The sequence below is a fragment of the Aeromonas sp. S2(2024) genome, assembly GCF_041402505.1.
Classification (GTDB): Bacteria; Pseudomonadota; Gammaproteobacteria; order Enterobacterales; family Aeromonadaceae; genus Aeromonas; species Aeromonas media.
The window spans coordinates 1-56,501 of the sequence record NZ_JBGLRL010000011.1 but is presented as its reverse complement, the minus strand read 5'-3'; the positions used below and the strand labels follow the sequence as shown (position 1 = coordinate 56,501).

Genomic DNA, 56,501 nt, shown 5'->3' with positions numbered 1-56,501 from the left:
ACCGGCCCTCTGCTCCGCCTGACGGGCGATGGCCTCCGTCATCCCCTGGAAGATGAAGAGGTGGAAGGGCAGCATGGCGAGCCAGTAGGCCAGCCCCCAGGCACCCTGAGGGTGCCAGTGGGCGGTCACCCGCAGCCGGGTCAGGCCGGACTCCTGGGGCTGGATGTTGAACTCCAGCCGCCCGACACCGGGGGCCTTCATGTTGAACAGCAGATCCAGCCTGCGCCCCTCGTCCACCCCGAGGATCTGCCAGGAGTCCAGCATGTCCCCCTTCACGAAACGATCCGGATTGGTGCGGCCCCGGGTGAGCGCCGGGCCCCCTATCAGGTGATCCATCCATTCGCGCACCACCCACAGCTCGTTCATGTAGAAGTAGCGCTGCTCGCCCCCCAGCTGCTGCAGCACCTGCCACACCACCTCGGGCGAGGCGAGGCACTCGGCCTCACCGCTGGCGGTACGGTCGTAGAAACCGTACTCGGGGTGACGCCAGCGCAGGCCGAGCGGCGTCTCCTGGCCCTGCTGCTCGGCGCCGAGCTTCTGCTCCAGCGCCAGACTCTCCGTCAGCGCCTCGTCAAAGCTGAGCAGGTGCTGGGGCAGCAGGGCCCGCAGCGGACCGTCATCGGCCGGGATGTCATGCTTGAGGCCACCCACCAGCGCCTTGGCAATGGGTTGGGGCACCGAGGTGGCAAACTGCAGCCACCAGGCGGAGAGTCGGGGGCTCAGGAAGGGGATGGGGATGATGGGGCAGCGTTTGCCGATGTGGGTGGCAAACTTCTGCAACTGCTGCTGGTAGCTGAGCAGCTCGGGGCCCGCCGCGTTGAAGATGCGGCCATCCACCCCGTCGGCCTCCACTAGTCCGCCCAGATAGTGCAACAGGTTGGAGAGGGCGATGGGGGGCGTGCGGGAACGCACCCACTTCGGCGTCACCATCATCGGCAGGTTGAACACCAGATCCCGCATCACCTCGAACGCCGCCGAGCCCGGGCCTATGATGATGCCGGCACGCAGCTCCACCGTGGGTACACCCGCCTCTCGAAACAGCTCGCCGCAGTGGCGGCGGGAGTTGAGGTGGCGGCTGTTGCAGGGGATCGGCTGTATGGCCCCCAGATAGATGATGCGGCGCACCCCGGCGGCGCGGGCGGCGGCGGCGAAGTTCTTCACCCCCTGCTGCTCCAACCGGTGAAAACCGGCGCCTGCCCCCATGGCGTGCACCAGATAGAAGACGGTGTCCACCCCGGCAAGGGCCGGCAGCAGGGTGATGGGCTTGAGGCTGTCGGCGAGACGGAACTCCACCCCCTCAGGCAGGCGGCAGGGGCGGCGCGCACCGGCGATCACCCTGTAGCCCAACCCTTGCAGGTGGGGTACCAGATAGGAACCTATGTAACCCGCCGCACCCATCACCAGACAGTTCCGCATTCCGACACTCCTTGCCATCCCCCATGGACTCGCACCCACCATAGGGCAAAGCGAGGCAATACAGAACGCCAACAAGCAAAAAAGGCGCCCGATGGGCGCCTTTTTCAGAATTCTTCAGAAGTAATATTACTTCTTGGCAGTCAGACCACCGAAACGCTTGTTGAACTTGTCTACGCGGCCGCCGCTAGAAACTTCTTTCTGCTTGCCGGTATAGAACGGGTGGCACTCGGAGCACACGTCCAGGTTCAGATCTTTACCCAGGGTAGAGAAGGTGTTGATCACGTTACCGCAAGAGCACTTGGCGGTGATGGCTACGTAGTCAGGATGGATACCAGCTTTCATGGACAACCTCGATTATAGGCCGTGTCGCCATCCGATCTCTTGTCGGACACCACACGATTGTTGAACACAGTTTCAAAGGCTGCGAATAATATAGGAAATGCCTGAGTTCAGGCAAGTGGCTTCGCAGAAAAAATAGGCAACCTTTTGGTGGATTCATCGCAAACGCTTGATCTGGTTCGTGTCGCTGTCCCGGTGCCGTTGCGCCGGCACTTCGACTATCTCTCCCCTTTGCCCTTGCCTGCCCCCGGTTGCCGGGTAGAGATCCCGTTCGGTCCCCAGACCCTAGTCGGCCTGGTGGTGGATCACCCGACCGAGAGTCTGGTGCCCCGCAACAAGCTCAAGTCCATCAAGCGAGTGCTTGATAGCTCCCCCGTGCTGGGGCCGGATATCCTGGCGCTGATGGCCTGGAGTGCCAGCTACTACCAGCATCCGCTGGGTGAAGTGCTGCCCCACGCCCTGCCGGTGCTGGTGCGCAAGGGAGAGCCCGCCGCCTACCGGGAGCTGGAGTTCTGGTTTGTAACAGAAGCCGGGATGGCTAGCGATCTCAACGAACTCAAGCGGGCGGCCAAGCAGCAGCAGGCACTCGCCCTGCTGCGCAAGGGGCCCCAGACGCCGTCGGCGCTCAAACAGGAGGAGATCCAGAGCGCCGCACTCACCGCCCTGGAGAAGAAGGGACTGCTCGAGAAGCGCAGCCTGGAGCCGAGCCATGACGGCGACTGGGCAACCCATTTTGACGCCGGTGAGGGGTTGCGCCTCAACGGCGAGCAGGCGCTGGCGGTGGCCGCCGTCACCAGCCAGAGCGACAAGTTCGGTGCCTTCCTGCTGGACGGCATCACAGGCTCCGGCAAGACCGAGGTTTACCTGAGCATCCTCGAGCCATTGCTCAAGGCGGGCAGGCAGGCCCTGGTAATGGTGCCGGAGATCGGCCTCACCCCGCAGACCATCAACCGCTTCCGGCGCCGCTTCAAGGTGCCGGTGGTGGCGATGAACTCCGCCATGAACGACAGGGAGCGGCTCGATGCCTGGCTCGCCTGCCGCGACGGCGGAGCCGCCATCCTGATCGGCACCCGCTCTGCGGTGTTCACCCCGTTCAAGAACCTCGGCATCATCATCATCGATGAGGAACACGACGGCTCCTTCAAGCAACAGGACGGTTTTCGCTACCACGCCAGGGATCTCGCGGTGATGCGGGCCCATCGCGCTGGCATCCCCATCCTGCTTGGCTCGGCCACCCCCTCGCTGGAGACGCTGCACAATGCCAGAACTGGCAAGTATCACCACCTCAGCCTGACGCGGCGCGCCGGCAACGCCCAGACCGCCCGTCAGGTAATCCTCGACATCAAGAGCGTGCGGCTGCAGGCCGGGCTCTCCCCCCAGTTGGAGCAGCTGATGGCAGAGCACCTAGCGGCGGGCAATCAGGTGATGCTGTTTCTCAACCGCCGTGGCTATGCACCCGCCCTCATCTGCCACCAATGCGGCTGGAGCGCTGCCTGCGAGCGCTGCGATGCCTGGTACACCTGGCATCAGGCCGGGCGACGGCTGCACTGCCACCACTGCGACAGCGTGCGCCCGCTGCCCCATCACTGCCCCGAGTGTGGCAGCAACGAGCTCATCGGCTCCGGTGTGGGTACCGAGCAGCTGGAGCAGCTGCTCACCACGGTATTCCCCCAATACCCTGTGGTGCGCATCGATCGGGACAACACCCGCCGCAAGGGGGAGCTGGAGACCCATCTCGGCGACATCAAGGCGGGTAAATACAAGATCCTGATCGGCACCCAGATGCTGGCCAAGGGCCACCACTTCCCGGATGTGACGCTGGTCGGCCTGCTGGATGTGGATGGCGCCCTGTTTTCCGCCGATTTTCGCGCCGCCGAGAAGCTGGCCCAGCTCTACACCCAGGTGGCGGGGCGCGCCGGGCGCGCCAGCAAACCGGGGCTGGTGGTGTTGCAGAGCCACCACCCCGAGCACGCCCTGCTGCAGGATCTGACCCAGAACGGTTACGGCCACTTCGCCGACACCGCGCTCAAGGAACGCCGCCTGCTGGGGCTGCCGCCATTCAGCTACCAGGGACTGTTCCGGGCCGAGGCCAACGGCCGTGACGAGGTGCAACTGTTCCTCACCCGCCTCGCCGAGACACTGCGCAGTGCCCGCTACCCCCAGATCCAGGTGCTGGGGCCCATCAGCGGCTTCATGGAGCGCAAGGCGGGCAAGTTTCGCATGCAGCTGCTGGTGCAGGGCCCGAACCGGGCACCCCTGGCACAACTGTTGGATTGGGCGGTGAAGGAGCTGGACGGCTGGCCGGAGACCAAGCGGGTGCGCTGGAGCCTGGACATCGACCCCACGGAGTTGAATTAAACCGTCTCCCTCACCAGCCGCCAGCCGCGTTTTTCTTATCGCGCGTCTGATTACGCCACCTTGCGGCTAATCAAACCTAGGGTCTTTCCCCCTTCACCCTCGCGGCAGAAGGGTTGGGGATGAGGGGGGAACCAGAACACAACGAGGGGGCCAAGGCCCCCTCGTTGTGTTTATCTCATGACTGTTCCGGCTTATTCGGCGGCCTGGGAGACCCCGGTCAGCCGCACCTCGACCCGGCGATCCGGAGCCAGACAGGCGATCATCTGCGCCTTGGCACCATCCGGGCAACTGCCCCCCGTCACCGGGGAAGATTCACCACGCCCCTCGGCGCGCACCTTGTCGGCAAACAGTCCCTTGGCGATGAGATAGTCCGCCACGCTGCGGGCACGCTGCTCGGACAGGGACTGGTTGTACGCATCGGAGCCGATGCGGTCGGTGTGGCCGATCACGGTCGCCACCCCATCCTTCGGATTGGCGGCCAGAATCTGGGCAAACAGGTTATCCAGTGCCTGGCTGGCCTCGGGCTTCAGGGTCGCCTTGTTGAATTCGAACAGCACATCCGAATCCAGACTGAACTGTTTCTCCACCAGCACAGGGGCCGGGGCGGGCTCGGGGGCCGGTGTGGGCACCACCGGTTCGTCGCCGATCTGGCCGAAGCGGTAGAGCATGCCGACAGACAGCAGGCCGTTGTCCAGCTCTATGCCGGATTCATCCAGCGAGTCCTTGCCGAGCGGCGTGGTGTACTGGTATTCGAGGCGGGCAGCCCAATCCTTGTCGATGGCATATTCGATGCCCAATGCCCCCACAAAGGCGGCACCGTGATACTTGCCCCCGCCCGATGCCGAGAGGTTGCTGGTGCCATCGTTGGCCCAGGCACTGATGGAGCTGTCGGTCCAGGCATAGGCGCCCCCCAGCCGACCGTAGATATCCAGGGCCTCGGTCGCCGGGAAGCCGATCTTCATGGTGGCCTGGATCATCTGGGCCTTGGCCTCCCCATCCAGTCCAGCCTCGACCCCGTTACTGCTGAAGCGCTGATCGACCTGATACTTGCCGAGCCAGTCATAGCCGAGCTCGACGGCCACGTTGCGGTTTACCTGATAGCCGGCGAAGGCCCCCAGACCGAGATCGCTGTGATCCTGGCCAGGATCAAAGGCATCGAGCAGCTCCTTGACCTGATCGTCGTAATCCACCCCGTAAAAATTGGACCAGCCAGCCTTGCCACCGACATACCAGGTATTGTCTTGGGCGGCGGCCTGCACCGTCCCCGTTGCCATCAACGCGCCGATCAGGACGGCGAGCATAGATCTGTTCATGGATGAGCCCCTGCAATGAATTGTTATGACGCGGATGCGCCTCTCTTCCCTGACGGGGCCCCGAACCCAAGCCCCATACTCAGATTATCCCATCTGTCACTAGCCTCAAATGACAAAACTCTCGGGAGTGTGAGCTCGCTTGCATTCTGAGGCCCGGGCAGTCTTTTTCCTGATATTCAAGGGAATAGATCCCATTCGCCGAGTGCAGTCTCGTCCTTCGCTTATGGTTGTATTGCCTCTGTCCAGTCACAATCAAATCCGTTTGACCCCCAAAGATCAATTGGATAACATCGAAATATTAACAATGCTGTCAGTATTAGCATATTTCGATGAAGGACTTTTAATGGAATACGTCCATAAAAAATATTTACCAATAAATTTATAATGGCTTCGCTGTGCTTCGTGCGCGCCAAAAACAGCAGAGCAAATATGACTAATCCGGTGATGAAGCCGTATTTCAACATGAATCGATGACAGGTCTATGGTACAGCATGAACTATCTTGAACGGTTGGCTCCTATCTTATTTTTATTGATGTGGAGCAGTGGTGCCATCTTCGTCAAGATGGGATTGGAAAACGCATCGGTGTGGTCCTTTTTAACCCTTAGGGCAACAGGTGCATTTCTACTGATGGGAGTGATCTATCTCTGTTTTAAAATAAACAGCAAAACAAAATTAACCCCAAGCATACTTGCCAGAGTGGTGGTGACAGGTCTCCTCTTGCAAGTCTTCTATCAGGCCTTCTATTTCTTGTCTATTCGTTATGAACTCTCGCCGGGCCTGGTCCCCATTGTCCTGGGCTTGCAACCCATTATGACTATCTTGTTCGGTGGTGATAAGGCATCACCCTATAAACTACTGATTCTTCTGATCGGCTTCTCAGGCTTGGGACTTGCAATCTTTGGTGCCAAGGATGTCAGTCAGGTTACTCCCTTGGGGGTTAGCTTTGCGATCCTCTCGGTAATGGCAATCAGCATAGGTTCTCTCTTCCAGAAGACGATCCCCATGACGCCATTGGAGTCAGGCATGCTTCAGAATGGTTGTGCCTCCATCGTCTTCGTGGCCACTTCTCTCATCATTGGATGGCATGTGAATTGGAGCCCAAACTTCGTCTTTTCCTTGTCATGGATGATAGTGGTCGTTTCTACCGGGGCTGTATTATTGTTGTTCTATATGATCCAGAGAAACTCGGCGAGCAAGGTCAGCGTCCTCTTCTATCTGGTGCCAATATTAACTATGTTTTTTGACTTCATTATTTTCGATACTGAAATTACGACGACAACTATTATGGGGGCACTAATAGTCATCGCCTCTATAAAATTATTCAGCCTACCAAGTCGACGCACATCTGAAAAAATGCTCTCGTGATAATATCAAAGAGGGAAGTTGACACTCCCCTCTTTGAATCATTTCATCCGTTCATCACCACTCGCCAGGAACAGGCGATAGGCGGGATCGTCGCTCACCTCTTTCCAGCCGTAGCCAATCTCGTGCAGGTAGTCGTGGAAGGCGACCACGTCTTCGTCCGGCAGCTCGAAGGCGCAGAGCACCCGGCCATAGTCGGCGCCGTGGTTGCGGTAGTGGAACAGGCTGATGTTCCAGCGACAGCCCAGGGTCTCGAGGAAGCGCATCAGGGCACCCGGCTGCTCCGGGAACTTGAAGCTGTAAAGCCGCTCGCCCAGCGGCCGCGCCGGACGGCCGCCAATCATGTAACGCACGTGATTCTTGGCCAGCTCGCTCTCGGTCATGTTGACCACGGGGTAACCGTTGCCACCGAGTTGGTCGATGATCTGGCCGAGCTCCTCGTCGCCGCCGGTGAGGCGTACCGAGACGAACAAGGAGGCCTGCACCGCATCCGCGTAGCGGTAGTTGAACTCGGTCACCATGCGGGGCCCAAGCTGGCGACAGAAGTCGAGGAAGGCCCCCTTGCGCTCGGGTATGGTCACCGCCAGCATGCCCTCACGCTTCTCGCCGATCTCGCAGCGCTCCGACACGTAGCGAAGGCTGTGGAAGTTGACGTTGGCGCCGGACAGGATGGCAGCCATCCGCCCCCCCTTCACCTGCTCCCGTTCGCTATAGGCCTTGAGGCCAGCCAGGGACAGGGCACCGGAGGGCTCGGCGATGGCGCGGCAGTCGTCGAAGATGTCTTTCAGCGCCGCACAGATCTGGTCGTTGGAGACGGTCACCACCTCGTCCAGATACTGGTTGCACAGGCGGAAGGTCTCCTCGCCGATGCGCTTGACCGCCACCCCGTCGGCAAACAGGGAGACCCGCTCCAGGTTGACCGGCTCGCCGGCCTCCATGGCGGCCTTGAGGCAGGCGGACCCCTCGGCCTCCACCCCGATCACCTTCACATCCGGCAGCAGTTGCTTGATGTAGACCGCCACCCCGGCGGCCAGACCGCCGCCACCCACAGGTACGAAGACGTGGGTGAGGTGGGTATCCTGCTCCAGCAGCTCCTTGCCGATGGTGCCCTGACCCGCGATCACCTCGACATCGTCGAACGGCGGGATCAGGGTGTAGCCCTCCAGTTCGGCGAGGCGGCGGCTCTCACCGTAGGCCTCGTCGAAGCTGTTGCCAAACAGCATGACGTTGCCGCCCAGCCGTCGCACCGCGTCGATCTTGATGTCCGGCGTGGTCTTGGGCATCACTATGATCGCCTTGATGCCGAGCTTGGCCGCCGACAGCGCAACACCCTGGGCATGGTTGCCGGCCGAGGCCGCCACCACGCCATGGGACTTCTGCTCGGCGCTCAGGGTGGCGATCTTGTGATAGGCCCCCCGCAGCTTGAAGGAGTGCACCGGCTGCAGATCTTCCCGCTTGAGCGCCACGTGATTGCCGAGTCGCTCGGATAATTTTTTAAGGGTCTGCAAGGGCGTCACCCGCGCCGCCTCGTAGACGGGTGAGAGCAGCACCTTGCGTAGATAATCCGCCGCAGAGACCATGGCTTACTCCTCCAGCTTGCTGAGGTCGCGCCACATCAACCCCTTGTCGGCATAGACAGAGGCAAGCGGCACTTTGCATAAATGATTTGTCGTCGCGTTCATCATCACTCCTCCAGCTTGCTTAAATCGCGCACCGCGCCCTTGTCGGCACTGGTAGCGAGCATGGCGTAGGCACGCAGGGCGTAGGAGACCTGACGCTGGCGATTGAGCGGCTTCCAGCCACGGGCCTCGACGGCGGCGCGGCGAGCGGCCAGCACGCTGTCAGCTACTTCCAGCACCATGCTGCGGGCCGGAATGTCGATGTTGATGATGTCCCCATCCTCCACCAGCCCTATGGTGCCGCCGGAGGCCGCCTCCGGCGAAACATGGCCGATGGAGAGACCCGAGGTACCGCCGGAGAAGCGGCCGTCGGTGATCAGTGCGCACGCCTTGCCGAGCCCCATGGACTTGAGATAGGTGGTGGGGTAAAGCATCTCCTGCATGCCGGGGCCGCCTTTGGGGCCTTCGTAGCGGATCACCACCACTTCACCCGCTTTCACTGTGCCGTCCAGAATGCCGGCGACCGCAGTGTCCTGGCTCTCGAACACCCGGGCCGGGCCACGGAAGCAGAGGTTCTCGTCATCCACCCCGGCGGTCTTGACGATGGCACCGTTGAGGGCCAGGTTGCCGGAGAGCACCGCCAGCCCCCCTTCCAGGCTGTAGGCGTTGTCCAGGGAGCGGATGCAGCCTTCTGCCCGGTCCAGATCCAGCTCCGGCCAGCGGCAGTTCTGGCTGAATGCCTTGGTGGTCCGAATACCGGCCGGGCCGGCGCGGTAGAAGTCGTGCACCGCCTTGTCGTCACAGCGGCTGACGTCATAGGCCTCCAGCAACTCGCTCAGGGAGGTGCCAAGCACGTTGCGGGTATCGCCGTGCACCAGGCCGGCTCTTTCCAGCTGACCCAGGATGGCGACCACGCCGCCAGCGCGGTGCACGTCTTCCATGTGGTACTTCTGGGTGGACGGGGCCACCTTGCACAGCTGGGGCACCTTGCGGGACATGCGGTCGATATCGGCCATGGTGAAGTCCACCCCAGCCTCCTGGGCCGCCGCCAGCAGGTGCAGCACCGTATTGGTAGAGCCACCCATGGCGATATCCAGGGCCATGGCGTTCTCAAACGCCGCCTTGGTGGCGATGTTGCGCGGCAGCGCGCTCTCGTCATCCTGCTGGTAGTAGCGATTGGCCAAAGCGACGATGCGCTGACCTGCCAGCTTGAACAGCTGCTCCCGATCGGCGTGGGTCGCCAGCATGGAGCCGTTGCCCGGCTGGGAGAGGCCGAGCGCCTCGGTCAGACAGTTCATGGAGTTGGCGGTGAACATGCCGGAGCAGGAGCCGCAGGTGGGGCAGGCGCTGCGCTCGATCTGATCGCTCTGGGCATCGGAGACCTTGGGGTCGGCGCCCTGGATCATGGCGTCCACCAGATCCAGCTTGATGATCTGATCGGAGAGCTTGGTCTTGCCCGCCTCCATGGGGCCACCGGAGACGAAGATCACCGGAATGTTGATGCGCAGGGCGGCCATCAGCATCCCCGGGGTGATCTTGTCGCAGTTGGAGATGCAGACCATGGCGTCGGCGCAGTGGGCGTTGACCATGTACTCCACCGAGTCGGCGATCAGTTCCCGGGACGGCAGGGAATAGAGCATGCCGCCGTGGCCCATGGCGATGCCGTCATCGACCGCTATGGTGTTGAACTCCTTGGCGACGCCGCCGGCGGCCTCGATCTCCCGGGCCACCAGCTGACCCAGATCCTTGAGGTGGACGTGGCCCGGTACGAACTGGGTGAAGGAGTTGACCACGGCAATGATGGGCTTGCCGAAATCCTGATCTGTCATGCCGGTGGCACGCCAGAGGGCGCGGGCCCCGGCCATGTTACGTCCGTGGGTGGTGGTGGCGGATCTCAACTTCGGCATTGTTTCTACTCCCTGAATGCCCCTGGGGCGCATTGTCTTTCAACATGAATGTGTGATTCGCGGATCGGGAATCGATCCTGGTGAAGGCGCTGCGAGGGAGCCTTCACCGGAAGCGACTCGGGGAGGCGTGACGCCTCCCCTCTCTTATCAGTCGTTGACCGGCGTCAGCCAGCCCCACTTGTCCTCGGTCTTGCCGTTGAACAGGCCAAAGAAGGCGTTCTGCAGCTGCTCGGTCACAGGGCCACGGCTGCCAGCGCCCACCTTCATCCGATCCACAGAGCGCACCGGGGTCACTTCGGCGGCGGTGCCCGTCATGAAGATCTCGTCCGCCACGTAGAGCGCCTCGCGGGGCAGCGCCTGCTCGCGCACCTCATACCCCAAGTCACGCGCCAGCGTCATGATGGTGTCGCGGGTGATGCCGGGCAGGATGGCGGCGGTAGCGGGCGGGGTGAACAGCACGCCGTTCTTCACCAGGAACAGGTTCTCCCCCGCCCCTTCGCTCAGATAACCGTTCACGTCCAGCGCCAGCCCCTCGGCGAAGCCGTTGCGCTTGGCCTCGCGACTGATCAGCTGGGACGACAGGTAGTTGCCGCCCGCCTTGGCGCCGGTAGGTATGGTGTTGGGAGCAAGCCGGCTCCAGGAGGTGACGCACACATCCACCCCGTTTTTCAGCCCCTCCTCCCCGAGGTAGGCGCCCCAGGGCAGGGCCGCGACCATGAGGTCTGCCTTGGCATCCAGCGGCGGATGCAGCCCCAGCCCCACGTTGCCGACAAAGGCCAGCGGGCGCAGGTAGCCGCTCTTGAGGCCGTTCTCGCGCACCACGGTGCGGCAGGCTTCATTCACCTCGGCCTCGCTGTAGGGCACGTCCATCCAGTAGATCTTGGCGGAGTCGAACAGGCGGCGGGTGTGCTCCTGCAGGCGGAAGATGCAGGTCCCCTTGGGGGTGTCGTAGGCGCGCACCCCCTCGAACACCGAGGAGCCGTAGTGCAGGGCGTGGCTCATGACGTGGACCTGGGCATCTTGCCAGGGCACCAGGCTGCCGTTGAACCAGATGTATTGGGGGTGAGTGGCGGATTGGGAAGGCTGTGACATTGGCTTGGCTCCTTAAGCGCTGATCCGGGGTTGCTGTTCCAGTGCATCGACCCGGGAGACATCCACCAGCTTGACCAGCTGGCTCCACAACTGCTGGATGGGACGCTCCGACTCGACAGTAACCGTGATCCGCAGCTGTTGGCAATCCTGCTCCATGTTCAGAGCGCAGAGAGCGAAGCCACGGTGACGCACCACCCGCAGCACCCGCTCCATCACTTCGGGTCTGGGCTGGGCGTGAATATGCAGTGTGTGCTGCGCAAATCCGGGTTGGTGAAAGCTGTGCTGCTTCATGGGCGTTGCTCCATCATCTTGTGGTTGGCGACTCCCGGCGGAACCAGGGGCCAGACGTTTTCTTCCTCTGAAATGGCCACATGCAGCAGGTAGGCACTCTCGCTTGCCAGCAGGCGATCGAGTGCACCGGCTATCTGCTCCTTGCATGTGATGGTCTCGCCCGGGATGCCGAACGCGGCGGCCAGGGCGATGAAATCCGGGTTGTCGGAGAGTATGGTCTCGCTGTAGCGGCCGTCGAAGAACAGCTCCTGCCACTGGCGCACCATGCCGAGGCGCTGGTTGTCGATCAGCACCATCTTCACCTTGAGCTGGGCTCGGCGTATGGTGCCGAGCTCTTGCACGTTCATCATGAAGGAGCCGTCACCGCTCACCAGCACCACCTCGTCATCCGGGCGCGACATCTTGGCGCCGATGGCGGCGGGCAGACCGAAGCCCATGGTGCCGAGACCGGCGCTGGAGAGGTGATTGCGCGGGCTGGTGAAGCGCATGTGCTGGGCCACCCACATCTGGTGCTGACCCACGTCGCAGGCCACCACGCTGGTCTCGGGCAAGCGCTCGGAGAGCTGCTTGAGCAGGGCCGGGGCATAGATGGGTTGGCCGGGGTGGTCGTAGCGGAAGGCATATTCGCGAGCCATGGCGGCGCAGTGCTCACGCCAGAGATCGATCGCCAGCGCCATGGCCAGGGCGGGCAACACCCGCTTGAGATCCGTGGTGATGCCCACATCGGCGGCGCGGCGCTTGCCGAACTCGGCGGCATCCACGTCCAGGTGGACCACCCTGGCCTCGGGGGCGAACTCCTCCAGCTTGCCGGTCACCCTGTCATCGAAACGGGCACCCACCACCACCAGCAGATCGCACTGCTGCACCGCATAGTTGGCGGCCTTGGTGCCGTGCATGCCGAGCATGCCGAGGTAGGCGGGGCTGTCGGGGTCGAGGGCACCTATCCCCTTGAGGGTGGTGACCGCCGGCATGCCGGTGGCGGCGGCAAAGTCCCGCAGCTGCGGCTCCGCATTGGCCATGCCCACACCGCCCCCGACGTAGAGCACGGGACGCTCGGCAGCGGCCAGCAGGGTGCGGGCCAGGGTCAGCTCGGCCGGATTGAGGGGCTCAGGCTCCTCCACCGCAAACAGCGGGCTCTGGGTTGGCACGGTGGCGAGCTGCACATCCTTGGGAAAGTCGATAAGCACAGGCCCCGGACGCCCTTCGGTGGCGATGGCGAAGGCTTCCGCCAGCACCCGGCCCAGATCGGCGGGATCCGTCACCATGAAGGAGTGCTTGGTGCAGGAGAGAGACATACCGAGTACATCGACCTCCTGAAACGCATCGGTACCGACGGCGGCGCAGGCGACCTGACCGCTGATGGCGACCAGGGGCACGGAATCGAGCAGCGCCTCCGCCAGGCCTGTCACCAGATTGGTAGCCCCTGGGCCCGAGGTGGCGATGCAGACCCCCACCTGACCGGAAGCGCGGGCATAACCCACGGCGGCCATGGCAGCCCCCTGCTCGTGACGGCAGAGCTGATGGGCCAGTCCACCGTCATACAGGGCGTCATAGACCGGCATGATGGCCCCGCCCGGGTAACCAAACACCTGGGTCACACCCTGTTTCTTGAGAGCCTGTACCAAAAACTGCGCGCCGTTCATGTGGAAGTCCTGTCCTTTGGTCGAAAAAAAACCCCCGGGCCGTGAGGCTCGGGGGTCGCTTGTTTCGTTCTGTCCGGTGGTGGGTCTATCCCTTGTTCCGTGCAGCTAAACGAGCCCCGAGCGGTGAGATAATAATCACCACTAGGACCACAATAATGCTGACGAAACGGGAGGCCATGTTCATAGTTACAACCGGAAATCCTGTGAAATGGGGGCGGTTTGCACCGCGAATGGCTATTAGAACTAGCACGGTGATTTTTATTGGGCAAGCATTTTTTACCTGACAAGACTCTGATTTTGACTGATCTGCAAGCTGCTATCTGGAACAAAAAACTAATAAAAAACGGTTAACCAGCACATACATCAAACCAAGGACGGGATTTATGTCATTAGCTGTGGTTTATAGCCGTGCCAGCCTGGGAATTGCGGCGCCGCAAGTCACGGTGGAAGTCCATTTATCCAACGGACTGCCCGCCTTCAACATGGTGGGCCTGCCGGAAACCTCGGTGAAAGAGTCCCGGGACAGGGTGCGCAGCGCCCTGCTCAACGGCAACTTCGAGTTCCCCTCCAAGCACATCACGGTCAACCTGGCCCCTGCCGATCTGCCCAAGGAGGGGGGCCGTTTCGATCTGGCCATCGCCATCGGCATTCTCGCCGCCTCCAAGCAGATACCTGCAAAATACCTGCTCGATCACGAATTTTTAGGGGAGCTGGCCCTGACCGGCGAGATCCGCCCCGTGCTCGGCGTGCTGCCCGCCGTGCTCGCCTGCCGCGACGCCGGGCGTACCCTGCTGGTACCTCGGGAGAACGGCCCCGAGGCTTCCCTCATTCAGGACGCCGAAGTGCGTACCGCCCACCAACTGCTGGCCGTCACCGCCTGGCTGGCGGGCCAGTACGAGCTGCCCCTGCCGGAGCCCCAGACCACGGACACCCTGCCCGATGTGCCGGATCTGCAGGATGTGATCGGCCAGTCCCAGGCCAAGCGGGCGCTGGAGATCGCCGCCGCCGGCAGCCACAACCTGCTGTTCATAGGTCCACCCGGCACCGGCAAGAGCATGCTGGCGAGCCGCTTGCCCGGCATACTGCCGCCGCTGAGCGAACAGGAGGCGCAGCAGACCGCCGCCATCCACTCCATCGGCGGCCTCACCCCCCGCGCCGGTCACTGGCATCACAGGCCCTATCGCACGCCCCACCACAGCGCCTCAGCTGTGGCCTTGGTGGGGGGCGGCAGCCACCCGAGGCCAGGGGAAATATCCCTGGCCCACAACGGGGTGCTGTTTCTCGACGAGCTCCCCGAATTTGAGCGCAAGGTGCTCGACTCCCTGCGAGAACCGCTGGAGACCGGCCACATCACCATCAGCCGGGCCGCCCGTCAGGTGGACTTCCCCGCCCGCTTCCAGCTGGTGGGCGCCATGAACCCCAGCCCCTGCGGCCACTACGGGGACGGCCAGACCCGCTCCAGCCCGGATCAGATACTGCGCTATCTCGGCAAGCTCTCGGGCCCCTTTCTCGATCGCTTCGATCTGACGGTGGAGGTGCCGCTGCTGCCCAAGGGCAGCTTGACCGGCAAGGCGGAGCGAGGGGAGTCGAGCCGGCAGATCCGTGAGCGGGTGCTGGGCGCGCGGGAGCGCATGCTGAGCCGCAATGGCAAGCTCAACAATCTGCTGGATAGTCGAGAAATAGAAGATATTTGCCGCTTATCACCGCAAGATGCCGAATTTTTGGAGAACGCCATCCAGAGGCTGGGGCTCAGCATCCGGGCCTGGCACCGTATCCTGCGGGTGTCGCGCACCATAGCGGATCTGGCGGGGCGCCCCACCATCGAGAAGGAGCATCTGATCGAGGCGCTCGGCTACAGGGCCATGGACAGGCTGCTGTCACGGCTGCGCAGCGGCCAGTGAACGCGACATGATGGGGAGGAGAGCCCGGCGTCAGTGCGGTGCATCCATGGTCTAGCGCCGGATCGGCTGATATTATGGCCACAGATCTGACCACTTGGTTACCACCCACAGACACGAAAACGGATCCGATTCATGCACAACAAGCTGATAGAGCGGCTGCGCGGCTGCCTCTCGACCCTGCTCTATTTTTTCAACACCCTGTTCTGGTTTGTCCCCATCCTGCTGCTCGGTCTCATCAAGCTGCTGCTGCCGCTCAAGGGCTGGCGCACTCTCTGCAACGCCCTGCTGGACGGCTGCGCCAGCTGCTGGATAGGTTTCAACAACCTGATCCAGAAAACCATCATCAGAACCCCTTTCGAGGTGGTCGGAGTGGACAAAGGGCGCCGGAATGAGTGGTATATGGTGATTGCCAACCATCAATCCTGGGTCGACATACTGGTACTGCAGCGGATTTTTAATCAGAAAATCCCCTTCCTGAAGTTTTTCCTCAAGAAAGAACTGATTTGGGTACCTTTTCTCGGTCTGGCCTGGTGGGCGCTGGACTTCCCCTTCATGCGGCGCTATTCCCATAAACTTCTGGAAAAGCGACCCCATCTGAAGGGAAAAGACATAGAAACGACACGGAAGGCCTGTGCCAAGTTCCGCCACATTCCGGTGAGTGTGATGAATTTCGTGGAGGGCACCCGTTTCACCACCCACAAACACGACAAACAGGGTGCGCCCTATCGTCACCTGCTTTCCCCTCGAGCTGGCGGCATCGCCTTTACCCTGGCGGCCATGGGGGATCAACTGCACAAGCTGGTGGATGTGACCATCGCCTATCCGGGCGGCATCCCAAGCTACTGGGACTTCATGTGTGGTCGGGTCAAGGAGATCAAGGTTCGGGTCCGCTTTCTGCCGATCGAACGCAATCTGGTGGGGGATTACTTCAATGACCCCGAGTTCCAACAAGAGTTTCAACAGTGGCTGAACGGGATCTGGCGCGAGAAGGACCAGACCCTGAACCAGCTGCTGGCGGACGAGACGCAGTAAACGACACCCATGCTAACCCTGCTCCCCGGTCCCCTGGTGCTGCTCATCAGCGCCGGCCTGACCATTTTGTTCACCGCCCTGTGCGCCAGCCTGATCCTGCTGGTCTCCCTGGCGAAATTGCTGCTGCCCATCCCGGCCTTCGGTCGTGCCTGCAGCCGGCTCAACAACGGCTTCATGAGGCTGTGGCTGAGTTGCAACGCCCTGGTGATCCGCCTCACCACCCGCATCGACTGGCAGGTGGAAGATGACACCCGACTGCGCAAGGATGGCTGGTATCTCATCATCAGCAACCACATGAGCTGGACCGACATAGTGGTGCTGGGTCACCTGTTCCGTGATCGGCTGCCGGTGCCCAAGTTTTTCATGAAACACGAGCTCATCTACATCCCGTTGTTGGGGCTCGCCTGCTGGGGGCTCGACATGCCCTTTATGCGTCGCTACTCCCGGGAGTTTTTGCTGCGCAACCCGCACCTTCGCGGCAAGGACATCGAGACCACCCGCAACGCCTGCGAGAAGTTTCGCCACATCCCCACCACCGTCATCAACTTCGTGGAGGGGACCCGCTTTACCGAGGAAAAACGAGAGGCGACCCGTTCCCGTTACCAGCACCTGATACCACCCAAGGCGGCGGGGCTGGCCTTCACCCTGGCGGCCATGGGAGAGCAGTTCGACAGTCTGATCAACGTCACCATCAGTTATCCGGACAACGCAGAGGCCCCGTTCAAGGACTTTTTGATGGGGCGGATGAAGCGCATCCGGGTACGCATCGAGGAGCTGCCGGTGGACGGGCAGCTGGTAGGGGATTACTTCAATGACAAGCAGTTCAAGCGCGGCTTCCAGGCGTGGCTGAACCAGCGCTGGCAGGAGAAAGACGAGGTGCTGGAAGGCTGGCAGCAGGCTCAGGCGCCCGTGTCGTTGACCGCCAAGGAGAGCGCCGACGCCAGCTCGGGCAGCTGATCCTCGCTGAACACGGCAATGCCGTGGCGGCGCAGCAGGGCCGTGGTCTTGCCCTCCCCCGCCACGGAAACCCCCTCGAAGCGGCCATTGTAGATGCGACCACTGCCGCAGGAGGGGCTTCCCTCTTTCAGCAAGGCGAAGCGGATGCCCTGCCGCTGGCAGATCGCCAGCGCCAGTTCGGCGCCACGATCGAACTCCGCCGTCACATCCAGCCCGCTTTCGGTCACCACTAGCTCGCCCTGCCGCTCGGCGGGAGGACGCGGGGTCGACAGACCGCCTGCCACCTCGGGGCAGAACGCCAGTGCCCGCCCTTCGGCGCCCAGTTCACTCAGCCAGTCGCTGATGATCCCCTTGCTCTGGCCGTCGTAGCGAACCGGCTGGCCCAGCAGACAGGCGCTTACCAATACCTTGTGCACTCCTGCGTCACTCATGCTTCGTTCTCCATTGGTCGACCAGATACCTTGGTGCATAGCCGTCGTAGTACGGCGGCATTGGATCCAGCAGGCAGACGCTGACCAGCACCCGGGGCGGTGCTTTGTTCATGCCTCGGCTCCATTCATCACCTGATCGAACATCACGCAGCAGGGGTTTTCCAACCGATAGAGGATGGCGGGACGCTGCTTGCCGGTGCGCTTGCGACCGGTGTCCACCAGGATGTCGGCGCGATGGATCCGCTTGCGAAACGCCGCCGTGTTCATCGGCGTCTGCAGGACGATCTCGAAGGCCCGTTGCACCTCGGAGAGGGTGAATTCGGTCCCCAACAGTTGCAGCGGCAAGGTGCTGTAGCGGCTCTTGATGCGCAGCCGCTCCAGCCCTCTGGCGATCAGTTGGTCGTGATCGAAGGCGAGGTCGAGGCCAGACAAGGCCGAGAGCGGGTGCCAATGACCTCGTACTGCCTCCGCTCTGGGTTCCACCAGACAGAGATAGACCAGGGTGGTGGACCAGCCACGGGGATCCCGCTCCAGATTGCCGAGGGTACAGACCTGTTCGCTGTAGCAATGACCCAGCCCCCACTCCGCCAGCAGACGGTGGCGGGCGGCATCCAGATCCCGGTCCCGGGTCTCGTCGATGCGCAGGGCCGGCAACTGCCAGCAGTGGGTAAAGGGGGGGCGATCCCGGGTCTCGAGCAGCAGTTCGAGCCGCTCCTCGTTCAACCGCAGCACCACCATATCCAGACTCATTCTCGGCATCCTGGTCGACCTGCTCGCCTTCTAATAATGTTTGGTAGATAATATCACAAGAATATTATGTGCAGGAGCCACCCATGGGAACCATCGCCAGCCTGGATATAGATGCGCAGAAGGGCTTTACCCCTCTCTGCCCGAACGAACTGCCCGTCGCGGGCGGGGCTGACATAGTGGCGGCCCTCAACGCGCAGGCCACCCTCGCCACCCTGCGAGTCGGCAGCAAGGATGCCCACCCCGCGAACGCCGCCTGGGTCGTGACAAGCCCCGCCGCCATGCTGCAACCCCTGGATCTGCCCAATGCCGATCTCACCTGGCCGGCTCATTGCGTGCCGGGCACCTCGGGATTCGAGCTGCTCGATGGCCTGCCCGCCCCCATCGACTATGACTTCTTCGTCTGGAAGGGGGTCGAGCCGGATCTGCATCCGTACGGCGCCTGCTTCCACGACCTGGCCGAGCGCCGCAGCACCGGGCTTATCGAATTCCTGCAAGCACGGGGCGTCAGCACAGTGCTGGTGGGAGGCCTCGCCACCGACTACTGCGTCAAGACCAGCGTGCTGCAACTGCGCCGAGCCGGTCTGCGGGTCATCGTTCATCTCGACGCCTGTCGTGGCATCACCCCCGAGACGGTGGCCAGCGCCCACTCCCAGATGATCGAGGCGGGCGCCGAACTGGCCCAAACCCTGACCGATGTACAACGCCTGCTGGACGCCTGATATGCCGCCGATCCTCACCCGCCAACCCGATACCGGCGCCTGCACATTACCCATGCAGCAGGGGCGTGCCATAGTGCTCACCCGTCTGCGAGGAGCCTGATATGCCTCCGATTCTCAACAGCCTGCTCGACACCGACGCCTACAAACTGCACATGCAGCAGGCGGTGTTCCATCGCTACCCGGATGCCGAGGTGGTGGCCGAGTTCCACAGCCGCAACGAAGAGGATCTGCTGCCCATGATGGGCCAGATCGAGGAGCAGCTGCACCTCGCCGGCTCCTTGCGGCTGACCAGGCCCGAGCTCGACTTCCTGGCCGAGCGCCCCTTCTTCACCGCCGATTACCTCGATCACCTGCGCCGCAAGCCGCTCGATGCCTCCCTGCTCAAGGTGTTCGAACGGGATGGTCGCATCAATGTGCGAGTCGAGGGGCCCTGGCAGGATGTGATCCTGTGGGAAATCCCGGTGCTCGCCATCATCAGCGAGATGCGCAACCGCTTCCGCTATCCCCAGTTCGGGGTGAGCCATGCCCTGGCGCGACTGGACCAGAAGCTAGACAAGCTGGAGCGGGAGCTGAGCCCGGCGGAGATGCAGGATTTCAACCTCATCGACTTTGGCACCCGCCGCCGCTTCTCCCACGCCGTGCAGGATGCGGTGGTGGGTCGTCTCAAGGAGCGCCTGCCAGCATTCAAGGGCACCAGCAACTACCAGCTGGCCCAGAAATACCGGCTGCCGGCGGTGGGCACCCAGGCCCACGAATGGTTCCAGGCCCACCAGCAGCTCGGCTTCCCGCTGGAGCACAGCCAGCGCGCAGCCCTCACCAGCTGGCTGGATGAATTCACCAACCACCTCGGCATAGCCCTGACCGATTGCATCACCATGGATGCCTTCCTGCGCGACTTCGACTTCGAGCTGGCCAGCCGCTATCAGGGGCTGCGCCACGACTCCGGCGATCCCGTGGTGTGGGGCGAGAAGGCCATAAGCCACTACCAGCGGCTCGGCATCGACCCAAGAGACAAGACGCTGGTGTTCTCCGACGGGCTCAATCTCGACAAGGCGGTGCAGCTGCTGCGCCACTTCCGGGGCCGCATCAACACCAGCTTCGGCATCGGCACCCAGCTCACCTGCGATCTGCCCGGCGTCACTCCCATGAACATCGTCTTCAAGCTGATGGAGTGCAACGGCGGCCCCGTTGCCAAGATCTCCGACAGCCCGGGCAAGACCCTGTGCCGGGATGCGGACTTCATCCGCAACCTCAAGCAGGCGTTCCACGTCGGGGTGTAACGCGCCTTTTTGAGGGGCCCATCTTGCGCAGAGCACGACAGGCCCCCTACCATGACCCTTTTGCAAGGTCCGACTCGTGTCGGGCCTTTCTCTTGCCCGAACGACAGACCACAAGGAACTGCCCATGACTTCGAAATGGATATTTGCCCTCACCGCCCTGCTGGCCAGCCTGGGCGCCACCGCAGCCGAGCCATTGCGAGTCTCCGCCATTCCGGACGAAGCCCCCACCGAGTTGCAGCGCAAGTTTGCCCCGCTGGGTGACTACCTGGCCAAGCAGACCGGCCGCGAGGTGGTGTTCGTACCGGTCAACGACTATGCCGCCGTGGTGGAGGCGCTGGCCGCCGGCAAGCTAGACATGGCCTGGCTCGGGGGCTTCACCTATGTGCAGGCCCATCGCCGGGCCGACAAGGTGGTGCCGCTGGTGCAGCGCCAGGAGGACGCCCAGTTCACCTCCAAGTTCATCGCCAACGCCGACAGCGGTATCAAGACCCTGGCCGACACCAAAGGCAAGGACTTCGCCTTCGGCTCCCCCTCCTCCACCTCGGGCCACCTGATGCCGCGCCACTTCCTGGCCGAGCAGGGCATCAATCCGGAGCGTGACTTCGCCCATGTCGCCTTCTCCGGCGCCCACGACGCCACCGTCGCCTGGGTCGCCTCCGGCAAGGTGCCGGCCGGTGCGCTCAACGCCTCGGTGTGGGACAAGCTGGTGGAAGAGGGAAAGGTCGATACCGCCAAGGTCAAGGTGATCTGGACCACGCCGACCTACTTTGACTACAACTGGACGGTGCGCGGCGACCTGGATCCGGCGCTGCAGGAGAAGATCAAGCAGGCCTTCCTCAGCCTGGATCCTGCCGTCCCGGCCCAGGCCGAGATCCTCAAGCTGCAGCGGGCCAGCCGTTTCATCGAAACCAGGCCCGAGAACTACCAGGGCATCGAAGCGGCCGCGACCCAGGCCGGTCTGCTGAAGTGATCGCCGTTGCGCTGGAGGGGGCAGGACTGAGGCTCGGCGAGAGTCGCATCCTGCATCCGCTTCGCCTGCAGATCGAGGCGGGGGAGTGTGTCGCCATCATAGGACCGAGCGGCGCGGGCAAGACCAGCCTGCTGCGGCTGATCGGCACCGAGCTGCGTGGCGAGGGTAGGCTTGCCCTCTGGGGCCAGGATCCCTGGGCTCTCTCCACCCGGGCCCGCCAGCGGCTGCGCAGCCGGATCGGCATGGTCTGGCAACAGCCTCCGCTGCCCGCCTCCCAGCCGGTGGTGACTGCCGTGCTGGCCGGCAGACTCGGCCAGTGGTCCCTCGCTCGCTCACTGCTTTCGCTGCTGCGCCCCTGCGACCCGGACGGTGCACGGGCCGAACTGGCCCGCCTCGGCCTCGCCGACAAGTGGCAGCAGCGCTGCGGCGAGCTCTCCGGTGGCCAGTCGCAGCGGGTCGGCATCGCCCGGGTGCTCTATCAGCAGCCGGACCTGATGCTGGCCGATGAACCCGTCTCCGCCCTCGATCCCGTGCTCGCCCAAAGCAGCCTGGATGCCCTGCTGGCGCAAGCCCGCACTCGCGGCAGCACTCTGATCGCCAGCCTGCACGCGGTCGACCTGGCCCTCGAGCGCTTCCCCCGCATCATAGGCCTGCGCGAAGGGCGGATGCAGTTCGACAGCCCCGCCACCGCCGTCACCCCGGCCATGCTGGCCGCCCTCTATGCCGGCGAGCAGGAGGCACTGCCGTGCAGCGGCTGATGCGCCGCTGGCGCCATCCCCTGCCCTGGCTGCTGGCGCTGATCGGCTTCAGCCTGTGGCAGCAGGCCGACGGCTGGCTCGGCCTGCTTGATGGCCAGAGCTGGCGGCAGATGGGCAACTTCCTCGCCACCAGCTGGCCACCCCGCCTTGATCAGAGCTTTCTCGCCCTGACCCTGACCGCCACCCTGGAGAGTCTGGCCGTGGCGACCCTGGGGCTGGCCGGCGCCCTGCTGCTCGGCATTCCGTTCGCCCTGCTCGGCTCCCGTGCCCTGTCGCTGGCCGAGCTGGGCCCCATCCCCAGCCCGCTGCGCGGCGCCTTGCGCGCCTTCAGCCGGTTCATCGCCATCCTGCTGCGCAGCCTGCCCGAGCTCATCTGGGCACTGCTGTTCGTGCGCCTCTCCGGGCTCGGGCCGCTCGCCGCCATCCTGGCCATCGCCGTCAGCTACGGCGGCATGCTGGCCAAGGTCTACAACGAGATCATGGAGAGCGGAGCCCTGCAACCGGCCCGTGCCCTGCTGCTCGGCGGCAGCGGCCGCCTGCAGGCGCTCTGGTACGGCGTGCTGCCTGCGGTGCGTCAGGAGCTGCTCTCCTACACCGTCTATCGCTGGGAGTGTGCCCTGCGCGCCTCCGTCATCATGGGCTTCGTCGGCGCCGGTGGGCTCGGCCAGCAGCTCGAACTTTCGTTGCGCATGTTTTCCGGCGGCGAAGTGGTGACCCTGCTGCTGGCCTTCATCCTGCTGGTCACGCTGGCGGATGGCCTCAGTGCCTGGCTGCGCCACAGCCGCGCTCCCGGCCTGCAACTGCTGATCTGCCTGGGGCTGGCTGGTACCCTGGCGTTCCATCAGCTCGACTGGCGCATGTTGAGCTTCTCCTTCGGCGGACTGGGGCAGTTTGTCGGCGAGTTTCTGCAACCGGACTGGTCACGTCCCTTCCTGCTGACGGTGGGCACCGGCCTGCTCGATACGGTGCAGATGGCGCTGCTGAGCACCCTGTTGAGCGCCCTGCTGGCACTGCCGCTGGCCTGCCTCGCCCGCCACTGCTGGCCGCTGCGGTTGCTGTTCAACCTGCTGCGCTCCGTGCCCGAGCTCATCTTCGCCAGCCTGCTGGTGATCGCGGTCGGGCTGGGGCCGGTGGCGGGCATACTGGCGCTCACCCTGCACACCACTGGGGTGCTGGCCCGGCTGTTCGTGGAGACGCTGGAGAACGCGGATCAGACCCCCCGCCTCGCCCTGCAATTGAGCGGTGCCGGCCCCACGGCCAGCTTCTGGTACGGTCTGTTCCCGCTGGTGTCACGGCAGTGGCTGGCTTACAGCCTCTATCGCGGTGAGATGAACCTGCGCGCCGCCACCATCCTCGGGGTGGTGGGCGCAGGCGGACTGGGACAGCAGCTCTATGTATCCCTGAGTCTGTTTCGTTACGATCAGGCGGCCACCCTGATCCTGGCCATCTTGCTGCTGGTCTGGCTGGCGGAAGCCATCAGCCGCCGCACCCGGTTGCCGCGCCCCGCGCCTTCCCAGCGAGACTGCCAGATCTGAATCAGGTTTGATCCGACTCCGTCCGCCCTGCCCGACGAGGCGGCCGGTTCTGGCGGCCACAAAAACAAAAAGCCCGCCGGTTCGCACCGGCGGGCTTTCTTCATGCGGTCAGGTAACAATCAATCTTTCTTGGCCAGCAGGAATTTCACCAGCTGGTTGAACTGCTCCTGGGAAGTGATGGATTCAATCTTCACCATGTACTTGCCATTGACCAGGAAGGCCGGCACACCACGCACGTTGTAGCTCTCGGTGTTGCGGTCGAACTGGGAGACCATGCCGGAGACGGCGAAGCTGTCGACGGCACCGTCAAACTCCTCGGCCGGCACGCCGTTGTCCACGAAGATCTGCTTCACGTCGGCACGGCTCTGCGGCACCTGACGCTGGGTGTGGATCTTGTCGAAGATGACCGGAGTCAGCTTGCCTTCCACGTTCAGCAGATTGGCAACCGCATAGGCACGCTGCATCTCGGGGCCCATCTCGCGACCCAGGAAAGCCACCGGGTTCTTCTTCATCGCCACGCCTTCCGGCAGGCTCTTCTTAAGCTCCTCGGCAATCGGCTCGAACTTGGCGCAGTGCGGGCAGAAGTAGGAGAAGAACTCCAGTACTTCAGGTTGGGCGCTACCGGTCTGGGTGACCACGTCATAGTTGACGCCTTCCTTGAATTCCGGGGCGGCGTGAACCATGGGGATCATCAGCATGGCAGCGAGGAAAAATAGTACTTTTTTCATGACGTTTCCTGTTAAGGGATCACTGTGAGGCACGCCCGGCGAACCGAAGCAGTCCAAGCCTATTGCGTCCCCCTCCTGCCGTCAATGGCAAAGGCGGGTGGGCGAGCCCCTCGTCGTGACATCCCGGGTTCGGTTGCCGGGGCTTGCCCGGCTTACCCGCTCGGCATCAGCGGCAGTGCCTGGCGCGCGGCCCGCCGGTCACACTCTGGGCATCGCGAACCGGCTATCTGCTCACCAGTTCGGCATCAGCGTCAGAGGCGGGGCCTTGAGCGCCGCCAGCTGGTCGTGCAGGGTCGCGATCTGCTGGCGCCAGTAGTGATCCGTATTGAACCAGGGGAAGTGACGGGGGAAGGCGGGGTCTTCCCAGCGCCTTGCCAGCCAGGCCATGTAGTGGACGATGCGCATGGCTCGCAGCGGCTCTATCAGCGCCAGCTCCCGAGGGTCGAACTCCATGAACTCTTCGTAGCCCGCCAGCAGGGTGTCGAGCTGGATCTGCTGCTCGTGGCGCTCACCGCTCAGCATCATCCAGAGATCCTGAATGGCGGGGCCGGTGCGGCAGTCGTCGAGATCGACGAACAGGGGGCCGTCACGCCACAGGATGTTGCCCGGGTGACAGTCGCCATGCAGGGAGATGCGGGCCACATCCAGGGTCATGGCGTCGCTCACGTGCCGGATCAGCTCGTCGAGCACCCCGAAGAAGGACTTGGCCAGGCCGCTCGGCACCCATTCACCGGCCGCCAGCAGCTGACGCGGCTCGTGCAGCATGCTCTCCACATCCAGCTGGATGCGATGATGGAAGGAGTGACTGGCCCCGACCCGGTGAATGCGACCAAGGTAGCGTCCCACCCACTCCAGCTGATCCAGGTTGTCCACCTCGAACTGACGGCCCCCGACGCTCTGCCAGATGGCGAAGGGGTAACCCTGATGCTCCAGCAGGGTCTCGCCAGCAAACGCGATGGGGGCGGCCACCGGGATCTCCGTCTCATTGAGACGGGCGGCAAACTCATGCTCCTCGAGGATCTGGGCCCGGCTCCAGCGACCGGGACGATAGAACTTCACCACGTAGCGGCGACGATCCTCATCCTGAAACTGGTAGACCCGGTTTTCATAGCTGTTGAGCTCGATGAGGCCGGAGTCGATGCGCAGGCCGCTGAGATCGATCGCATCCATGATGAGGTCGGGATTGAGGTCGGAATAGTTGAAACGCATGTCATCCACCATGAGAAAGGGGCGCTGTTGCGCCCCATTCTATCCGATCCTGCCCGGGATGGACGACCCGCCCTCCCGTAAACCCTCACAACCTGCTGATATATTTGCTGGGTTGTTTCAGTGCAGGTTGCCCTGGTGGTCACAACCGGCTGATAAATTTGCTCGGCTGACGCAGGATCCCCTTGTTGTCGTCCGGCGCGGCCCCTTCCCGCTTGAGCACGAACTGGACATCCAGGGTCGGCCGCTTCAGGTTGAAGGGATCCACCGCCAGGCTCACCGGCAGGGTGAAAATTTCCCCTGGTTTGAGAGTCACTTCCCGCGGACCGAACCACTGGTGTTCCGGCAACCCCTCCACATCCAGCTGATAGGTCTGGGACTGCAGGGTCTTGTTGAGGATCTTGAGGGTATAGGTGTTCTCGATGAGCCCCTCGCTGTTCTCCCGGAACAGCTGGTTGCGATCCCGCAGGATATCGAGCCCCATGGGCATGATCGACATGGCGTTGTAGACGAAGACTACCAGCATGATGACCATCACCAGGCCATAGCCGAGCAGCTTGGGCCTGGCCACATGGGTCTGGTTGTGGGCCAGCTTGTGCTCAGTGGTGTAGCTGATCAGTCCCTTCGGATAGCCCATCCGATCCATGGTCTGGTCGCAGGCATCGACGCAGGCGCCGCAGTTGATGCACTCGTACTGCAGGCCATCGCGGATGTCGATGCCGGTCGGGCAGACCTGCACGCAGAGGTCGCAGTCGATGCAGTCCCCCAGCCCCAGCGCCTTGGGGTCGGCCTTGCGGCCACGGGCGCCACGGGTCTCGCCGCGCTTGGTGTCGTAGCCGACGATGTAGGTGTCCTTGTCGAACATGGCGGACTGGAAGCGGGCGTAGGGGCACATGTGAATGCACATGATGGCCCGCATCCAGCCGGCGTTGCCGTAGGTACAGGCAGCGAAGAAGATCACCCAGAAGATGACCCAGCCGCTCGCCTGCAGGGTGAAGAAGTCAGGCACCAGTTGGAACATGTCCTGGAAGTAGGCGACGAAGGTGAGGCCGGTGCCCAGCGACAGCAGGATCCAGGCCAGGTGCTTGGCGCCCTTGCGGGCCAGCTTCTCGCCACTCCAGGGGGCGGCATCCAGCTTGCGGCGCTTGTTGGCGGCGCCTTCCAGCTTCTCCTCGAACCAGATGAACATGAAGGTCCATACCGTCTGTGGGCAGAGATAGCCACACCAGACCCGGCCGAGGAAGGTGGTAACGAAGAAGAGGGCGAAGGCGGCGATCATGAAGACCCAGGCCAGCAGGGTCAGGTCCTGCGGCCAGATGGTGGCGCCGAAGATGTGGAACTGCTGATGCTCCAGATCGAACAGAACCGCCTGGCGGCCGTCGTAGCGCAGCAGGGGCAAAGTGACGAAGAGGGCGACGAAGAACCAGCCCATGGCCTTGCGCACCCGCTGCCAGTAGCCGGTCTGGGACCTGACGTAGATGCGGTTGCCGGGATTGAACCTGTCATCGCCCGCCTTGAACGTGTGGGGATTGAAGGTCCCGGTGACGTTCTTGTCGGTCACATCCTTGATATCGATCTTGTCCTGGTCGGCCATTGCAACACATCGCTCCACTCATATTGTTATGAAGCCGATTATATCTTAAACAGCCTGCTAATTGTGTGGGTTAAATGTATCTATAGTTCGAGTGCCGTCGCAATTTCAGGCAACAAAAAAGGCCCATAGCCAGTTGACTATGCGCCTTTATAGAGATTCCCTTGAAACCTTCCTCTTCCAGCAACCCAGCGGTCGGGTTACTTGATGCCGCGGGCCTTGAGCAGGGCTTCCTTGAAGTCAGGAACATGGTCCTTGGCCAGGCCCGGGATCATCGCCTGCTTGTCGGATTCGCGCATCTTGAGGTGGTAGATCAGCATGTCGTCGGTCAGCTCGGACAGGGCGCCGTCATAGCCCGCCTCCGCCGCCAGTTTGGCGATGAATTGCACCAGGCTGAGATCCTGCTCCTTGATCCAGGCGGGCTGCAGCAGCTCCAGCAGCTCTTCGATACGATGACATTGCATAGACGACCTCTTTAAATCTGTCATGTGAAACTCAGGCAACCTTACCCATCAAGGCTACTTCGATACGATCCCGGCCATTATGCTTGGCCTGATAGAGGGCCGCATCCGCTTTTTGGATGAGCTCGGCGATGGAGTGGTGCTGATCCGGCACCAGGGTCGCCACCCCGAAGCTGCAACTGACCCGCCCCGAGACCCGGGACTTGTGGTGGGGAATACCCAGGGTGCGCAGGGCCGTGCGCACCTGTTCGGCGATCTGCATGGCCCCCTGCAAGGTGGTACAGGGCAGCAACAGGGCGAACTCCTCCCCGCCGTAACGGGCGGCCAGATCGTCCTCCCGCCGCAGCACCTCGGCCAACAGGCTCGCCACCTGCTGCAGGCACTGGTCCCCCAGTTGATGGCCATAGTGATCGTTGAACTGTTTGAAGTAGTCCACATCCACCAGCACCAGGGAGAGGGGTGCCCTGGCTCGATGGCAGCGGCGCCAGGCACGCGCCAGGGTGTCGTCGAGGTGAGCCCGGTTTGCGATGCCAGTCAGGCCGTCCAGGCGGGAGGTGAGCTTGAGATGCTCGGAGACCACCTTGAGCTCCGCCACCAGCTCGGCATTGGAAAAACTGTGATAGAGGGAAGCCACCTGATCCCGTCGCAACCGGCGCAGCAGGGTCGGCAGGAACACGAACAGGTAACCCGCCAGCATGCAGGAGACGATCCGCTCCTGCTCGTTGCCGCCACCGAGTTCGAACAACATGGCAAACCCGAGGGGCAGTACAGCCCCGTAGAGGGTGCGGCGACTGCCGAACAGCATGATGGCGCTGCCGGTGAGGATCAGGCTGGTGAGCATCATCATGGCGGCGCGGTAGGTGTCGGGCAGCCTGTCCATGTAGAGCAGCACGCCGAGCGCCCAGATGATGGAGGTGATGGTCACCCCGATGAACAGCTCTCGTTCCAGCACTGGCAGCGGGAGCTCCGCCAGCCGGGGCTGACGCCAGCGAAGGTGCCATCCGCGCCCCAGCAACAGCAGAAAGACCAGGCCCAGCCAGCCGAGCGCTTCCCCGGCGGGCAGGTAGTCGTGGAACAGCAGGCTCCAGCTGATCGCCAGCAGCGCCAGACAAGGCAGGCTGAAGGAGGCGTGGGTATAGAGCTGGGCCATGATGGCACGCCGTACCTGGTGTTTCACACTCTGGGTCAACTGGGTACTCCCTGTACAAGAGCCGCACAGTTTAACACTCCCTTTTCCTGCTCAACAATCAATCGCCCGCTATTAAGCAGCCACTCAGCCCCTGACGCGGCGTGCCACACCGGCAGGATCCCGAGCAGTCACCCCAGCCTGCCCAGGCTTGCCGTACCACGCCGACAGGATCATCGGCCGCCCATGGCTCACTCAGCCCTTCTCGAGCTCGTCAAGAATGGGACATTGCGGATTCGCGTCCCCATGGCAGCACCCCACCACCTCCTCCAGGGAGCTGAGCATGGCCTGCAGACCGGCAATGCGGGCCCGCAGATCGACGATCTTCTCCTGGGCCAGCTTCTTCACCTGGGCGCTGGTCCTGTGTTCGTCCCGATAGAGCGCCAGCAGCTCCTGACACTCCTCCAGATTGAAGCCGGTCTCCCGCGCCCGCTTGACGAAGCGCAGCTCCCGCAGGGCACCGTCTGTGTAGCTGCGATAGCCGTTGTCACTGCGCACCGGAGCCGAGATGAGACCGATGCTCTCGTAGTAGCGGATGGTCTTGGCGGACAACCCAGTGGCCTTGGCAACCTTGCTGATGTTCATGGATGACTCCTCTTCGATTCAGATTGGCGCTGGCTGCCCGCCCTGGGCTGCCAGCGTTTCAGTAACAGGGAATTGCTCAATACCGTGATGCTGCTCAGGGCCATGGCCGCCCCCGCCAGCTCGGGGCTGAGATAGCCCAGCGCCGCCAGCGGAATGCCGATGATGTTGAACACGAAGGCCCAGAACAGGTTCTGTTGTATGGTGCGCCAGGTCGCCGCCGAGATGTCGATGGCATCGGCCACCAGCCGCGGGTCAGATCGCATGAGCGTGATGGCGGCGGTCTCCATGGCCACGTCCGAACCTGAACCCATGGCGATGCCCACGTCTGCCGCCGCCAGCGCCGGGGCGTCGTTCACCCCGTCTCCCACCATGGCCACCAGCCCGCTGGTTTGCGCCCGCAGCGCCTCCACTTTTTCCACCTTGCCGGCGGGCAACACGGAGTCGAAGGCACCATCCAGCCCCAGTTTGGCGGCGATATGGGCCACAGGTGCCGGGGCGTCACCGCTCACCAGCCAGCTGGCGATGCCGCGCTGACGCAGGGTGGCGATGGCCTCGGGGCTCTCGGGTCTCAGGGAATCGGCCAGGGCGGCGATGCCGACCGCCACGCCGTCGATGGCAACCCAGACCCGGGTCGCGCCGTCGGCGGGCGCTTCATCCTGTTGTGGCGGCTCAATGCCGAGCTGAGCCAGCAGAGCGGGATTGCCGATGGCCACCGAGTGGCCCGCCACCTTGCCGAGGATACCCGCACCGACCCGCACCTCCACGGCCTCGGGCTGGGGCAGCACAGCCTCTTTGCCGACCGCTTCGCGCATCGCCAGCGCCAGAGGATGCTCGCTCGCCTGCTGCAGGGCGGCGGCGAGGCGCAGTTGTTCATCGGTGCCGCTCCAGCCGACCAGCACGGGCTTGCCCTGGGTGAGCGTGCCTGTCTTGTCAAAAATCAGCGCCTTGATGGCGTGGGCCTTCTGCAGGGTATCCACGTCCTTGATCAGGATGCCGTGGCGGGCCGCCACCCCGGTGCCGGTGACGATGGCGGCCGGGGTCGCCAGCCCCAGGGCGCAGGGACAGGCGATCACCAGCACGGCGACGGCGGCGAGCAGCGCCTGACCGAAGTCGTTGCTGTAGGCATACCAGGCCAGCAGGGTGAACAGGGCGATGGCCATGACCACGGGCACGAAGATGGCGGAGACCTTGTCCACCAACTGTTGCAGCGGCGCCTTGCCCATCTGGGCACGCTCCACCAGGGCGATGATCTTGCTGAGGCTGGAGTCCTCCCCCACGGTGGTGGCCTCGATCTCCAGCACACCGGAGCGGTTGATGGCACCACCCAGCACAGCATCCCCCTGCGCACGCGGCACCGGCAGGCTCTCACCGGTGAGAATGGATTCATCAAGCTCGCTCTCACCGCTCAGGATCTTGCCATCCACCGGCACCCGCTCCCCCACCAGTACCCGCAGCCTGTCGCCACGCAGCACCTCGTCGATGGCGACGCTCTGCCAGGCCTCGCCACGCCAGACGGTGGCGGTGTCCGGCCGCAACGCCATCAGCTCGCGAATGGCGGACTGGGTACTGCGGCGGGCCCTCGCCTCCAGCAGTTTCCCGAGTGAAATCAAGGTAATGATGATGGCGCTCGCCTCGAAATAGAGCTTGCCGCTGGCGGCCACGCCTAAGGTCAGCAGCAGATAGAGGCTGTAGAAATAGGCGGCACTGGTGCCTGTCACCACCAGCACATCCATGTTGGCGGCGCGGTTCTTGAGGGCAAGCCAGGCGCCGCGATAGAAGCGGGCCCCGATCCAGAATTGCACCGGAGTGGCGAGCACCAGCTCCAACCAGGCGGGTAGATGCCAGGGTAGCAGGCCGGCCATGGCGACCATGCCCACCAGCAGCGGCAGGGTGAGCAGGGCCGAGATCACCACCTGAGTCAGCGCCTGGCGGGCGGCGGCGGCCTCCTGCTCCTCACGGGCCAGCAGTTGCTGACGGCGCTGGCTGACGGAGCCTTGCGCCAGCTGGGCACCGAAGCCAAGCGCTTCTATATGGGTGCGCAGGGAAGCCGGGGTCTGGGTGCCGGGCACCAGCAGGATGCGGGCCTGCTCGAGGGAGAAATTGACCTCGGCCGAGATGACGCCAGGCAGTGCCGCCAGCATCTTGTTCAGCCGCGCCGAACAACCGGCACAGGTCATGCCGCTGATTTGAAACGACACTGATTCGCTGCCATAGCCGTAACCCTGCGCGGCTATGCTGTCCAGCACCGCAGGCAAGCGCACCGGATCGCTCAACTCGATGGCCGCCTGCTCCAGCGCGAAGTTGACGCTGGCCGTCACGCCATCGAGCTGGTTGAGGGCGGCCGTGATGCGGCTGGCGCAGTTGGCGCAGCTCATGCCGCTGACGGGAAGTTGAATATGCATGGTCATGACAATCCTCCTCGGATAGACCAGCAAACCTTAACCTTTACTGTAAGGGCAAGCTCAAGTGAGCGCACCGACTTTTTGTGCAACTAAAAAACGGCGCCTGTTGGCGCCGTTGATACGATCGGTAGCATGCCGATCTGCCCTCTTCTCCCCTCTCGGGAGAAGAGCCGGGGATGAGGGAACCTAGTCGTCAGATGCCGTACTGGACGCGATAGGCCTTCATGGCCGCCAGTTGCTCGGCCAGCGCGGGCTGCTCTGCCTGCTTCTCTTCCAGATAGGCGATGAGGTCGCTCATCTGGATGATGGCGATGATGTGGGCGCCGTAGTCACGCTCCACTTCCTGGATGGCGGAGAGCTCCCCCTTGCCCTTCTCCTGACGATCCAGGGCGATCAGCACCCCGGCCAGGGAGGCGCCGTTGGCCTGGATCAGATCCATGGATTCGCGGATGGCGGTCCCGGCGGTGATGACGTCGTCCACCAGCATGATGCGCCCCTTGAGCGGGCTGCCCACCAGATTGCCGCCTTCGCCGTGATCCTTGGCTTCCTTGCGGTTGAAGCACCAGGGCACGTCCACGTCGTGCTGCTCCACCAGCTGCACCGCGGTGGCGGAGGCGATGGGGATCCCCTTGTAGGCCGGGCCAAACAGCACATCGAATTCGATGCCGGCATCCATCAGGGCGGCGGCATAGAAGCGACCGAGGCGGGCCAGATCGCGACCGCTGTTGAACAGGCCGGCGTTGAAGAAGTAGGGGCTCTTGCGGCCGGATTTCAGGGTGAACTCACCGAATTTGAGAACCTGTTTCTCCAGGGCGAACTCGATAAATTGACGCTGGTAGGCTTTCATTCTGGCTCCTTGCTTGGCTTGTCGTTTACTGGTGTGGGGGTATAAAAAAACGCGGTCAATGCCGCGTTTTTCAAATCAGAAATTCAGGAGAGCGCCTGCTTCTGCAGCGCTATGATGTCGTCGATGCCGCCCTTGGCGAGCGCCAGCATCGCCAGCAGCTCCTCGTGGGTGAAGGGCTCGGCCTCGGCGGTGCCCTGCACCTCTATGATGCGACCGTCTTCGGTCATCACCACGTTCATGTCGGTCTCGGCGGCGGAATCTTCTACATACTCCAGATCGCAGATGGCTTCGCCCTGATACATACCGACGGAGACGGCGGCGATCATCTGCTTGAGCGGGCTCTGCTTGAGCATGCCCTTCTCGACCATCCAGTTCAGCGCATCCACCAGGGCCACGCAGGCACCTGTGATGGCGGCGGTGCGGGTGCCGCCGTCGGCCTGCAGCACGTCACAGTCCACAGTGATGGAGTGCTCGCCAAGCGCGGTCAAGTCCACGGCGGCACGCAGGGAGCGGGCGATCAGTCGGGAGATCTCCAGGGTGCGACCGCTCTGCTTGCCGGCGGCCGCCTCGCGGTTCATGCGCGAATGGGTGGAGCGCGGCAGCATGCCGTACTCGGCGGTGACCCAGCCCTGACCCTTGCCTTTCAGGAAGCGCGGCACGCTGGTGTCGACGCTGGCGGTGCACAGCACGCGGGTGTGGCCGAACTCCACCAGCACAGATCCTTCCGCATGCTTGGTGAAGTTGCGGGTGATGGTAACCGGGCGCACTTGCGCGGCACTGCGATCGCTGGGACGGGACATGGGACTGACCTCTGGGCTGGCTGAATTGGCGCAGGAGTATAAGCCATTGCTACTCAAATATCAGCCGCTAAAACCACGGCATCGGCTGACGGGACAAGCCTGGCTGAGTATACTGGCCGCACACTTCATCAAGCCCGGAACAATCAATGATTCACAGCATGACCGCCTACGCCCGCAAGGAATTCAAGGGCGACTGGGGCACAGCCGTTTGGGAAATTCGTTCGGTCAACCAGCGCTATCTGGAAACCTACATCCGCCTGCCGGAGCAGCTGCGCAGCCTGGAGCCGGTCCTGCGTGAGCGTTTCCGTGCCAAGCTGCAGCGCGGCAAGGTGGAGTGCAACCTGAGGTTCGAGGCAGCGCAGGCCGCCGCCAGCCAGCTGCACATCAATGAAGAGCTGGCCAAGCTCATCATCGACAGCGCCAACTGGGTAATGAAAGAAGCGGGCCAGGGCCAGCTCAACCCGGTGGACGTGCTGCGCTGGCCGGGTGTCATGGCCGCCGCCGAACAGGACATGGATGCAGTCGCCACCGAACTGCTCGGCGGTTTCGATCTGACCATGGAAGATTTCCTCGCCTCCCGCGCCAGCGAAGGGGCCAACCTCAAGGCGCTGATCCAGCAGCGCCTTGACGGCATCCAGGTGGAAGTGAAGAAGGTGCGCGTACACCTGCCGCAAATCATCGAGTGGCAGCGCCAGAAGCTCACCGACCGCCTGAGCGAGGCCAAGGTGGAGCTGGATCCCGCCCGCATCGAGCAGGAAATCGTGCTGCTGGCCCAGAAGATCGACGTGGCCGAGGAGCTGGATCGCCTGGAGATGCACATCAGCGAAACCATCAAGATCATGAAGAAGGGTGGCGCCTGCGGCCGTCGTCTCGACTTCATGATGCAGGAGTTCAACCGCGAGTCGAACACGCTCGGCTCCAAATCCATCAACGCCGAAGTGACCCAGTCCGCCGTCGAACTGAAGGTCCTCATCGAGCAGATGCGCGAGCAAATTCAAAACATCGAGTGACCCCTCATCGATGCACCAGCCCCCGCCACGCGGGGGCTTTTTTATGCTCGTCTCCCACGGCGATCAGCCGCCTGACTGATGGCAGCCTCGGACAAAGGGAGCCCGACATGCGCCATCACGCAAAGAGGGTCTGCTATGCAGACCCTCTCCTTCTTTTCGATTCATCCCCCGCCCGTGCAGGCTAGACCGGTGACTTCAGCCTGCGGCTGCGCAGCAGCAGGGGGAGCTGGTAGAGCACCAGAGCCCCCAGCACCAGACCGGCGCCGGCCAGCTTGGCAGGGCCCAGCGGCTCGTCGTAGAAGAAGGTGCTCAGGATCAGGGTCCAGACGGGTTCCAGCAGCATCAGCAGGGCGGCGTGGGCCGTGGTCATCTGGCTCAGGGCGTGGGTGAGCAGCCAGTAGCGCAGTGTGGTGGCGATCAGGACGCTGGCAGCAAACCAGCCCCAGATACCAGAGCTGATGTCGGCGGGCCACTGCTCTGTCAGCAGGGAGAGCAGGGTGCCGATCAGGCCGGTCACCGCCAGCTGGATGCAGGTGAGCCAGGTAGGGGGAATGGACTGGGCGAAGTGGCGGTGCACCGCGAGCTGAACCCCCAGGGTGGCGGCAGCGGCCAGAAACCAGAACAGGGACAGGGACACGCCCCACTGGGTGCTGCTGGAGAGCAGCAGCAAGCCGGCCACGGCGATGGGCAGGGTGAGCCAGTAGTGGCGGCCGGGTCTGGCCTGGAAGGCGGCCCAGGCGGCGAGCGGCGCCATCAGGGTGGCCACGCTCATGATGAAAGCGCCACTGCCCAGCGCATCGCTCTGGCTGATGGCGGTGACCCAGAACAGCAGGCTGGCCCCGAGCAGGGTGCCGCAGCCGGCGGCGCGCAGCAGTTGCGAACGGCTGGGGGGCGATTCGCGCAGCCAGGCGAGTGGTAACAGCAGCAGGGCGGCCAGCAGGAAGCGGCTGCCGATAAAGGCGGCGGTGGGCAGTTCGCGAATAGCCTCTTTCGAGAAGAGCCAGCCGGCGGCGGCCAGCAGGGTGACCAGTATCATCAACAGCAGGGGAGCGCGGTTCATCGGGGCATCACAGGGTCAAGGCAAAGGGCAGAGCATAAAGGAAAGCAGGCCGGATTGCCTGCGGCGTTTGCCCCTGCCCCGGGATCAGGCGGGACTATGAGCGGGCACGGGGTGACCCACCAGGGCCACCCGCACTAGTCGTTTTCCAGTGCGGCGAGGCAGTGGGACAGGGTGCGCGCCAGCGCCCCCTGGTTGCGCAGCACCACGGCACGAGCCTGCTCCCCCATCTGGCGGCGGGCGCCCGCATCGCCGAGCAGCGTATTCACCTTGTCGCCCAGGGCATCGGCATCCGCCACCACGGCGGCCCCCCCCTGAGCCACCAGCTGGCGGGTGATGTCGCTGAAGTTGAAGTAGACGGGGCCGGTCAGGCAGGGTTTGCCGAGCGCCGCCGGCTCCAGCAGGTTGTGGCCACCAATCTTCACCAGACTGCCGCCGACGAAGGCGAGATCGGCGGCCGCCAGCATCAGCGGCAGCTCGCCCATGGTATCGCCGAGATAGACCTTGTCCGTCTCGCTCACCGGCTTGCCCTGACCCTGGCAGTGAGAGCGCAGCACGCAGCCGTAGGGGGCGCACAGCTCGGCCACCGGGGCAAAACGCTCGGGATGGCGCGGCACCAGGATCAGCAGGGCAGACGGATGTGCCTTGAGCACCCGATCGAAGGCGGCCAGCACCTGCTCGTCTTCCCCCTGATGGGTGCTGGCGGCGATCCAGACCGGCCGCTCCTGTCCAAGCTGCTGGCGCAGGGCGCGGCCCCGGGCCTGCACCTCGTCGCCAAACTGGATATCGAACTTGATGGAGCCGGTCACCGCCAGCCGCTCGCGGCCTATGCCCAGACGATGGAAGCGATCCGCGTCGTCCTGGTGCTGGCACAGCAGATGAGTCAGCGGGCGGCTGAGGGCATCGAAGGCGCCCTGGAAGCGGGCATAGCGCTGGCAGGATCGCTCGGAGAGGCGGGCATTGAGGATGGTCACCGGCAAGTTGCGTGCCTCGCAGGCCGCCAGCCAGTTCGGCCACAGCTCTGTCTCCATCACCCAGAGGGCGCGGGGCTTGAAGCGCTTGAGGAAGGCCGCGATCGCCCAGGGGTAGTCCAGCGGCGCATAGCGATGCACCACCAGATCCCCGAGCTTGGCCGCCTGCTCGGCGCCGGTGCGGGTGGTGGTGGTGAGCAGTATGGGCAAGGAGGGCTGCTCCGCCTTGAGGGCGCGGATGAAGGGGCTGATGGCCAGCGTCTCCCCCACGCTCACCGCATGGATCCAGAGCGGCGCCTCCTGCCCTGTGGCAGGCGTCCGCCCCAGGTGCTCGGCCCAGCGCTTGCCGAAGCCGGGCTTGCCTTTTTTGGGCTTGTAGAGCGCCAGCAGCGCCAGCGGCAGGCCCAGGTGGATCAGCAGGTTGTAGAGCAGCCGATAGATCATGCTACTGACCTTCGCCGCCGGTCGCGGGCTCAGCCACCGGCTGCAGCGCTATGATCAGGTCCGCCCCGTCACTGCGCTCCAGCCGTTTGCCCGCCTCTATGACCTGCTCCGGCATCAGCTCGATCAGGCACTTGAGGTGGCCGAACTTGCAGGTGCGCTTGAAGCAGGGGCGGCATTCGATGTCGGTGTGGACGATCTCGACTCTGTCCGCCAGGGGCGGTGTGTAGAGCGGCGAGGTGGAGCCATAGACGCCGATCAACGGCCGGTTGAGGGCGGCGGCGACGTGCATCAGGCCCGAATCGTTGGCGATGACCCGACCGGCCAGGGCCATGAGATCGATCGCCTCGTGCAGGCTGGTCTTGCCCGCCAGCACGTGGCAGTTGGGTCGCGACAGAGGATTGATCCGATCCCGTATGGTGTTGGCCACCTCCACATCCTTGCCGGAGCCGAAGATCCACACCTGCCAGCCTTCATCCAGATGCTTCTGGGCCACCACGGCGTAGTGCCCCTCGGGCCAGCGCTTGGCCGGGCCGAACTCGGCCCCCGGGCAGAGCACCAGCACCGGGCGGGCGCGATTCAGGCCGAGCCGCTCCAGGGCCTTGTCCTGATTGACGAGATCCACATGCAGGGACGGATGGGGAATGGACGGGATATCGCTCCGGCTCTTCATCTGTGCCTTGGGGTAGGCCAGCGCCAGATAGGCTTCCACCATCAGCGGGAAGGCCTGCTTGTTGCTGCGCATGTCGTTGAGCAGGCCGAAGCGGTGCTCCCCCTTCCAGCCGGTGCGCACCGGGATCCGGGCAAACCAGGGGATGAGCGCCGACTTCATGGAGTTGGGCTGGATGATGGCCTGATCGTACTTTTCGGCGGCCAGCTGCTTGCCGAGCCGGCGGCGGACCCCCAGCTTGAAGTCACCGTGGCCGAGCGGCATGGGGATAGCCTTGTCCACCTCGGGCATCCGCTCCAGCAGGGCCACGCACCAGGCCGGCGCCATCACATGCAGCTCGCTGTCCGGGTGATTGGCCTTGAGTGCCTTGTAGAGGCTCTGGGACATCACCATGTCGCCGACCCAGGAGGGGCCGATCACCAATATCTTCATCGCGCGTCTTCTCTCGGGACTGGCCCGGCTGTTAATCGTTACTGGGCGAGATTATGCCCCAAGAAAGGCCGAAGAAATAACAGAAGATCCCTGCCTGATGCGCAAGAGGCCTTCAGGGGCAGCACAAGGGGGAGCGGGCCCATGCCCCCGCCGGGGTTTTAGGCTAGAATGGGCGCCAATCCGAGCATGACCCGCCCGCCGGGCGCCAACAAGAGTCCAGAACCCGTGAAAAAACCGACCCTGGCGGCCGTCCTGATCGTCAAGAACGAAGCCGACAACCTGCGCGCCTGCCTCGCCTCCCTCGATGGCCTGGTGGACGAAATCGTCATCCTGGACTCCGGCAGTCAGGATGAGACCCCCGCCATCGCCGCCGAATTCGGCGCCCGCTTCTTCGTCAACACGGCCTGGCCTGGCTTCGGTCGCCAGCGCCGCCTCGCCCAGTCCCATGTCCAGTCCGAGTGGGTGCTGTGGCTGGATGCGGACGAGCGGCTCACCCCGGAACTGAAAGCGGCCATTGTCACCGTCATGGCCAATCCGGCCGGCGACACCATCTACTCCATCCCCCGCCTCTCCTGGGTGTTCGGCCGCTTCATCCGCCACAGCGGCTGGTACCCGGATCGGGTTCTGCGCCTCTATCCCAGGGCGCTCACCGGCTACAACGAGGCGCTGGTACACGAGAAGGTGGAGGTGCGCGCCAACATGAAGATCGTCAACCTGCACGGCGACCTGCTCCACTTCACCTACCGGGATCTGGAGCACTATCTGGTGAAATCCGCCGGCTACGCCAGGGCCTGGGCCGATCAGCGCACCGCCCGCGGCAAGAAAGGTTCCCTCGGCCAGGGGCTGGTGCACGCCCTCGGCTGCTTCCTGAAGATGTACCTGCTCAAGGCCGGCTTCCTCGATGGCAAGCAGGGGCTGCTGCTGGCCATCCTCTCGGCTCACTCCACCTTCGCGAAGTACGCCGACCTCTGGATCCGCCAGCAGCCACAGGCGCCGGACCAGGCACCAAAGTAAGCCGGCATGGCGACACTCCCATGACGAGACAGGGCCCCGAGGGGCCCTGTCTGCATTCTCAGCTCTCTGCCCGCCAGAACGGCGGTGCCCAGCGGGCGATCGCCGCCGCCATGGTCTTGGGATCGAGCTGGCTCATGTCTTCCGGGTGGTCGCTGTCTTCCGGCGGGCTGAAGGCCAGATGACGCCCCTCGCTGTTGAGCGGGCGCCAGCGCAGCGGCGTGGCGGAGCGATGCGCCGGGAAGAAGCCTATGGTGGGCACGTCCAGCGCCGCGGCTATGTGCAGCGGCCCCGTGCTGCCCGCCACGAACAGGGCGGCATTGGCCATCACCTGGCAGAACTTCGGCAGCCCCTCATCGGAGCGATAGATCCAGCCGTTGCCGCCGTGGGCCAGCAGCTCGGCCGCCAGCTGCTCCGCCTTGCCCTCCTCCCCGGGCCCCGCCGTCAGCACGCACTGCAATTCAGGGCAGGCCTGGTTGAGCTTGATGATGAGGCGCGAGTACTGCTCGATGGAGAGGTTGTTGGCCGAGCCGCCGCTGCCGGCGTGCACCATCAACCAGGGGCGGCCCGCATCCAGCTTCAACCGGCTGGCAACTTGCTCGCGCACCTGTTGCAGGCTCTCGGGATCGAAGCTGAGGTAGGGTCCCTGAGGCTCCACCACGCTCAGTTGCTGGTCGACGAGGAAGCGGCGCACCAGATCCAGGTTGTATTCGTACTCCGGCTTCTGGGAGCGGGAGCGACGCTGTACCAGCCGCTGGTTGTAGAGCACCTGGGCCAGCTTGGTGGCCGGGGCCAGCCGGTAGGGAATGTGTGCCTTCCACACCAGCTTGGCGTTACGGGTGTTGGAGAAGAGGCAGATGGAAGCATCGAAGGCGGCCGCCTTGATGCGGGCCAGCAAGGCGCGTTGCTGCTCCTTGTCGGCCCGGGCACCCGGGTCCAGGATGATCTCGTCGATCCAGGGGCAGAGGCGGGCCAGCGGCGCCGTGTAGGAGGGCACCAGGGCAGTCACATGACACTCCATGGAGCGCTTGAGCATGGCAAAACTCGGCCAGGCCAGCATGAAGTCACCAATCTTGTCATTGCGGACTACCAGAATACGTTTCATAAAAAATCCCTTTGCTCCCTGTCACCAATGCAGGGAGGCTTGATGCGCGGTGCGGGTATTCTTGCCTGATGCCGGGCTATTCTCAAGCGAAGACGCCAAGGGGCCCTGATTTGGGCGATCCAACCTGGGGCGTCGCGCCAGAAATCCGCGCCATCCCGGTCGCGACAAACCACCAACAGACCCTATAATGCGACCAATTTTCCCGGTTGCAGGAATCAGCAGCATGACCAACAAGGTAATCTATCCCGGCACCTTCGACCCCATCACCAACGGCCACACCGACCTGATTGGCCGGGCCGCCAGGCTGTTTGACGAGGTGGTGGTCGGGGTCGCCAACAGCCCAAGCAAGCGGCCGCTGTTCGATCTGGCGGAGCGCGTCCTGCTGGCTCAGCAGGTGACCGCCCATCTGCCCAACGTCAAGGTGGTGGGCTTCTCCGGCCTGCTGGTGGATTTTGCCAGGGAGCAGCAGGCCAACGTGCTGATCCGGGGCCTGCGTGCCGTCTCCGACTTCGAGTACGAATTCCAGCTGGCCAACATGAACCGCCGCCTGATGCCGGAGCTGGAGAGCGTCTTCCTCACCCCGGCCGAAGAGAACTCCTTCATCTCCTCCACCCTGGTGAAGGAAGTCGCCCTGCACGGCGGCGACATCCACCAGTTCGTCGATCCCCTGGTGGCCCAGGCCATCTCCGCCAAACAGGGAAAGTGACAACGCAAACAGGCTACCCGAGGGTAGCCTGTTTGTCGGGGCAACTGACGCGGCCCCTGTCTCCCGTCCCGGCCGTCAGCCCGGTGCGCGGTGCAGCGCCTGCTGACAGTTGAGCGCCAGCTCGTCCAGCCAGGCGTAGCGACGCCGGTACATGGCTCGCTTCTTGGCGGCCACCTCCTCCAGCGGCTTGCGTACCACGGGTTGCAACCGCACGAAGTTGGCATCCTGATCCAGGGCACCGAACTCCTGCCACAGCTCGTCATAATCCGCCTGCAGGCAGGCTTTTTTCTTCTTGCTGTAGCGTCTGGCCTGGAAGATGTGCGCCTTCATTCGCACGGCCGAGACACGGCTGGCCCCCATGGCCCCGGCCAGCGCCATCACCAGCATCACCACCAGCGACTTGGGTCTCAGGCCATGTCCCGCCTTGGTCAGGGCCCGTACCTGCTCTTGGGGTTGCTCGACACCGGGCTCGGGCCCCTGCACCGAGCCTATCACCAGCGCCAGCTCGTGCTCGCTGCCCGCCAGCGAGAAGGCGCAGCTGTAGAGCCGTTCCCCCTGATCGTTGACGATGGAGAGGGCCAGCTCGGCCTCTCGGCGGAAGGTGCCGTCGTGGCGCAGCACCAGGCGACAGCCACCCTCGGGGTAACGGCCGAGTTCGATCCCCTCCCCCAGATAGAGTGGGTCGATGAGATCGGGATAACGGGCCAGCAGCAGCCGGTAGTGATCCTCCACCATCCTGACTCGCTGGTTCACGGTCGAGCAGGCGAAGCGATAGGGCCGCATCGGCTTGTCGAGCAGCTCGGGATAGTGGGCAGGCAGGGCCCTCAGGGGTTCTGTCTGAAACAGCTCGAACACCCGGCTCAACTGCGACCGGTAGAGCAGACTGCGCAGCACGAACTTGCCGCGATTGAAGGTCTTGCGGGCGCTGTCATCGGGATAAAGGAAGCGGGCCATTTTCTGGGCGCAATAGTGCCCCTGCCGGGATAAATGATCCCAGTCTATTGATTTTGCTGTCATTTTTATTACCTCGCAGCCTGAACTGGCGAGATAGTAGTCATGGACGAAAGCGGCATCAACAGACTGGCAATACTCTCTTACAACTTGGCAGGATATGGCCCAAAAAACGGTAATTCAGCGTTGGCAGTGGGAGCAGAACACAGTGGTTCTCTGGCCCATCCTCACCTCGGTCAGCAAGGTATGGCAGTGGAAACAGGGCTGGCCGCCCCGGCCATAGACCTGCAACTGCTGCACGAAATAGCCCGGCTTGCCGTCGGCACTGGTGAAATCCTTGAGGGTGGTGCCTCCCTGCCTGATGGCTTCGGCCAGCACCCGTTTTATCTCGGCCACCAGGGTCCCCAACCGCTCGCCGCTGATATTGCCTGCCGCCCGCTTGGGGTGAATGCCGGCGGCATAGAGCGCCTCGTTGGCGTAGATGTTGCCCACCCCGACCACCACCTGATTGTCCATCAGGAACTGCTTGATGGCGGTGCTGCGCCCCTTGGCGCGATCGCGCAGGTAATCGGCATTGAAGGCATCGGTGAGCGGCTCAGGCCCCAGCTTGGCGAGCAGCGCGTGGGCTTCGGCCGGTTCACGGGTCCAGAGCAGGGCGCCGAAGCGGCGCGGATCGTTGAGCCGCAACAGCTTGCCATTCTCCAGCTCGATATCAACGTGGTCGTGCTTCTCGGCCGGGGTGCCGATATCCAGCACCCGCAGGCTGCCGGACATCCCCAAATGGAGGATGGCGGTGCCGAAATCGGTCTCCAGCAGCAGGTATTTGGCGCGGCGACGCACCCGATGGATGGTGAGGTCCACCAGCTCCTGAATTTCACCGGGGATCGGCCAGCGCAGGCGGCCATCCCGCACCACTACACGCGTCACCTTGATACCGGTGAGCCAGGGGGAGATCCCCTGACGACTGACTTCAACTTCTGGCAATTCAGGCATGGGCACCTCGTAAGGAAAAGGAACTCAGGGGGCAGGACGCAGCAGATCGCGGTACTGCTCCTGGCTCAGGGTGAGCCAGGTCGAGGGGGGTAGCAGGGCGGCAAACTTGCCGTCATCCTGATAGAGCCCCACTTCAACCGGATCGCTCTGGCCGGCGACCCATATCTTGAGGGTGACAGGGGTGCCGCGCACGGCCCCGCCCGGGGGCAACAGCCAGCCTTGCCATGTCTCGATGCGGGCGGCCAGCTGGGCGCTGCTGAGCCCCAGATCCGGCCCGCTGCGCCAACCCTGGCCGATCCGCTCTATCTGCCAGCTCGGCCCCTGCCAGGTCAACACCACGGCAGACTCGGGCAGCAGGGGACGGGACCGCTGGGCGCTGTTCTCCTGCTGGGCTTGCTCCAGCCGGTGCAGCAGGGTGATCACTATCAGCACCACCACTATGATCACGTTATTCCAGCCTTTACGGCTCAATTTGAACATGGCAAGCCTCCCTTTGAAGCGGCAGTGTACTGAATTCCATCCATAAAAAAACCCGGCACTAAGCCGGGTTTTTTGGGAATGCAGCATCAAGTGATTACTTGATTTTGCCTTCCTTGTAGATCACATGCTGACGAATAACGGGATCAAATTTCTTGATCTCCATTTTTTCGGGCATGGTGCGCTTGTTCTTGGTAGTGGTATAGAAGTGACCAGTACCGGCGCTGGAGTTCAGGCGAATCTTATCGCGAATACCTTTAGCCATGATCTAATTCCTTATACCTTAACGCCGCTGGCACGCAGTTCAGCCAGAACCACTTCAACGCCGCGCTTGTCGATGATACGCATGCCTTTTGCGGATACGCGCAGGCTTACGAAGCGTTTTTCACTCTCAACCCAAAAACGGTGAGTGTGCAGGTTCGGCAGGAAACGACGCTTGGTAGCGTTGTTAGCGTGCGAACGGTTGTTACCAACTGCCGGGCGCTTGCCGGTTACTTGGCATACTCTAGACATGTCAGTCTCTCCAAATCTTACTTCATTGCTCGAGCAAATATCTGCCCCGCTGGCCTTCGATTGCGGGGCAAACAGAAGGCGGCATTTTATACAGCATCCGTGATCAAAGATCAACTAATACAGTGCCAGAGCCCAGTCATAACCAACCACGCTCTGCGAAAGAAACCGTGATGCCGTCACCGATCACCAAGTGATCCAGCACTCTGATATCGACCAAGGCCAGGGCGGCCAGGATCCGATCCGTGATCTGGCGGTCGGCCCGACTGGGCTCGGCTACGCCGGACGGGTGATTATGCGCCAGAATCACGGCGGCTGCATTATGTTTGAGCGCGATCTGCACGATTTCCCTGGGCCAGACGCTCGCCGAATCCAGGGTGCCGTAGAAAAGTTCAACAAATTGAATCACTCTGTGCTGGTTATCGAGCAATAACAACGCAAACACCTCCCGCGGCCTGTCCCGCAGTTGAGCCTGCAAATACTCCCGGGTCAGCTGAGGGGACGTGAGGGCCTCCCCCCGTTGCAACTGCTCGGCAAGATGCCGTCTGCCCATCTCCAGCACCGCCTGCAACTGGGCATATTTGGCCGGCCCCAACCCGTGAGCGCCGCAAAAAGCCTGTTGCTCGGCACCGAGCAATGCCCGCAGGGATCCGAACTGCTGCAACAGCTGGCGGGAAAGATCCACCGCGCTCAGGCCGCTGACCCCGGTGCGCAGGAAGATCGCCAGCAATTCCGCATCGGACAGCACCCCAGCTCCACGGCGCAACAGCTTCTCCCGGGGGCGCTCATCTTCCGGCCACTCCTTGATGCTCATTTGTCTCTCCCCCATGGCTATTGAGAGAAAACATAGCAAAAAATCGCGGGAGCCCGACCACAACTCCCCCATGTCAACCTCTGTCGTCGTCCATCGCCTGTGCTATCTTAGCCGACCAGTCAGAGTGAGCCGAAAGAGAAGCAGCAGATGAGATTGGCCGATAAACGCATCCTGTTGGGTGTCAGTGGCGGGATCGCCGCCTACAAGAGTGCCGAGCTGGTACGCCGCCTGAAAGATCAGGGGGCCGAGGTGCGGGTGGTGATGACCCGCTCCGCCAAGGAGTTCATCACTCCCCTGACCCTGCAGGCCGTCTCCGGCCACCCGGTCGCCGACAGCCTGCTGGATCCGGCCGCCGAGGCGGGCATGGGCCACATCGAGCTGGCAAAGTGGGCCGATCTGGTGCTGATCGCGCCCGCCAGCGCCAACCTGATGGCACGCATGGCCGCTGGCATGGCGGATGAACTGCTGACCACCCTCTGCCTGGCCACCCCGGCAACCGTCGCGCTGGCTCCGGCCATGAACCAGCAGATGTTCCGCAACGCCGCCACCCAGGCCAATCTCGATACCCTGGCCAGCCGTGGCATCCTGCTGTGGGGGCCGGACTCCGGCAGCCAGGCCTGCGGCGACGTGGGCCCGGGCCGGATGCTGGATCCCCTCGAACTGGTGGAGCGCTGCTGCCAGCAGCTGACTGCCGAGCCATTGCTGGCGGGGGTCAAACTGCTGCTCACCGCAGGGCCGACCCGCGAGGCGCTGGATCCGGTGCGCTACATCAGCAACCACAGCTCAGGCAAGATGGGTTACGCCATCGCTCGCGCCGCCCGTGAGGCGGGTGCCGAGGTGACCCTGGTGAGCGGCCCGGTCGCCCTTGCCGCCCCCCAGGGAGTTGAGCGGGTCGACGTGGAGAGCGCCCTGCAGATGCACGAAGCTGTGATGAGCAGGATCGGTGACTGCGATCTCTTTATCGGCTGCGCCGCCGTGGCGGACTATCGCCCTGCCCAGGTCGCCAGCCAGAAGATCAAGAAGACCGGCGACAACGACCAGATGACGCTGACCCTGGTCAAGAATCCCGACATCATCGCCGCCGTGGGAGCCTTGTCAGACAAACCCTTCACCGTCGGATTTGCCGCCGAAACTGTGGATGTGGAACAATACGCCCTCGACAAACTGCGACGTAAGCGGCTGGATATGATCGCCGCCAACGACGTGTCCCGTGCAGGTCAAGGCTTCAACGCCGATGACAATGCCCTGACCGTCTTCTGGCAAGGGGGTCAAGCTGCCCTGCCCCTGGCCGATAAGCTGACGCTGGCTCGTCACCTTGTGGCCCTGATTGCACGCCATTATCGACCCTGAGCCCTGGGCCATTTCCACAGACGAAAGCGTCGTGGCGACACGGATCGTATTGAACATGCGAGTGCCCACACAAGCACCCGCTGAACCACTCGATCGCCCCTGGCGATCCAACTGAAAAACGATTTATGAACACACAAATTGAACTGAAAATCCTGGATGCCCGCATCGGCACAGAATTCCCGCTGCCTGCCTACGCCACCCCGGGTTCCGCCGGTATGGATCTGCGCGCCCTGCTGGATGCACCGATCACGCTGGCACCGGGCGACACCACCCTGGTGCCGACCGGACTGGCCATCCACATTCAGGATCCGGGTCTGTGCGCCACCATCTTGCCCCGCTCCGGCCTCGGCCATAAGCACGGCATCGTGCTCGGCAACCTGGTCGGCCTCATCGATTCCGATTACCAGGGCCAGCTGATGGTCTCAGTCTGGAATCGCGGCAACGACAGCTTCACCATGCAGCCCGGCGAACGCATCGCCCAGCTGATGATCCTGCCCGTGGTGCAGGCCAGCTTCCAGCTGGTCGACGAATTCAATCAGAGTGAACGGGGTGAAGGCGGGTTTGGTTCTTCTGGTCGCCAATAACAAGACCACACAACCCCTTGGGGTTTGTGTCTAATAACAGAATCAAGCCATTGTTTTTTTAGGGGAATCCATGGCAAGCAGTAACCAGAAACAGAGTCGGCGCGATCAGATCCTGCAGGCACTCGCCCACATGCTGGAAACCAGTCCGGGCCAGCGCATCACCACGGCGCGCCTCGCGGCCGAGGTAGGTGTGTCCGAGGCGGCCCTCTATCGACACTTTCCGAGCAAGGCGCGGATGTTCGAGGGGCTGATCGACTTTATCGAGGATTCCCTGCTGTCACGGGTCAACCTGATCATGGCCGAAGAGAAGGACACCATGGCCCGCTGCCACCATATACTGCAGCTGCTGCTGGTGTTCGCCGAGCGTAATCCCGGCATCACCCGCATCCTCAACGGCGATGCCCTGCTTGGCGAGCACGATCGGCTGCGGGATCGCATCAGCGCCCTGTTTGACAAGCTGGAGACCCAGCTCAAGCAGGCACTGAGAGAGAAGCGTCTGCGGGAAGGCCAAGGCTTCCAGCTCGATGAGACCATGCTGGCCAACCTGCTGCTGGCCTATGCCGAGGGCCGCATCAGCCAGTTCGTCCGCTCCGAGTTCAAGCTCAAGCCCACCGCCGGGTTCGAGGATCAGTGGCAGTTTATGCGTAGCCAACTTCTACAGAGCTGAGTTCGTACATCACATGCGCCTCATACACCACAGGGGTTGCGACTAAGAGGGAGGCCTTGGCCTCCCTTGCTTTTTGTGGCACAAGAGAGAGACGAGTATCAGATGCGACCCAGGCTGTCGCGTTCCGGTGTTAGATTCATGCGCCATAAACCTTCATATCAACAGGACATCCTATGGAACCCGAGATCATTACCGAAGCGCAGACCTGGCTGGTCAACAACCAGGGGCTGATCATCGAGTACGCGGTCAACATCGCCGCCGCCCTGCTCACCCTGCTGATCGGTTACATCGCCGCCAACCTCATCAGCAGCGCCGTGGTCAAGGTGATGCAGACCCGCAAGCTGGATACCACAGTCACCCACTTCGTCGGCAGCATCCTCAAGTACACCATCCTGGTGTTCGTAGTGATCGCCGCCCTGGGCCGGGTCGGGGTGCAGACCGCCTCCTTCGTCGCCATTATCGGTGCTGCCGGTCTGGCCATCGGTCTGGCGCTGCAGGGTTCGCTCTCCAACTTCGCCGCCGGTTTCCTGCTGATCATCTTCCGCCCCATCAAGGCCGGTGAATTCATCGAGGTGGCCGGCACCAATGGCGTGGTGCAATCCGTCCAGCTGTTCACCACCACCCTCACTTCCGGTGACAACAAGATGGTGGTGGTGCCGAACTCCGCCATCCTCAACGGCACCATCGTCAACTACTCGCGCATGGATACCCGCCGGGTCGACATGACCTTCGGCATCGGCTACGGCTCCGACCTGCGCAAGGCCAAGCAGATCCTGGAGCGACTGGTGAACGAGGACTCGCGCATCCTGAAAGACCCGGAAGCCGTCATCGCCGTCGCTGCACTGGCCGACTCCTCGGTCAATATCGTGGTGCGTCCCTGGGTCAAGACGGGCGATTACTGGGGTGTCTGGTTCGACTTCCACGAGAAGGTGAAACTGACCTTCGATGCCGAGGGCGTCGAGATCCCCTTCCCCCAGATGGTGATGCACATGCAAAAACCGCAGGCGTGATCACGGTTCCGCTGCAACGCATAATGCCAGCCTCCGGGCTGGCATTATCATTTCCGGTCCCCGCTGACGGACATAAAAAATCCGGCCATGTGGGCCGGACTTTGTTCTCGGCAAACAGGGATCGGCGCCACTACACCAGTCGGCGTGCGACCCGGTTGAGCAGCGGTTGCACCAACACATAACCCCCCAGCACCGCACCGATCACCGCCAGCACCCGTAACGGCAAGGTCGGCGCCGCACTGGTCAGTACCATGGTCAGCAGACCGATGAGGCCGGTGGCGATCAGGCTCAGGGCAAACAGGGACAACACAGCTTTCATTGCGATCTCCTCATTCCCGACAGTGGCCATCCCTGGGAGATCTCGTCCATTCGGCTCATATGCTAGCCAAGACCCAACCCTGACAATTTGCGCCTGCTCATAAAACGAGCCAAAAAGCGGCTGTCAGATACCCCTTTAGCTGTAACACGAACTTGCCAGGCAACAAGTCGCGACCAGCCATAGATGAAAGCCCTTTCAACCCGTGCAAGCCGGGTGAAGTATGAGCAAACTCAAGATCCCCTGGCCATGAGTGACTCATAATCGCAGCGTTTTGGTTGTAAACTCCTTCGATGGCAGACAATTGGTAAAGCTCTGTTACATGGGCCGCGCAATGGGCCCGGTATAATGCTCGAATAATAAGGTTTGGCGGGAGCCTTGCCTGCAAGGTTCATACACAACTTGGAAGACTGATAATCCTATGAAAAACATCAATCCAACCCAGACCCAGGCCTGGCAGGCGCTGGAAGCCCACTTTGCAGCGAACAAAGAGACCCGGCTGAAAGATCTGTTCGCCCAGGATCCCCAGCGTTTCGACAAGTTCTCCCTCACCTATCAAGGCGACATCCTGGTCGACTACTCCAAGAACCTGATCACCGAGGAGACCCTCAAGTTGCTGGTTGATCTGGCCAAAGAGACCGATCTTCGCAGCGCGATCGATGCCATGTTCAATGGCGAGAAGATCAACATGACTGAAGGGCGCTCCGTACTGCATGTGGCCCTGCGCAACCGCTCCGACCGCCCCATCGAAAGCGATGGCAAGGATGTGATGCCGGAAGTGAAGGCCGTACTGGCCAAGATGAAAGGCTTCTGCGAGAAGATCATCTCAGGCGAGTGGAAAGGCTACACCGGCAAGGCGATCCAGCACGTGGTCAACATCGGTATCGGTGGCTCCGATCTCGGCCCTGTGATGATCACCGAGGCGCTGCGCCCCTACAAAAATCACCTGCAGATGCACTTCGTCTCCAACGTCGATGGCACCCACATCGCCGAGACTCTCAAGAAGATCGATCCGGAAACCACCCTGTTCCTGGTGGCCTCCAAGACCTTCACCACTCAGGAGACCATGACCAACGCCCTGACCGCCCGCGACTGGTTCATCAACATCGCCGGTGACAAGGCCCACGTCGCCAAGCACTTCGCTGCGCTCTCCACCAACGGCAAGGCCGTGGCCGAGTTCGGTATCGACACCAACAACATGTTCGAGTTCTGGGACTGGGTTGGCGGCCGCTACTCCTCCTGGTCTGCCATCGGCATGCCCATCGCCCTGTCCGTCGGCTTTGAAAATTTCGAAGCCCTGCTGCAAGGTGCCTTCGAGATGGACATGCACTTCGCTACTGCCTCCTATGAGCAGAACGTGCCGGTGCTGTTGGCGCTGATTGGCCTGTGGTACAACAACTTCTACGGCGCCGAGTCTGAAGCCATCCTGCCCTACGATCAGTACATGCACCGCTTCCCTGCCTACTTCCAGCAGGGCAACATGGAATCCAACGGCAAGTACGTGGATCGCAACGGTAAGCCTGTTGATTACCAGACTGGCCCCATCATCTGGGGTGAGCCGGGCACCAACGGCCAGCACGCCTTCTACCAGCTGATCCACCAGGGCACCAAGCTGATCCCCTGTGACTTCCTGGCACCGGCTATCAGCCACAACCCGATCGGTGACCATCATCCGAAACTGCTGGCCAACTTCTTCGCCCAGACCGAGGCGCTGGCCTTCGGCAAGAGCAAGGAGCAGGTCGAAGCCGAGTTCCTGGCAGCCGGCAAGACGCTGGAGCAGGTCAAGGATCTGGTGCCGTTCAAGGTGTTCGAAGGCAACCGCCCGACCAACTCCATCCTGTTCAAGAGCCTGACCCCGAACACCTTGGGTGCCCTGATCGCTATGTACGAGCACAAGATCTTCGTACAGGGTGCAATCTGGAACATCTTCAGCTTCGATCAGTGGGGCGTGGAGCTGGGCAAACAGCTGGCCAACAAGATCCTGCCGGAGCTGGGCAATAACGAGGCTGTCACCAGCCACGACTGCTCCACCAACGGTCTGATCAATACCTGGAAATCCTGGAAGGCCTGATTTTTCAGTTCTTTATGAATGCGAAAGCCCCGCTCAGTGAGCGGGGCTTTTTATTGCCGGGAGCCGGCGTTGCCATCCTGTAGAGATCTGGCCAGGTGTCTAAGCCAGCCAGAAGACGGGGATCGTCACCCCCACCCTTCCATCGCCGGCATTAACCGCCGACGGCGATGCGCTTCATGTCTTTCATGTAGCCACGCAGGGTCTGGCCGATCTTCTCGATGGGGTGATTGCGAGTCGCTTCGTTCGCGGCCAGCAGTGCCTGGTTGTCCACAGCCTTGCTCTCGGCACGGGCGCTACCCAAGTCCCCCGCTTGCAGGGTCGGCATAAAGTGCTCGCGCAGCAGCGGCACGGCGGCGTTGGCGAACAGGTAGTTGCCGTACTCCGCGGTATCTGAGATAACCACGTTCATCTCGTACAGACGCTTGCGAGCGACTGTGTTGGCGATCAGCGGCAGCTCGTGCAGGGATTCGTAGTAGGCGGACTCTTCATAGATGCCGGAGGCCACCATGGTTTCGAACGCCAGCTCGACACCCGCCTTGACCATGGCCACCATGACCACGCCATTGTCGAAGTACTCCTGCTCGGCGATCTTGCCCGAATAGGCAGGAGCATTCTCGAAGGCGGACTTGCCGGTCTCTTCGCGCCAGCCGAACAGCTTGGCGTCGTCTTCGGCCCAGTCGGCCATCATGCCGCGGGAGAACTCGCCGGCGATGATGTCATCCATGTGCTTCTCGAACAGCGGACGCATCAGGGTGCGCAGCTGCTCGGAGAGCTCGAAGGCGCGCAGCTTGGCCGGGTTGGACAGCCGGTCCATCATCAGGCTGATGCCGCCCTGCTTCAGGGCCTCGGTGATGGTTTCCCAGCCGAACTGGATCAGCTTGCCGGCGTAGGCCGGGTCAGTGCCCTCGGCGACCAGCTTGTCGTAGCAGAGCAGGGAACCGGCCTGCAGCATGCCGCAGAGGATGGTCTGCTCGCCCATCAGGTCGGATTTGACTTCCGCCACGAAGGAGGATTCCAGCACGCCGGCACGGTCGCCGCCGGTGGCGGAGGCCCACGCCTTGGCAATGGCCATGCCTTCGCCCTGGGGATCGTTCTCAGGGTGAACGGCGATCAGGGTCGGTACGCCGAAGCCACGCTTGTACTCTTCACGCACCTCGGTGCCCGGGCACTTGGGCGCCACCATGACGACGGTGATGTCAGCGCGGATCTGCTGACCCTCTTCCACCACGTTGAAGCCGTGGGAGTAACCCAGGGCGGCGCCCTGCTTCATCAGCGGCATGACTGTCTTCACCACGTCGGAGTGCTGCTTGTCCGGGGTCAGGTTCAGTACCAGATCGGCGGTCGGGATCAGATCTTCATAGGTACCGACGACGAAGCCGTTGTCGGTGGCCTTCTGCCAGGAGGCGCGCTTCTCGGTGATGGCGGCCTTGCGCAGGGCATAGGAGATGTCCAGCCCGGAGTCGCGCATGTTCAGACCCTGGTTCAGACCCTGGGCGCCACAGCCCACAATCACCACCTTCTTGCCTTTGAGCGCCGCACAACCGTCAGCGAACTCCTCGCGCTGCATGAAACGACACTTGCCCAGCTGGGCCAACTGCTGACGCAGGTTCAAGGTGTTGAAATAGTTAGCCATGGTGATTGCTCCGTTCGATTGATTCCATGCCGGGTAGCGGCGTTGTCCAAACCACTATAGCGCGGGACACTTATTGCCTGAACTGATATATTCGAAACAGTACGTTGCAGAAATTGAAATGTGACTCTTGGCATTCTCAGGCCGTTTTCCCACCTAGTGCATCTCGGGGGCTTGCGGCCTGACGGTATATGGTCGGCACAAGCGCCGTTGCAGGAATTCAAAGATGGACCTTCGCAATCTCGAACTGTTTCTCCACCTCGCCGACTCCCTCCACTTCGGCAAGAGCGCCGACGCCATGGCGGTCAGCCCCTCCACCCTGAGCCGCGCCATCCAGCGGTTGGAGCAGGAGACCGGCTGCGTGCTGTTCGAACGGGACAACCGCAGCGTACGGCTCACCCCGGCGGGAGAGAAGCTGAGGGAGTTCGGTGGCAGCCTGCTGCAGGAGTGGCGGCGGCTCAAGCAGGAGCTCAGGCGCAGCGACGAGCCGCTACAGGGTCGGCTGCGGGTCTTCTGCTCGGTCACCGCCAGCTACTTCCTGCTGCCCGAGGTGCTGGAGCGCTTTCGCCGCCGCTATCCCCAGCTGGAGATCAAGCTGGAGACCGGCGACCCTGCGCTGGCGGTGGACAAGATCCTGGCCGACGAGGCCGATCTGGCCATTGCCGCCCGCCCGGATGCCCTCTCCTCCAAGCTGGAGTTTGCCAGCCTGCAGCAGGTGCCGCTGGTGTTTATCGCTCCCCGGGCCGCTCCGCAGTCAAGCCAGTGGTTCTCGCAGGGAGAACCCGACTGGGAGCGGCTGCCGCTCATCCTCTCGGAGCAGGGATTGGCTCGCAAACGCTGTGACCAGTGGTTTCGCAACAAGGGGATCGCCCCCAACATTTATGCCGAGGTAGCTGGCAACGAGGGGATTGTCGCCATGGTGGCGCTCGGCTTCGGAGTGGGGCTGGTGCCTGCCGCCGTGATCGACCACAGCCCCATGGGGGACAAGGTACGCATCGTCGAGCCCAAGCCCGCCCTCAAGCCGTTCGACGTGGGGATCGCCGTGCTCAAGAAGCGGCTGGAGGAGCCGCTGATCCGGGCCTTCTGGGACACAGCCCGCGGTCAGGGAGGGCTGCGCTGACCCAGAGGCTGACCCCACATCAGCGTCAAATGTGTCAGTATGAAAGCCCTGGAGAAGAGGGGACACTGGCCGGCAAACCCATCCACTACAAAGGGCCATGCCGTGAGCCAGCATCTTGTCGAAATCCAGAGCGCCATCCTGTTTGCAGAGTATCTGCAGAGCCTCGGAGTCCAGCACACCCCGCTCGATCGGGAGCAGGAGGTCTATGTGCAGGACAGGCACCTGGCCACGGTGCGGCGTATCCAGGGTGAGCTGAGATTTTATCTCCGTGCCAATGCCCTGACCCGATCGTGATCCGCAATGGGTCACAGAACGAACACCGAAAGCGTATTAGACTGGCACCATCCGTCACCCTCACCACCGGGGGTCGTCACGAGGAGTGCCCATGAAACCAAGCGGCCTGGATCGGCTCTTCAAACCCCAATCGATTGCCGTCATCGGTGCCTCCAGTGACCCGCAGAAAGCTGGCCATGTGGTCATCCGGCATCTGCTCGCTGGCCAGTTCAAGGGCCCCATACTGCCGGTCAGCCCCCACAGCCGGGCCATCGCCGGCGTGCTCGCTTATCCCGATATCGCCAGCCTGCCCCTCTCCCCGGATCTTGCCATCGTCTGCACCCGGCACGAACGGGTACTACCGCTCATCGAGGAGCTAGGCAAGAAAGGAACCGGAGCGGCCATCATACTGGCGGCTCAGTTCTCTGGCGACGAGCGCCAGCGGCTCAGGCAGCTCTGCCAGCAATACGGCATCCGCCTGCTCGGCCCCAACAGCATGGGTATGTTGTTGCCTGGGCAGGGTATTAACGCAAGCTTCTCCCCCATTGCCGCCACCCCGGGACAGGTTGCCTTCCTGTCGCAATCCGCGGCAGTCAGTACCACCATCCTCGACTGGGCCAAACAGCGTGAACTCGGCTTCTCAGCCTTCGTTTCGCTTGGTGATCACTGCGACATCGACTTCGGCCAGCTGCTGGATCAGCTCTCCCGCGACGGGACAACCCGCGCCATTCTGATCTACATGGACAAACTGCACGATGCCCGCCACTTTCTCTCCGCCGCCCGTGCCGCCTCTCGCAACAAGCCCATCCTGGTGCTCAAGAGCGGCCGCCACGATCCGGCCAACGGCCTCGACAACGTCTATGACGCCGCCATCCGCCGGGCCGGCATGCTGCGGGTCCGAGACACCCATGAGCTGTTTGCCACCGTCGAAACCCTGAGCCACTCTCTTACCCTCAAGGGGGAACGGCTCGCCATCCTCTCCAACGGGCGTGGCCTGGCCAACATGGCTGCAGACGTGCTGCTGGCGCGCGGCGGCAAGATGGCCATGCTTCCTCTGGATATAGGCAGCGATGCCGATGTGGAGGCCTACAAAACCGCGCTGGACGAGCTGCTGCAAGGAGACAAAGCTGATGCCATCCTGCTGATCCATGCCCCCTCCCTCACCGCTCGCGGTGCAACCCTGGCCAGCAGTCTGATCGATTTCCTCAAGCAGCACCCCAGAGCCAGGCGCTTCAACATCCTGACCAACTGGGCGGGAGAATACTCGGCCCAAGAAGGACGTCGTCTGTTCAATGAGGCCGGGATCCCGACTTACCGTACTCCGGAGAGTGCCGTCACCGCCTTCATGCACATGGTGGAATACCGCCGCAACCAGAAGCAGTTGATGGAGACCCCCGCCTCCCTGCAAGGGGACAGGCTCGATGCCGAGCGCTGCCAGCAGTTGCTCCGCCAGGCGCTGGATCGCAAGCAGCGGGTACTGGACACCCACCTGGCACAACCCATCATGCAGGCGGCAGGCCTTTCCACCCTGTCGACCTGGATAGTTTCCGATGCCATCGAAGCGGCGCTGACCGCGGAACAGATAGGCTACCCGGTGGCGGTGAAGCTGCGCTCACCGGATATAGCCCACAAATCCGAGGTACACGGCGTCATGCTGAACTTACGCACCTCGGCGGAAGTGGCCCAGGCGGCGGATGCCATCCTGGACCGGGTCCGCCAGCACGACCCAGGGGCCCGAATAGAAGGCCTGCTGGTGCAGCGCATGGCGCGCCGCAGCGGGGGTCTGGAGCTGAGGATCCGCTTGCAGCAGGATCCTGTGTTCGGCCCCGTCATCCTGCTCGGGGAATCCGGTGCCGAACCCCACGAGATGGTCGCGGCCCTGCCACCGCTCAACCAGGCACTCGCTCGCTACCAGATCATCGGTGCCCTCAAGAATGGCAAGATCCGCGAACAGGCCAGTCCGGTACGACTCGATATCGATGCCCTCGGCCAGGTACTGTGCCAGCTATCCGAACTGCTGCTGGCCTTCCCCGAGATCCAGGAGCTGGACCTGCACCCACTGCAAGCTTGCGGCGAAGAGATGGTGATCCTGGATGCCAGGCTGGTGCTGATGGAAGAAGGGCACCAGATGCTGCCACTGGCCATTCGCCCCTATCCCACCGAACTGGAGGAGGGGGCCTGGCTGAAAGATCAGAACCATGTGCTGCTGCGCCCGATCCGACCAGAGGACGAACCGGCCCACAAGCAGTTCGTGCTCAAGGTCTCCGATGAAGACAGATACAAGCGCTTCTTCGCCGACGTGGGGGAGCTGGGCCATGAAGAACTGGCCCGCATGACCCAAATCGATTACGACCGGGAGATGGCCTTCGTCGCCGTGGGGCAGGATGGGCCCTACAACCAGCAGATCCTGGGAGTGGTGCGCGCCATCTCCAATCCGGACCAGTCCGATGCGGAATTTGCCATCCTGGTGCGATCCGACCTAAAGGGGTTGGGGCTTGGCAAGTTGATGATGGAGAAAATCGTGCGCTACGCCAGGGAACGTGGCATCGGCCAGCTCTCAGGCATGACCATGCCCAGCAACCGCGGCATGATCAACCTGGCCAAACGGCTGGGTTTCCAGATCGACATCCAGCTGGAAGACGGCATAGTCAATATGGTGCTGCCCTGTGTAGATCAGGGCCGATGAAGATAGGATGCAGTTGTAAATCAGTCAGATATAGATGGCTGCCGCGAATGTCAGGCAATAAAAAACCCCGCTCATTGAGCGGGGTTTCTTGTATTGGGTGCCTGGCAGTGTCCTACTCTCGCATGGCGAATGCCACACTACCATCGGCGCTACCGCGTTTCACTT

52 protein-coding genes (1 of these 52 running past the window's edge) are annotated in these 56,501 nt (G+C 62.9%); 21 read left to right on the top strand and 31 right to left on the bottom strand.

The window, feature by feature from the left end; translation table 11 throughout:
• Together ACB039_RS13000 and rpmE are read right to left on the bottom strand one after the other, a co-directional pair.
• Nucleotides 1–1,416, bottom strand: partial view of a DUF2867 domain-containing protein gene (locus tag ACB039_RS13000; protein WP_042649210.1) — the 5' portion only. It extends 18 nt beyond the left edge of the window; the window shows 1,416 of its 1,434 coding nt (coding positions 1–1,416); it begins with the start codon at nucleotides 1,414–1,416; the stop codon falls past the left edge of the window.
• A gap of 126 nt (nucleotides 1,417–1,542) precedes the next feature.
• The gene (gene rpmE / locus ACB039_RS12995) at nucleotides 1,543–1,758 is read right to left on the bottom strand and encodes a 50S ribosomal protein L31 (protein ID WP_041206593.1); all 216 of its coding nucleotides are present in this window, start codon (nucleotides 1,756–1,758) and stop codon (nucleotides 1,543–1,545) included.
• Nucleotides 1,759–1,905: 147 nt separating this feature from the next.
• Between rpmE and priA the strand changes: the two genes are divergently transcribed.
• On the top strand, nucleotides 1,906–4,113 hold the full coding sequence (gene priA / locus ACB039_RS12990; protein ID WP_371165829.1) for a primosomal protein N': 2,208 nt from the start codon (nucleotides 1,906–1,908) through the stop codon (nucleotides 4,111–4,113).
• 191 nt (nucleotides 4,114–4,304) lie between these two features.
• On the opposite strand, the gene ompA is transcribed toward priA, so the two are convergent.
• Nucleotides 4,305–5,426: a porin OmpA gene (ompA, locus tag ACB039_RS12985; protein WP_041206594.1), complete on the bottom strand. Its 1,122-nt coding sequence runs from the start codon at nucleotides 5,424–5,426 to the stop codon at nucleotides 4,305–4,307.
• Nucleotides 5,427–5,917: 491 nt separating this feature from the next.
• Here ompA and ACB039_RS12980 point away from each other — a divergent pair, with 491 nt between their 5' ends.
• Nucleotides 5,918–6,793: a DMT family transporter gene (locus ACB039_RS12980; protein ID WP_371165828.1), complete on the top strand. Its 876-nt coding sequence runs from the start codon at nucleotides 5,918–5,920 to the stop codon at nucleotides 6,791–6,793.
• A 38-nt stretch (nucleotides 6,794–6,831) separates the two neighbouring features.
• Here ACB039_RS12980 and ilvA read toward each other — a convergent pair whose 3' ends face one another.
• The 5 genes from ilvA to ilvG all read right to left on the bottom strand — a co-directional run bounded on the left by ilvA (nucleotide 6,832) and on the right by ilvG (nucleotide 13,342).
• Nucleotides 6,832–8,370: a threonine ammonia-lyase, biosynthetic gene (gene ilvA / locus ACB039_RS12975; protein ID WP_171269383.1), complete on the bottom strand. Its 1,539-nt coding sequence runs from the start codon at nucleotides 8,368–8,370 to the stop codon at nucleotides 6,832–6,834.
• 104 nt (nucleotides 8,371–8,474) lie between these two features.
• Complete coding sequence (gene ilvD, locus ACB039_RS12970; protein ID WP_042649842.1) at nucleotides 8,475–10,316, bottom strand: dihydroxy-acid dehydratase; 1,842 nt, start codon at nucleotides 10,314–10,316, stop codon at nucleotides 8,475–8,477.
• A gap of 147 nt (nucleotides 10,317–10,463) precedes the next feature.
• Complete coding sequence (locus ACB039_RS12965) at nucleotides 10,464–11,408, bottom strand: branched-chain amino acid transaminase (RefSeq protein ID WP_317841681.1); 945 nt, start codon at nucleotides 11,406–11,408, stop codon at nucleotides 10,464–10,466.
• A 12-nt stretch (nucleotides 11,409–11,420) separates the two neighbouring features.
• Nucleotides 11,421–11,699: an acetolactate synthase 2 small subunit gene (gene ilvM, locus ACB039_RS12960; protein ID WP_043128746.1), complete on the bottom strand. Its 279-nt coding sequence runs from the start codon at nucleotides 11,697–11,699 to the stop codon at nucleotides 11,421–11,423.
• Nucleotides 11,696–13,342 (bottom strand): acetolactate synthase 2 catalytic subunit, encoded by a 1,647-nt coding sequence (ilvG, locus tag ACB039_RS12955; protein ID WP_371165827.1) that lies wholly within the window; start codon nucleotides 13,340–13,342, stop codon nucleotides 11,696–11,698. The genes ilvM and ilvG overlap by 4 nt, the downstream gene beginning before the upstream one ends.
• Nucleotides 13,343–13,725: 383 nt before the next feature.
• On the opposite strand from ilvG, the gene ACB039_RS12950 reads away from it, so the two are divergent.
• From ACB039_RS12950 to ACB039_RS12940, 3 genes are all read left to right on the top strand, one after another.
• Entirely contained in the window at nucleotides 13,726–15,243 is a 1,518-nt protein-coding gene (locus ACB039_RS12950) for a YifB family Mg chelatase-like AAA ATPase (RefSeq protein WP_371165826.1), read from the top strand.
• A 132-nt stretch (nucleotides 15,244–15,375) separates the two neighbouring features.
• Nucleotides 15,376–16,275: an acyltransferase gene (locus ACB039_RS12945; RefSeq protein WP_371165825.1), complete on the top strand. Its 900-nt coding sequence runs from the start codon at nucleotides 15,376–15,378 to the stop codon at nucleotides 16,273–16,275.
• 9 nt (nucleotides 16,276–16,284) lie between these two features.
• The gene (locus ACB039_RS12940; RefSeq protein ID WP_371165824.1) at nucleotides 16,285–17,232 is read left to right on the top strand and encodes an acyltransferase; all 948 of its coding nucleotides are present in this window, start codon (nucleotides 16,285–16,287) and stop codon (nucleotides 17,230–17,232) included.
• Here ACB039_RS12940 and ACB039_RS12935 read toward each other — a convergent pair.
• Entirely contained in the window at nucleotides 17,175–17,663 is a 489-nt protein-coding gene (locus ACB039_RS12935) for a DUF523 domain-containing protein (RefSeq protein WP_371165823.1), read from the bottom strand. The genes ACB039_RS12940 and ACB039_RS12935 overlap by 58 nt on opposite strands.
• A 108-nt stretch (nucleotides 17,664–17,771) precedes the next feature.
• A complete protein-coding gene (locus ACB039_RS12930; RefSeq protein WP_171272891.1) occupies nucleotides 17,772–18,422 on the bottom strand; it encodes a DNA mismatch repair protein MutT in 651 nt (216 codons plus the stop codon).
• A gap of 74 nt (nucleotides 18,423–18,496) precedes the next feature.
• On the opposite strand from ACB039_RS12930, the gene ACB039_RS12925 reads away from it, so the two are divergent.
• The 5 genes from ACB039_RS12925 (at nucleotide 18,497) to phnE (ending at nucleotide 23,675) form a co-directional block, all read left to right on the top strand.
• Nucleotides 18,497–19,132 (top strand): nicotinamidase, encoded by a 636-nt coding sequence (locus ACB039_RS12925; protein ID WP_371165822.1) that lies wholly within the window; start codon nucleotides 18,497–18,499, stop codon nucleotides 19,130–19,132.
• A 101-nt stretch (nucleotides 19,133–19,233) separates the two neighbouring features.
• Nucleotides 19,234–20,412 carry a nicotinate phosphoribosyltransferase gene (pncB, locus tag ACB039_RS12920; protein WP_371165821.1) on the top strand — a complete coding sequence of 393 codons (1,179 nt, stop codon included), beginning with the start codon at nucleotides 19,234–19,236 and terminating at the stop codon, nucleotides 20,410–20,412.
• Between the two features lie 124 nt (nucleotides 20,413–20,536).
• A complete protein-coding gene (locus ACB039_RS12915; protein ID WP_371165820.1) occupies nucleotides 20,537–21,382 on the top strand; it encodes a putative selenate ABC transporter substrate-binding protein in 846 nt (281 codons plus the stop codon).
• Nucleotides 21,379–22,140 carry a phosphonate ABC transporter ATP-binding protein gene (locus tag ACB039_RS12910; protein ID WP_371165819.1) on the top strand — a complete coding sequence of 254 codons (762 nt, stop codon included), beginning with the start codon at nucleotides 21,379–21,381 and terminating at the stop codon, nucleotides 22,138–22,140. Before ACB039_RS12915 ends, ACB039_RS12910 begins: the two co-directional genes overlap by 4 nt.
• Nucleotides 22,140–23,675: a phosphonate ABC transporter, permease protein PhnE gene (gene phnE / locus ACB039_RS12905; RefSeq protein ID WP_371165851.1), complete on the top strand. Its 1,536-nt coding sequence runs from the start codon at nucleotides 22,140–22,142 to the stop codon at nucleotides 23,673–23,675. Before ACB039_RS12910 ends, phnE begins: the two co-directional genes overlap by 1 nt.
• 119 nt (nucleotides 23,676–23,794) lie before the next feature.
• Here phnE and ACB039_RS12900 read toward each other — a convergent pair whose 3' ends face one another.
• The 9 genes from ACB039_RS12900 to rph form a co-directional block, all read right to left on the bottom strand.
• On the bottom strand, nucleotides 23,795–24,403 hold the full coding sequence (locus ACB039_RS12900) for a thiol:disulfide interchange protein DsbA/DsbL (protein WP_005323695.1): 609 nt from the start codon (nucleotides 24,401–24,403) through the stop codon (nucleotides 23,795–23,797).
• 231 nt (nucleotides 24,404–24,634) lie between these two features.
• Entirely contained in the window at nucleotides 24,635–25,624 is a 990-nt protein-coding gene (locus ACB039_RS12895) for a serine/threonine protein kinase (RefSeq protein ID WP_005323697.1), read from the bottom strand.
• 127 nt (nucleotides 25,625–25,751) lie between these two features.
• On the bottom strand, nucleotides 25,752–27,203 hold the full coding sequence (gene ccoG / locus ACB039_RS12890) for a cytochrome c oxidase accessory protein CcoG (RefSeq protein WP_371165818.1): 1,452 nt from the start codon (nucleotides 27,201–27,203) through the stop codon (nucleotides 25,752–25,754).
• Nucleotides 27,204–27,400: 197 nt separating this feature from the next.
• On the bottom strand, nucleotides 27,401–27,664 hold the full coding sequence (locus tag ACB039_RS12885) for a YihD family protein (RefSeq protein ID WP_005323718.1): 264 nt from the start codon (nucleotides 27,662–27,664) through the stop codon (nucleotides 27,401–27,403).
• A gap of 31 nt (nucleotides 27,665–27,695) precedes the next feature.
• Nucleotides 27,696–28,850, bottom strand: a complete 1,155-nt coding sequence (locus ACB039_RS12880) for a diguanylate cyclase (RefSeq protein ID WP_042649856.1) — start codon at nucleotides 28,848–28,850, stop codon at nucleotides 27,696–27,698.
• A gap of 192 nt (nucleotides 28,851–29,042) precedes the next feature.
• The gene (gene cueR / locus ACB039_RS12875) at nucleotides 29,043–29,432 is read right to left on the bottom strand and encodes a Cu(I)-responsive transcriptional regulator (RefSeq protein ID WP_005323722.1); all 390 of its coding nucleotides are present in this window, start codon (nucleotides 29,430–29,432) and stop codon (nucleotides 29,043–29,045) included.
• Nucleotides 29,429–31,840, bottom strand: coding sequence for a heavy metal translocating P-type ATPase (locus tag ACB039_RS12870; protein WP_371165817.1), 2,412 nt, complete (start codon nucleotides 31,838–31,840; stop codon nucleotides 29,429–29,431). The genes cueR and ACB039_RS12870 overlap by 4 nt, the downstream gene beginning before the upstream one ends.
• A 187-nt stretch (nucleotides 31,841–32,027) precedes the next feature.
• Nucleotides 32,028–32,681, bottom strand: a complete 654-nt coding sequence (gene pyrE / locus ACB039_RS12865) for an orotate phosphoribosyltransferase (RefSeq protein WP_371165816.1) — start codon at nucleotides 32,679–32,681, stop codon at nucleotides 32,028–32,030.
• A gap of 83 nt (nucleotides 32,682–32,764) precedes the next feature.
• Nucleotides 32,765–33,481 (bottom strand): ribonuclease PH, encoded by a 717-nt coding sequence (gene rph, locus ACB039_RS12860; RefSeq protein ID WP_025328763.1) that lies wholly within the window; start codon nucleotides 33,479–33,481, stop codon nucleotides 32,765–32,767.
• Nucleotides 33,482–33,627: 146 nt separating this feature from the next.
• Here rph and ACB039_RS12855 point away from each other — a divergent pair, with 146 nt between their 5' ends.
• Nucleotides 33,628–34,491, top strand: coding sequence for a YicC/YloC family endoribonuclease (locus tag ACB039_RS12855; protein ID WP_371165815.1), 864 nt, complete (start codon nucleotides 33,628–33,630; stop codon nucleotides 34,489–34,491).
• 181 nt (nucleotides 34,492–34,672) lie between these two features.
• Here the strand turns inward: ACB039_RS12855 and ACB039_RS12850 are convergent, their stop codons facing one another.
• From ACB039_RS12850 to waaF, 3 genes are all read right to left on the bottom strand, one after another.
• Complete coding sequence (locus ACB039_RS12850; RefSeq protein WP_371165814.1) at nucleotides 34,673–35,551, bottom strand: DMT family transporter; 879 nt, start codon at nucleotides 35,549–35,551, stop codon at nucleotides 34,673–34,675.
• A 134-nt stretch (nucleotides 35,552–35,685) separates the two neighbouring features.
• Nucleotides 35,686–36,963, bottom strand: coding sequence for a lipid IV(A) 3-deoxy-D-manno-octulosonic acid transferase (gene waaA, locus ACB039_RS12845; RefSeq protein ID WP_371165813.1), 1,278 nt, complete (start codon nucleotides 36,961–36,963; stop codon nucleotides 35,686–35,688).
• A gap of 1 nt (nucleotide 36,964) precedes the next feature.
• Complete coding sequence (waaF, locus tag ACB039_RS12840; RefSeq protein ID WP_371165812.1) at nucleotides 36,965–38,062, bottom strand: lipopolysaccharide heptosyltransferase II; 1,098 nt, start codon at nucleotides 38,060–38,062, stop codon at nucleotides 36,965–36,967.
• A gap of 225 nt (nucleotides 38,063–38,287) precedes the next feature.
• On the opposite strand from waaF, the gene ACB039_RS12835 reads away from it, so the two are divergent.
• A complete protein-coding gene (locus ACB039_RS12835) occupies nucleotides 38,288–39,076 on the top strand; it encodes a glycosyltransferase family 2 protein (RefSeq protein ID WP_371165811.1) in 789 nt (262 codons plus the stop codon).
• A gap of 58 nt (nucleotides 39,077–39,134) precedes the next feature.
• Here ACB039_RS12835 and ACB039_RS12830 read toward each other — a convergent pair whose 3' ends face one another.
• Nucleotides 39,135–40,178 carry a glycosyltransferase family 9 protein gene (locus ACB039_RS12830; RefSeq protein WP_371165810.1) on the bottom strand — a complete coding sequence of 348 codons (1,044 nt, stop codon included), beginning with the start codon at nucleotides 40,176–40,178 and terminating at the stop codon, nucleotides 39,135–39,137.
• Nucleotides 40,179–40,401: 223 nt separating this feature from the next.
• Between ACB039_RS12830 and coaD the strand changes: the two genes are divergently transcribed.
• Nucleotides 40,402–40,884 (top strand): pantetheine-phosphate adenylyltransferase, encoded by a 483-nt coding sequence (gene coaD, locus ACB039_RS12825; protein ID WP_005323744.1) that lies wholly within the window; start codon nucleotides 40,402–40,404, stop codon nucleotides 40,882–40,884.
• Between the two features lie 75 nt (nucleotides 40,885–40,959).
• Here the strand turns inward: coaD and ACB039_RS12820 are convergent, their stop codons facing one another.
• The 6 genes from ACB039_RS12820 to radC form a co-directional block, all read right to left on the bottom strand.
• The gene (locus ACB039_RS12820; RefSeq protein ID WP_371165850.1) at nucleotides 40,960–41,838 is read right to left on the bottom strand and encodes a VirK/YbjX family protein; all 879 of its coding nucleotides are present in this window, start codon (nucleotides 41,836–41,838) and stop codon (nucleotides 40,960–40,962) included.
• Between the two features lie 177 nt (nucleotides 41,839–42,015).
• Complete coding sequence (mutM, locus tag ACB039_RS12815) at nucleotides 42,016–42,828, bottom strand: bifunctional DNA-formamidopyrimidine glycosylase/DNA-(apurinic or apyrimidinic site) lyase (RefSeq protein WP_171269402.1); 813 nt, start codon at nucleotides 42,826–42,828, stop codon at nucleotides 42,016–42,018.
• Between the two features lie 24 nt (nucleotides 42,829–42,852).
• Nucleotides 42,853–43,308, bottom strand: coding sequence for a hypothetical protein (locus ACB039_RS12810; RefSeq protein ID WP_171269403.1), 456 nt, complete (start codon nucleotides 43,306–43,308; stop codon nucleotides 42,853–42,855).
• A 94-nt stretch (nucleotides 43,309–43,402) separates the two neighbouring features.
• A complete protein-coding gene (gene rpmG / locus ACB039_RS12805) occupies nucleotides 43,403–43,570 on the bottom strand; it encodes a 50S ribosomal protein L33 (RefSeq protein WP_005323752.1) in 168 nt (55 codons plus the stop codon).
• 11 nt (nucleotides 43,571–43,581) lie between these two features.
• On the bottom strand, nucleotides 43,582–43,818 hold the full coding sequence (gene rpmB / locus ACB039_RS12800; protein WP_005307492.1) for a 50S ribosomal protein L28: 237 nt from the start codon (nucleotides 43,816–43,818) through the stop codon (nucleotides 43,582–43,584).
• A gap of 136 nt (nucleotides 43,819–43,954) precedes the next feature.
• Complete coding sequence (radC, locus tag ACB039_RS12795) at nucleotides 43,955–44,629, bottom strand: DNA repair protein RadC (protein WP_042648929.1); 675 nt, start codon at nucleotides 44,627–44,629, stop codon at nucleotides 43,955–43,957.
• A gap of 147 nt (nucleotides 44,630–44,776) precedes the next feature.
• Between radC and coaBC the strand changes: the two genes are divergently transcribed.
• The 4 genes from coaBC (at nucleotide 44,777) to ACB039_RS12775 (ending at nucleotide 48,240) form a co-directional block, all read left to right on the top strand.
• Nucleotides 44,777–45,979, top strand: coding sequence for a bifunctional phosphopantothenoylcysteine decarboxylase/phosphopantothenate--cysteine ligase CoaBC (gene coaBC / locus ACB039_RS12790; RefSeq protein ID WP_171269404.1), 1,203 nt, complete (start codon nucleotides 44,777–44,779; stop codon nucleotides 45,977–45,979).
• A 125-nt stretch (nucleotides 45,980–46,104) separates the two neighbouring features.
• Nucleotides 46,105–46,563 carry a dUTP diphosphatase gene (gene dut, locus ACB039_RS12785; RefSeq protein WP_371165809.1) on the top strand — a complete coding sequence of 153 codons (459 nt, stop codon included), beginning with the start codon at nucleotides 46,105–46,107 and terminating at the stop codon, nucleotides 46,561–46,563.
• A 70-nt stretch (nucleotides 46,564–46,633) separates the two neighbouring features.
• A complete protein-coding gene (slmA, locus tag ACB039_RS12780; protein WP_005323760.1) occupies nucleotides 46,634–47,230 on the top strand; it encodes a nucleoid occlusion factor SlmA in 597 nt (198 codons plus the stop codon).
• 173 nt (nucleotides 47,231–47,403) lie between these two features.
• The gene (locus ACB039_RS12775; RefSeq protein WP_005323762.1) at nucleotides 47,404–48,240 is read left to right on the top strand and encodes a mechanosensitive ion channel domain-containing protein; all 837 of its coding nucleotides are present in this window, start codon (nucleotides 47,404–47,406) and stop codon (nucleotides 48,238–48,240) included.
• Nucleotides 48,241–48,370: 130 nt separating this feature from the next.
• Here the strand turns inward: ACB039_RS12775 and ACB039_RS12770 are convergent, their stop codons facing one another.
• Nucleotides 48,371–48,559: a holin gene (locus tag ACB039_RS12770; protein WP_005323764.1), complete on the bottom strand. Its 189-nt coding sequence runs from the start codon at nucleotides 48,557–48,559 to the stop codon at nucleotides 48,371–48,373.
• Nucleotides 48,560–48,977: 418 nt separating this feature from the next.
• Here ACB039_RS12770 and pgi point away from each other — a divergent pair, with 418 nt between their 5' ends.
• Nucleotides 48,978–50,627 carry a glucose-6-phosphate isomerase gene (gene pgi, locus ACB039_RS12765; RefSeq protein WP_171269413.1) on the top strand — a complete coding sequence of 550 codons (1,650 nt, stop codon included), beginning with the start codon at nucleotides 48,978–48,980 and terminating at the stop codon, nucleotides 50,625–50,627.
• A 151-nt stretch (nucleotides 50,628–50,778) separates the two neighbouring features.
• Here pgi and ilvC read toward each other — a convergent pair whose 3' ends face one another.
• On the bottom strand, nucleotides 50,779–52,260 hold the full coding sequence (gene ilvC, locus ACB039_RS12760) for a ketol-acid reductoisomerase (RefSeq protein WP_005323768.1): 1,482 nt from the start codon (nucleotides 52,258–52,260) through the stop codon (nucleotides 50,779–50,781).
• A 223-nt stretch (nucleotides 52,261–52,483) separates the two neighbouring features.
• Between ilvC and ilvY the strand changes: the two genes are divergently transcribed.
• From ilvY to ACB039_RS12745, 3 genes are all read left to right on the top strand, one after another.
• Entirely contained in the window at nucleotides 52,484–53,377 is an 894-nt protein-coding gene (gene ilvY, locus ACB039_RS12755) for an HTH-type transcriptional activator IlvY (RefSeq protein WP_005323770.1), read from the top strand.
• A 102-nt stretch (nucleotides 53,378–53,479) separates the two neighbouring features.
• Nucleotides 53,480–53,671, top strand: coding sequence for a hypothetical protein (locus ACB039_RS12750; RefSeq protein ID WP_005323772.1), 192 nt, complete (start codon nucleotides 53,480–53,482; stop codon nucleotides 53,669–53,671).
• A 91-nt stretch (nucleotides 53,672–53,762) separates the two neighbouring features.
• Nucleotides 53,763–56,336, top strand: a complete 2,574-nt coding sequence (locus tag ACB039_RS12745; RefSeq protein WP_171269414.1) for a bifunctional acetate--CoA ligase family protein/GNAT family N-acetyltransferase — start codon at nucleotides 53,763–53,765, stop codon at nucleotides 56,334–56,336.
• Nucleotides 56,337–56,501: the final 165 nt, after the last annotated feature.

Coding starts and splice junctions, on each gene's coding strand:
- rpmE (WP_041206593.1), bottom strand. CDS start 1,758: ATGAAAGCTGGTATCCATCCTGACTACGTAGCCATCACCGCCAAGTGC.
- ompA (WP_041206594.1), bottom strand. CDS start 5,426: ATGAACAGATCTATGCTCGCCGTCCTGATCGGCGCGTTGATGGCAACG.
- ACB039_RS12980 (WP_371165828.1), top strand. CDS start 5,918: ATGAACTATCTTGAACGGTTGGCTCCTATCTTATTTTTATTGATGTGG.
- ilvA (WP_171269383.1), bottom strand. CDS start 8,370: ATGGTCTCTGCGGCGGATTATCTACGCAAGGTGCTGCTCTCACCCGTC.
- ilvD (WP_042649842.1), bottom strand. CDS start 10,316: ATGCCGAAGTTGAGATCCGCCACCACCACCCACGGACGTAACATGGCC.
- ACB039_RS12965 (WP_317841681.1), bottom strand. CDS start 11,408: ATGTCACAGCCTTCCCAATCCGCCACTCACCCCCAATACATCTGGTTC.
- ilvM (WP_043128746.1), bottom strand. CDS start 11,699: ATGAAGCAGCACAGCTTTCACCAACCCGGATTTGCGCAGCACACACTG.
- ilvG (WP_371165827.1), bottom strand. CDS start 13,342: ATGAACGGCGCGCAGTTTTTGGTACAGGCTCTCAAGAAACAGGGTGTG.
- ACB039_RS12950 (WP_371165826.1), top strand. CDS start 13,726: ATGTCATTAGCTGTGGTTTATAGCCGTGCCAGCCTGGGAATTGCGGCG.
- ACB039_RS12945 (WP_371165825.1), top strand. CDS start 15,376: ATGCACAACAAGCTGATAGAGCGGCTGCGCGGCTGCCTCTCGACCCTG.
- ACB039_RS12940 (WP_371165824.1), top strand. CDS start 16,285: ATGCTAACCCTGCTCCCCGGTCCCCTGGTGCTGCTCATCAGCGCCGGC.
- ACB039_RS12935 (WP_371165823.1), bottom strand. CDS start 17,663: ATGAGTGACGCAGGAGTGCACAAGGTATTGGTAAGCGCCTGTCTGCTG.
- ACB039_RS12930 (WP_171272891.1), bottom strand. CDS start 18,422: ATGCCGAGAATGAGTCTGGATATGGTGGTGCTGCGGTTGAACGAGGAG.
- ACB039_RS12925 (WP_371165822.1), top strand. CDS start 18,497: ATGGGAACCATCGCCAGCCTGGATATAGATGCGCAGAAGGGCTTTACC.
- pncB (WP_371165821.1), top strand. CDS start 19,234: ATGCCTCCGATTCTCAACAGCCTGCTCGACACCGACGCCTACAAACTG.
- ACB039_RS12915 (WP_371165820.1), top strand. CDS start 20,537: ATGACTTCGAAATGGATATTTGCCCTCACCGCCCTGCTGGCCAGCCTG.
- phnE (WP_371165851.1), top strand. CDS start 22,140: ATGCGCCGCTGGCGCCATCCCCTGCCCTGGCTGCTGGCGCTGATCGGC.
- ACB039_RS12900 (WP_005323695.1), bottom strand. CDS start 24,403: ATGAAAAAAGTACTATTTTTCCTCGCTGCCATGCTGATGATCCCCATG.
- ACB039_RS12895 (WP_005323697.1), bottom strand. CDS start 25,624: ATGGTGGATGACATGCGTTTCAACTATTCCGACCTCAATCCCGACCTC.
- ccoG (WP_371165818.1), bottom strand. CDS start 27,203: ATGGCCGACCAGGACAAGATCGATATCAAGGATGTGACCGACAAGAAC.
- ACB039_RS12885 (WP_005323718.1), bottom strand. CDS start 27,664: ATGCAATGTCATCGTATCGAAGAGCTGCTGGAGCTGCTGCAGCCCGCC.
- cueR (WP_005323722.1), bottom strand. CDS start 29,432: ATGAACATCAGCAAGGTTGCCAAGGCCACTGGGTTGTCCGCCAAGACC.
- ACB039_RS12870 (WP_371165817.1), bottom strand. CDS start 31,840: ATGACCATGCATATTCAACTTCCCGTCAGCGGCATGAGCTGCGCCAAC.
- pyrE (WP_371165816.1), bottom strand. CDS start 32,681: ATGAAAGCCTACCAGCGTCAATTTATCGAGTTCGCCCTGGAGAAACAG.
- rph (WP_025328763.1), bottom strand. CDS start 33,481: ATGTCCCGTCCCAGCGATCGCAGTGCCGCGCAAGTGCGCCCGGTTACC.
- ACB039_RS12855 (WP_371165815.1), top strand. CDS start 33,628: ATGATTCACAGCATGACCGCCTACGCCCGCAAGGAATTCAAGGGCGAC.
- ACB039_RS12850 (WP_371165814.1), bottom strand. CDS start 35,551: ATGAACCGCGCTCCCCTGCTGTTGATGATACTGGTCACCCTGCTGGCC.
- waaA (WP_371165813.1), bottom strand. CDS start 36,963: ATGATCTATCGGCTGCTCTACAACCTGCTGATCCACCTGGGCCTGCCG.
- waaF (WP_371165812.1), bottom strand. CDS start 38,062: ATGAAGATATTGGTGATCGGCCCCTCCTGGGTCGGCGACATGGTGATG.
- ACB039_RS12830 (WP_371165810.1), bottom strand. CDS start 40,178: ATGAAACGTATTCTGGTAGTCCGCAATGACAAGATTGGTGACTTCATG.
- coaD (WP_005323744.1), top strand. CDS start 40,402: ATGACCAACAAGGTAATCTATCCCGGCACCTTCGACCCCATCACCAAC.
- ACB039_RS12820 (WP_371165850.1), bottom strand. CDS start 41,838: ATGGCCCGCTTCCTTTATCCCGATGACAGCGCCCGCAAGACCTTCAAT.
- mutM (WP_171269402.1), bottom strand. CDS start 42,828: ATGCCTGAATTGCCAGAAGTTGAAGTCAGTCGTCAGGGGATCTCCCCC.
- ACB039_RS12810 (WP_171269403.1), bottom strand. CDS start 43,308: ATGTTCAAATTGAGCCGTAAAGGCTGGAATAACGTGATCATAGTGGTG.
- rpmG (WP_005323752.1), bottom strand. CDS start 43,570: ATGGCTAAAGGTATTCGCGATAAGATTCGCCTGAACTCCAGCGCCGGT.
- rpmB (WP_005307492.1), bottom strand. CDS start 43,818: ATGTCTAGAGTATGCCAAGTAACCGGCAAGCGCCCGGCAGTTGGTAAC.
- radC (WP_042648929.1), bottom strand. CDS start 44,629: ATGAGCATCAAGGAGTGGCCGGAAGATGAGCGCCCCCGGGAGAAGCTG.
- coaBC (WP_171269404.1), top strand. CDS start 44,777: ATGAGATTGGCCGATAAACGCATCCTGTTGGGTGTCAGTGGCGGGATC.
- dut (WP_371165809.1), top strand. CDS start 46,105: ATGAACACACAAATTGAACTGAAAATCCTGGATGCCCGCATCGGCACA.
- slmA (WP_005323760.1), top strand. CDS start 46,634: ATGGCAAGCAGTAACCAGAAACAGAGTCGGCGCGATCAGATCCTGCAG.
- ACB039_RS12775 (WP_005323762.1), top strand. CDS start 47,404: ATGGAACCCGAGATCATTACCGAAGCGCAGACCTGGCTGGTCAACAAC.
- ACB039_RS12770 (WP_005323764.1), bottom strand. CDS start 48,559: ATGAAAGCTGTGTTGTCCCTGTTTGCCCTGAGCCTGATCGCCACCGGC.
- pgi (WP_171269413.1), top strand. CDS start 48,978: ATGAAAAACATCAATCCAACCCAGACCCAGGCCTGGCAGGCGCTGGAA.
- ilvC (WP_005323768.1), bottom strand. CDS start 52,260: ATGGCTAACTATTTCAACACCTTGAACCTGCGTCAGCAGTTGGCCCAG.
- ilvY (WP_005323770.1), top strand. CDS start 52,484: ATGGACCTTCGCAATCTCGAACTGTTTCTCCACCTCGCCGACTCCCTC.
- ACB039_RS12745 (WP_171269414.1), top strand. CDS start 53,763: ATGAAACCAAGCGGCCTGGATCGGCTCTTCAAACCCCAATCGATTGCC.